Below are 57041 nucleotides of genomic sequence, written 5' to 3'. Positions count from 1 at the left end.
GTACGCATCGACAACCACGCCCGCGCCATCGCCCAGTCCGAGATCCTCTTCGGCCGGCCCGCCGCCCGCCGCAGCCTGGTCCACCTCTTCATCGGCAACGTGGTCGACGCGGCCCTGGGCATCGCCGGGGTGGTCCACCAGGGGCCGGGCTCCGGCGCGGGGGACGTCGCCCACCTGCCCGTACCGGACTCCACGGTCACCTGCCCGTGCGGGCGGACCGGCTGCCTGGGGGCGACGGCCTCCAACATCGCCGTCGCCCGGACCGCCGTGCGACGCGGGATCGTGCCCGAGGCGGATGTGTTCCTGCTGGTGGACGCGGCGGCGGCCGGGGACCGGCGGGCGGACCGGCTGCTGCGCGAGCGGGCCCGCGCGGTCGGCCGGGCGACCGCCCTGCTGCTCGACGTCCTCAACCCCGACCTGGTCGTGGTCACCGAGCACTCCAGCCTGCTCAACCCGGAGTACCTGGAGGAGATCAGGGGAGCCGCGGTCGATCTCTCCCATGTCTGCGGGGACCCCGAACGGATCGTCAGTCCGCATGCCGGAATGACGGTGCTGCCGGTCGCCGGTGGCACGATCGCGCTGAATCCCCTGTTCAGGAGCCCTTTGGCGACCTCTCAGCGGTAGCCGCGCGTATGGGGCAGGAGGTGATTTCGTACCAAGATCTGGACAGACCGGGTTGACCGTCCGGCGAAGCCACTGTCATATTGCTCCCGTGAACCCGGACATGCGCCTCATCTCCCGCAGGCACGTCGACCTCTGTCGACAGGCCAGCGCGGTCTGTGCCGTCCGCGGCTGACCCGGACCCCTCCTCGTTCCGCGGATTCCTGCCGCGGAGCTGTTCCACGGACCCGGTCCGGTGCCCGGCACCGCCCTGAGCAGCGCTGTTCCTGCGCCTCTCCGCGCCACGTCTCGCGGTCGACCCGCTCCTGATCCGTACGGCCCGATTCCGTATGTCCACGCACCCGTGCTCCGCGCGCCGATGACGCTCACGTCTCCGTTCAATTGCTCCCGCAGCGGAATCAATTAGCGGCGTCCGCACCAGCTTCGCCCCACCCCACCGTCCCTCACTGTCACAGGCAGGCTTCGATGACCGAGCTGTACCCCTCCCCGTCCCCGCCCACCGGGCCCTCCCGGCGCTCCACCCTGCTCGCCGGCGGCGGCAGCGCCCTGCTGCTCGGACTGGGCCTGACGGGCTGCCGCTCGGCGGTCTCGGAGAGCTCGTCCGCTCCTCAGGAGACCGGTGGCGCGCCCAAGCGTGGTGGCATTCTCACCCTCGCTGTCAACGCCGACTTCGTCCCCGCCCTGCTCTTCGCGCAGAGCGGCCAGTCCTTGCAGCAGCGGCTGATCTACAACACCCTGACCCGGTACGACGACGACCTGACCCCGAAGCCGGAGCTCGCCACCTCCTGGACGTACGCGAAGGACGGGCGCAGCATCACGCTGCGGCTCCGCGACGACGTCACCTTCCACGACGGCCGGCCCTTCACCGCCGACGACGTGATCTTCGCGGTGAAGAACCTCCAGAACCCCGTGCGCGCCGCCCAGTTGCGCAGTACGGCCGCCGCCGTCGACGGGTTCGAGAAGCGCGGTGACCACGAGCTGGTGCTCAAGCTCGCGCACCCGGTCAACAACCTCTTCGACCTCTTCGAGTTCATGATCATCACTGATGAGAAGACCGTCGAGGACGCCGTCACCGGCAAGAAGCTCATCGGCACCGGCCCGTTCAGGCTGAAGAAGTGGAGTCCCGGCTCCGGGCTCAGCCTGACCCGCAACGACGCCTACTGGCTGCCGGACCGCCCCTACCTCGACGGCGTCGAACTGCGGGTGATACCCCAGGCCGACGCGCTGATCTCGTCCCTGCGCTCCGGTCAGTCCCAGCTCTCCTTTCACGTACCCGGCAAGAGCCTGAGCGTCGTCAAGAGCGACCCTCAGCTGAAGATCACCGACTACGACACCGGGGCGGGCGCCAGCTACCTCGGCGTCAACACCACCGTCGCCCCGCTGAAGGACAAGACCGTCCGCCAGGCCCTCGCCTGGGCCGTCGACCGCGACCGGCTCCTCGCGCAGACCCTCGGCGGTTACGGTCTCGCCTCCGCCGCTCCGTGGCCCACGTCCTCGCCCGCCTTCAGCGAGGCCCACCGCACCCACTACACCCACAACCCCGGCAAGGCCCGCGAGCTGCTGAGGTCCGCCGGACACAGCAAGCTCCAACTGCCTCTGCTGCACATCGCGTTGCCCGGCGAGACGGCCATCGCCGAGTCCATCCAGTACGACCTCAAGCAGATCGGCGTCCACACCACCCTGGAGCCCACCGACGGGGCCACCGCGCAGAAGAAGCTGATCTCGCAGCAGATGCCGGCGCTGTGGTCCATGGGCCACGGCTTCGCCCAGGTCCAGCCCTCCACCCTCGCGGTGAGCGCGTACCCGTTCAACGAGGCCAAGAACACCTCCGGATACCGCTCGGCCGCCTACACGAAGGTCGTCCAGGAGGCCTGGACGAGGCCGGAGTCGAGCGCGGCCGAGGCCAACGCCCGGCACGAGAGGATCTCCGGGATCCTGCTCGACGAGGCGTTCATCATCGACCTCGTCGTCCGCGGCCAGGTCCAGGTCAACGCCGACCGGCTGCACGGCGTCGCCCTGAACAAGTTCTCCTATCTCAACCTCGACGACGCCTACCTGGTGTGACATGCGCGGCTACCTGCTGAGGCGGCTGCCCTCCGCCCTCCTCGTCCTGCTCGGGGCCTCGTTCCTGATCTTCACCATCCTGCGGCTCGTCCCCGGCGACCCGGCCACCTCGCTGGCCGGGCCCGACGCGGACGCGGCGACCGTCGCCGCGATCCGTGAACGGCTCGGCCTGGACGCGCCCCTGCTCTCCCAGTACGCGCACTGGATGGGCTCCCTGCTCACCGGGGACCTCGGACCCTCGTACGCGATCGGCGGCCAGGTCTCCGACCTGATCGCCGACGGGCTCGGCGCCACCGCCGAACTCACGGCGGCCGCCCTGCTGTTCGTCATCGTGCTCGGCACCGCCTTCGGCATCCTCGGCGCCACCTCCCGCAGCGGCTGGGTCCGTAGCGCGATCCGGGTGACGACGACCGCCGCCCTCGCCGTGCCGCCGTTCGTCAGCGGCGTCCTGCTGGTGCTGCTGTTCGCGGTGGTCCTCGGGGTGCTGCCGCCGGGCGGACGGGTGTCCTTCCTCGGCGCGCCCGACCTGGCCGCGCAGTACCTGCTGCTGCCCGCCCTCTGCCTCGCCCTGCCGAGCGCCGCCGTCCTCGGCCGCTACCTCAAGGACGGCATCGAGCGCGCGCTGGCCGAGGACTACATCCGTACCGCCACCGCCGCCGGGGTCGCCCCGCGCCGGCTCCTGTGGCGCCATGCCCTGCCCAACGCCCTCCCGCCCGTCGTCACCCTGCTCGGCATGCAGACCGGACACCTGCTCGGCGGGGCCGTGCTGGTCGAGGCGATCTTCGCCTGGCCGGGCCTCGGCCAGCTCGCCGAGCAGGGGCTCAGCCGGCGCGACTACCCGGTCGTCCAGGACCTCCTGCTCCTCCTGGTCGCCGTCTTCGTCGTCGTCCAGCTGCTCACCGACCTCGTGTACGCCTGGCTCGACCCCCGGATCAGGTGGGAGTGACACCGCCATGACCTCGACCCCCGACCTCGCCCCGGCCGACCCGCCGGCCCCGGGCACCGCCCCGGACCTCCCGGGCTCTCCGGTCGCCCTGTGGAAACCTGCCCCAGCCCTCCGGGGCAGCGGCCCCCGCAAGACCTCTCGCCACCCCTACCTTGCCGCCCTCTCCACCGCCCGGGCCCGCACCGGCCTCGTCCTCGTCGGAGCGGTCGTCCTCGCCGGCCTGCTGGCCCCGCTCATCGCCGGGCACGGGCCCACCGACCAGAGCGGCCTGAGCCTCGCGGCCGTCGGCACCCCCGGGCACCCGCTCGGCACCGACGACCTCGGCCGCGACCTGCTCAGCCGGGTGCTGTACGGCATCCGCGCCGATCTCGGGATCATCGCGGTCGCCGTCCCCGTCGGCGCGGCCCTCGGTTGCCTCTTCGCCCTGGCAGCGGCAGCCCATCCGGTCCTCGACACCCTCGTCCAGCGGATCTTCGACCTCATCCTGGCCTTCCCGGGCCTGATCCTGGCGCTCGCCGTGACCGCGATCCTCGGTCCGGGCCGGCTTCCCGTCGTCCTGGTCATCGCGCTCGCCGAGATCCCGGCGTTCGGGCGGCTGCTACGCGGCGGGATCCTCGTCCAGCGGGAGCGGGAGTACGTCACCGCCGCCCGGGTCGGGGGCAGTTCGGGCCCCCGGGTGCTGGTCCGGCACATCCTGCCCAACGCCGCCGACCCGCTCGTCGTGCAGGTCGCCGTCTCGCTGACCGTCGCCGTCTTCATCGAGGGCGCGATGAGCTTCCTCGGGGTGGGCGTCCGGCCGCCGGAGCCCACACTCGGCTCGGTGCTGAGCCAGTCCATGCCCTATCTCGCCCAGGCCCCGCACTTCGCGGCCGGGCCGCTGATCACCGTGACCGCGCTCGTCCTCGGACTCTCGCTCATCGCCGAGGCGCTCAACCGGGAGGTACGCCGATGACCGCCCAGCCGCACGCCGCCCAGCCGCACGCCGTGCAGCCGAGGGCCGCCCACGAGCTGCTCGAAGTACCGAGGGCCGCCCACGAGCTGCTCGAAGTACCGAGGGCCGCCCACGAGCTGCTCGAAGTACCGAGGGCCGCCCACGAGCTGCTCGAAGCACCGAGAGCCGCCCACGAGCTGCTCGAAGTACCGAGGGCCGCCCACGAACGGCTCGAAGCACCGAGAGCCGCCCGCGAACTGCTCGAAGTCCGCGATCTGGGCGTCGAGTTCACCACCCCCGACGGCTCGACCCTGCCGGCTGTGCGCGGGGTCTCCTTCACCCTGCGCCGGGGCGAGACGCTGGCCGTCGTCGGCGAGTCCGGCTCCGGCAAGTCCACCACCGCCCTCGCGCTGACCCGGATGCTGCCCGGCACCGGGCGCCTGACCACCGGCTCGGTCCTGCTGGACGGGCAGGATCTCGCCGCCGCGAACGCGGCGGAGCTGCGCGCGGTGCGCGGCGCCCGGATCGGCATGATCTTCCAGGACCCGATGACGGCCCTGAACCCGGTGCTGAGCGTCGGCCGCCACCTGGACGAGGTGCTGAGGGCCCACGGTGGACGGGACCGGGCCGCGCGCCGGGCCCGGGCGGTCGAACTGCTCGACCGGGTCGGCATCCCCGAGCCCCACCGCCGTATCGACGACCACCCGCACCAGTTCTCCGGCGGCCAGCGCCAGCGCATCCTCATCGCCATGGCCCTGGCCGGTGAACCCGACATCCTGCTCGCCGACGAACCGACGACCGCGCTCGACGCCACCGTCCAGGAGCAGATCCTCACCCTGCTCGCCGACCTCAACCGGGAGACCGGCACCGCGCTCGTCCTCATCACCCACAACATGGGCGTCGTCGCCCGCTCCTGCGAACGCGTCCTCGTCATGTACGGCGGCACCGTCGTGGAGGACGGCCCCATCGCCGAGGTCCTCACCCGCCCCCGCCACCCCTACACCGCCGGTCTCCTGGCCGCCGTCCCCCGCCTCTCCGCCCCCTCCGGCACCCGCCTCACCGGCATCCCCGGCTCCCCGCCCGACCTGACCCTCCGCGGGGACGGCTGCGCCTTCGCGGAGCGCTGCACGCTGGTGGAGGACCGCTGCCGTACGGGGGTGCCCCCGCTGGTCGAGCTGAGCGAAGGCGTACGGGCCGCCTGCCTGCCCGCCGCCGGGCGCACCGAACCGCTGCCCGCGCCCGCCCCGCCCGCCCGGATCGACCGCCCGGCGACCGGGGCCGTGGTCCTGGAGGCGGACGGACTGCGCAAGACATACCGGCGGCGCGGGGTGCGCGGGCGCGGGTTCACCGCTCTCGACGAGGTGTCCCTGACGCTGGCCGAGGGGGAGACCCTGGGCATCGTGGGGGAGTCCGGTTCGGGCAAGTCCACCCTGGCCCGGGTCCTGGCCCACGCCCACCCCTCGGACGGCGGCACCCTGCGGCTGCGCGGCCAGGACGTCACCCGGCCCTCGCGGCGCGAGCTGCACGCGGTGCGCCGGCAGATCCAGATGGTGTTCCAGGACCCCTACGCCTCGCTCAACCCCCGGATGACGGTCGGCCAGATCGTCGCCGAGCCGCTGATCGCCTTCGGACTCGGTGACCGGGACGAGCGGGAGCGCCGGGTCGCCGAGCTGCTCACCCTCGCCGGGCTCGACCCGGCCGTGGCCGACCGGCACCCGCGCTCCTTCTCCGGCGGGCAGCGCCAGCGCATCGGCATCGCCCGCGCGCTCGCCCCCGAGCCGTCCGTCCTGATCTGCGACGAACCCGTCTCCGCGCTCGACGTCTCGGTCCAGGCGCAGATCGTCGGCCTGCTCACCGACCTCCAGCGCGATCTGGGCCTCGCCCTGGTCTTCATCGCCCACGACCTCGCGGTCGTCCGGCAGGTCAGCCACCGCATCGCGGTCATGCACCAGGGCCGGATCGTGGAGAGCGGCAGCGCCGACGACGTCTGCGAGCACCCCCAGGACCCGTACACCCGGGCCCTGTTGGCGGCGGCGCCCGAGCCCGTACCCGTAAAGCCCCCGCTTTGGAAGTCCGAGGTGCTCGCGTGAACGGCTGCTGCACCCCGGGACGCGCCTGTGCGGGTTCACCGGGCGCCACAACTCTCCTGCCGCTCACCGCCGTACGCCGGCCGGTCACCACCGAGGCCGGGCGGATGGCCGAACTCCCGGGCGGAACCTTCCGCATGGGCGACGCCTTCGGCGAGGGCTACCTCGCCGACCGGGAGGGGCCCGTACGGGACGTCACCGTGGCCCCCTTCGCCATCGACACCACCGCCGTCTCCAACACCGACTGGGCGGCCTTCGCGGACGCCACCGGCTACCGCACCGACGCCGAGCGCTACGGCAGCAGTTACGTCTTTCACCTCCTGCTCCACCCCACGGCCGCCGAGCGCCACGTCCTCGGCCGGGTGCCCGGCGCACCCTGGTGGCTCGGCGTCACCGGCGCGTCCTGGGCCGCACCGGAAGGGCCGGGCTCCGACCTGGCGGACCGCGCGGACCACCCGGTCGTCCACATCTCGTACGACGACGCCCTCGCCTACTGCGACTGGACCGGGACCCGGCTGCCCACCGAGGCGGAGTGGGAGTACGCGGCACGCGGCGGCCTGGACGGGGCGCGCTATCCGTGGGGCGACGACTTCACCCCCGGCGGCCGGGAGATGTGCAACACCTGGCTCGGCCGCTTCCCGCACCGCTCGGAGCGGCCCGGCGGACGCACGGGCACCGTGCCCGTCACCGCCTACGCGCCCAACGGCTACGGGCTCCACAACACCTCCGGCAACGTCTGGGAGTGGTGCGCCGACGCCGTCGGGGCCGGTGAACGGGTCATCCGGGGCGGCTCCTACCTCTGCCACGCCTCGTACTGCAACCGCTACCGGGTCGCCGCCCGCTCCCACAACACCCCCGACTCCTCTACCGGCCACGGCGGGTTCCGCCGCGCCCGCGACCTGGCTCCTCTCGCAGCAACCGCCACCGCTACGGAAGGAGGGACCACCGCGTGTGGGCCGTCATGGTGATGTTCGACAGCCTCAACCGGCACCTGCTGCCGCCGTACGGTGCCGACTGGACCCATGCCCCCAACTTCCGCCGCCTCGCGGAACGTACGGTCACCTACGACACCTGCTACGCGGGTTCCATGCCCTGCATGCCGGCCCGCCGCGAACGCCACACCGGGCGGCACAACTTCCTCCACCGGGGCTGGGGCCCGTTGGAGCCCTTCGACGACTCCATGCCCGAGATCCTGAAGCGGCTCGGTGTCTACACCCATCTCGTCAGCGACCACCAGCACTACTGGGAGGACGGTGGGGCGACCTACCACGGTCGGTACAACTCCTGGGAGTTCTTCCGGGGCCAGGAGGGCGACGCCTGGAGGGGGCAGGTCGCCGACCCGGACATCCCCGACTCTCCGCGCGCCACCCGGGGCGACCTCTGGCGCCAGGACTGGGTGAACCGGCAGTACCTCGACACCGAGGCCGAGCAATTGCAGACGCTCACCTTCGACGCGGGGCTCGACTTCGGCACCCTCCTCTTCGACCTGGCGGCCGACCCGCACCAGGAGAAGCCGGTCAGCGACACCGGCGTCGAGCTGCGCATGGCCCGGCTGCTGGCGGAGCGGCTGCGCGCCGACGACGCCCCCGCCGACCAGTACGCCCGCCTCGGCCTCCCGTACACCCCCGAGGAGGTCACCGAGGATCACCTGCTGGTCGAGGTCCAGCGCGAGCGGGCCGAGACGGGACGCCAACCCGCCGCACGCTCCGACGAGTTCACGGAGGGCGTGCTCAACCTCCGTACCCCCCTGGCGGACCTCCTGGCCGAACCGGCAGCAGCCGACGCGATCCGCCGGGCCGTCCCCGGCCTGCTCGACACCGAGCTGCTCACCGTCCGGGGCGACTCCACCCTCCTCCAGATCGCCGCCTTCACCGGCCACCCCGCGCGACCTCAACTCGCCGCGCTCGCCGACGAACTGGCCCGCCTGTTTCCCGCGTCAGACCACCACCCCAGCCATGACGGAGAGCCCAGCCGATGACCACCGACCGCACCCGCCGCGACCCCTACGACGGCTTCCCCGGCCGGATCGGCCGCACCTTCGCCGAGTCGCAGCCGGCCTGGCCGCCGCGCAGGGCCCCCGGCGAGAAGGCCCCCAACATCGTGGTCGTCCTCGTCGACGACATGGGCTACAGCGACATCGGCCCGTTCGGCTCCGAGATCGCCACGCCGACCCTCGACACCCTGGCCACCGAGGGCGTCCGGCTCTCCAACTACCACACCATGCCGCTCTGCTCCCCGGCCCGCGCGGCCCTGCTCACCGGCCTCAACCCGCACCGCGTCGGCTACGCCATGGTCGCCAACTCCGACCCCGGCTTCCCCGGTTACGGCATGGAGATCGCCGACGACATCCCCACCCTGGCCGAACTGCTCCACGACACCGGCTACGCCACCTACGCGGTCGGCAAGTGGCACCTGGTCCGCGACTCCGCCTCCAACACGGCCGATGACCGGGACAACTGGCCGCTGAACAAGGGCTTCGACCAGTACTACGGTGTCCTCGAAGGACTCACCAGCCTCTTCCATCCCCACCAACTGGTCCGCGACAACAGCCCCTTGGACATCGATGAGTTCGCGGACGACTACTACTACACCGACGACATCACCGACCAGGCGATCTCCATGGTGAAGTCACTGCGCGCCCACGACCCCGACAAGCCGTTCTTCCTCTACCTCGCCCACAACGCCGTCCACGGCCCGCTCCAGGCCAAGGCCGAGGACATCGCCCGCCACCAGGGCCGCTACGACGAGGGCTGGGACGTCCTGCGGACACGCCGCTTCGCCGCCCAGCTCGCCGCCGGACTCCTCCCGCCCGGCACCGAACTGCCCGACCGCAACAGCGAGGCCGGACTCGACGTCCCCGCCTGGGACAGCCTTGACCAGGAGCAACAGAGGCTCTACGCCCGGTACATGGAGGTGTACGCGGCGCTCGTCGACAACATCGACCAGAACCTGGCCCGGCTCACCGACACCCTCGAAGCGCTCGGTGAACTCGACAACACCATCATTGTCTTCACCTCCGACAACGGCGGCACCGGCGAGGGCGGCGCCGAAGGCACCCGCTCCTACTTCAGCCGCTTCGTCCACCACCCCGCCCTCCCCGGCGACTGGACCCCCGACGTCGACCGCGACCCCGCACTCATCGGTGGCCCGCGCAGCCTGGTCCACTACCCGCGCGGCTGGGGCATGGCCTCCAACACCCCCTTCCGGCTCTACAAGGGGCACACGTACGCCGGCGGGGTCCGCGTCCCGTTCGTCCTGTCCTGGCCCCGGGGCGCCCGCGAAGGGCTGCTCGCGCCCGGGGTGCGCCCGCAGTACCAGTACGTCACCGACATCGCCCCCACCCTCCTGCGACTGGTCGGCCTCGACCGCCCGGCCGAGCGGCGCGGGGTCCCCCTCCAGGAACTGGACGGCAGCAGCTTCACCTCTGTGCTCGCCGACCCGGACCACGCCTCCACCCACCCCGAGCAGTACTGCGAGATGACCGGCAACCGCAGTTATTACCGCGACGGCCGCAAGCTCGTCACCCTCCACCGCCCCGGCACCCCCTACGACGACTCCGAGTGGGCGCTGTACGACATCCGCACCGACCCCACCGAGATCCACGACCTGGCCGCCGAACAGCCCGGCCTGGTCGCGGAGTTGTCGCAGGCCTGGGAGGCGGCCGCCTGGCGCAACGGGGTCTTCCCCCTCCCCGACGGCAGCGGCGCACTGGCTCGCCGCAACCCCGCCGAACAACGGCTGACCCGCCCCCTGACCCTGCTGCCCGGCACCCCGGAGCTGGAGCGCTACCGCTCCTCCCGGCTGGTCTCCCTGCGCTCCTTCGAGATCACCGTGGCCGTCGACGAGACGGGGGAGGGGGTGCTCGTCTCCCACGGCGACCAGGGCGGCGGCTACAGCCTGTACGTCGAGGACGGGCGGCTGCACCTCGCGTACAACGAGTACGGCGTGCTGCACGAGACGGACGCGGGTCCGCTCGCGCCGGGGAGACACGTGGTCGTGCTCTCCGCCGCGGCGGAGAAGGGCCTGCGCTGGTCGTTCACCGTCAGCGTCGACGGCGAGGTGAGGGCTGCCCCGCCCAGCGTCCACCAGCTCATCGGCATGGCCCCGTTCCAGGGCATCAGCGTCGGCATCGACCGCAAGTCCCCGGTCTCCTGGCCCCTGTTCGAACGCCACCGCTCGTTCCGCTACGGAGGCGTCCTGGGCTCGGTCACCTACACCCCCGGGGAGCCCGGCCCCGACTCGCCGGAGGCGGTGGCCGCCGCGCTCAAGCAGGCGGCAGCGGCCTTCGAGTGAGACAACCCCCGGCCCCCGGTGCTCCGGGGGGCCGGACGGCGCACGTCACCGCCGGCCAGCAGCCCCACCAGCGCCCCGCGGCTGCGCCGCAACGCGTCGATCTGCTCGTCCAGCTCCGCCAGCTCCCCGTCCAGGATCGCCCGCAGCTCCGCACACCAGTCGAACCCCGGCTGCTCGCCCCGGGCGCACGGCAGCACCTGACGGATCACCTCGGTGGAGAGCCCGGCCCGCAGCAGCGCACGGATCTTCCGCACGGAGGAGACCGCGTCCTCGTCGTAGCCGCGATAGCCGTTCGCCCCGCGCCGGGCCTCCAGCAGCCCCTGCGCCTCGTAGTACCGCAGCGACCGCGCACTGACGCCCGTCCGCCGCGACAATTCCCCGATCAGCATGTTCCCCCGCGCCTTCCCGCCCGTCGGACTTGACCTTGTCACCGATGTCAAGCCCTAACGTCCCGTCCATGAGCGCAGATTCCCCTCACCCCGTGCACGTCAACGGCCGGACGGCGACCGCCGGCGACCTCGCGCCGCTCGCCTTCGCGGGCCACGCCCACTTCACCGCGATGCAGGTCCGCGACGGCCGGGTCCGCGGCCTGGATCTCCATCTGGAGCGGCTGCGGTCCGCGTCGGTGGAGCTGTTCGGCCGGACCCTGCCCGAGGACGAGGTCCGCGCCCACCTGCGTACCGCACTCCGCGCCGGACCGGCCGACCTCTCACTGACGGCCACGGTGTACTCCGCGGCCGGAGAGTTCACCGCGGCCGACGCCGACCTCGCCCTCCTGGTGCGGACCGGGCCGCCGTCCTCCGGCCCCGGCGGCCCGCTCGCCCTGGCGACGACGGAACACGAACGGTTCCTGCCGCACGTCAAGCACGTCGGCGAGGTCGCCAAGACGCACCTGCTCCGGCAGGCCGTCGCCGCGGGCTTCGACGACGCCGCCTTCCTGGACCGGCACGGTCGGCTCAGCGAGGCGACGATCTGGAACCTGGCGTTCTGGGACGGTGCGTCGGTGGTGTGGCCCGAAGGCCGGATTCTCACCGGAACGACGCTGGGCATCGTCTGCCGACAGCTGGCCGCGCTCGGCATCGACCAGCGGGTCACGGCAGTCAGCGCGGGCGACCTCCCCGCCCTCGCCGGCGCGGCCGTCATGAACTCCTGGACCCCGGGCGTGCCCGTCCACCGGATCGGCACCACCGAACTGCCCGACGCGCCCCGCTTCCTGGAGGCGCTGCACCGCGCGTACGAGGCCGAACCACTCACCGCACCCTGAGACGCACGATGGCCGCACCCTGAGACGCACGGTGGCCGGACCCTGAGACGCGCGATGGCCGCCCCCGAAGAACCGGGGGCGGCCACCATCACGGACAGCGACGGCTCAGCCGACGTACGCGCCGCTCGCCGTCAGCCGCAGCGCCGTGTCGATCAGCGGAACGTGGCTGAAGGCCTGCGGGAAGTTCCCCACCTGGCGCTGGAGGTTGGAGTCCCACTCCTCGGCCAGCAGTCCCAGGTCGTTGCGGAGCGCCAGCAGCTTCTCGAACAGCTGGCGCGCCTCGTCGACCCGGCCGATCATCGCCAGGTCGTCGGCCATCCAGAACGAGCAGGCCAGGAACGCGCCCTCGTCGCCGGCCAGGCCGTCGACGCCCGCGTCCTCACCCTCGGTGGGGTAGCGCAGGATGAAGCCGTCCTCCGTGGACAGCTCCCGCTGGATCGCCTCGATCGTGCCGATGACCCGCTTGTCGTCCGGCGGCAGGAAGCCCATCTGCGGGATGAGCAGCAGGGAGGCGTCCAGCTCCTTCGACCCGTAGGACTGGGTGAAGGTGTTGCGCTCCTTGTCGTAGCCGCGCTCGCAGACGTCCCGGTGGATGTCGTCGCGGAGCTCGTACCACCGCTCCAGCGGTCCCTCGACGTCCCCGGACTCGACCAGCTTGATCGTCCGGTCGACCGCGACCCACGCCATCACCTTGGAGTGCACGAAGTGCCGGCGCGGCCCGCGCACCTCCCAGATGCCCTCGTCCGGCTCCTCCCAGTGCTTCTCCAGGTACTCGATCAGCTTGAGCTGGAGGCCCATCGCGTAGTCGTTGCGGGTCAGCCCGGTCATGTGCGCCAGGTGCAGGGCCTCGGTGACCTCGCCGTACACGTCGAGCTGGAGCTGGTTGGCCGCGCCGTTGCCGACGCGGACCGGGCCGGAGTTCTCGTAGCCGGGCAGCCAGTCCAGCTCCGCCTCGCCGAGCTCGCGCTCACCGGCGATGCCGTACATGATCTGCAGGTTCTCCGGGTCGCCCGCCACCGCCCGCAGCAGCCACTCGCGCCAGGCACGGGCCTCTTCGCGGTAGCCGGTGCGCAGCAGCGAGGAGAGCGTGATCGCGGCGTCCCGCAGCCAGGTGTAGCGGTAGTCCCAGTTCCGTACGCCCCCGATCTCCTCGGGGAGCGAGGTGGTCGGTGCGGCGACGATGCCGCCGGTCGGGGCGTACGTCAGTGCCTTGAGGGTGATCAGGGAGCGGACGACCGCCTCCCGATAGGGCCCGTGGTACGTACACTGATCGACCCACTCGCGCCAGAACAGCTCGGTCGCCTCCAGGGCCCCCTCCGGATCGGGGAGGGCGGGCGGCTCGCGGTGCGAGGGCTGCCAGCTGATCGTGAAGGCCACCCGGTCGCCGGGGCCGACGGTGAAGTCGGAGTAGGTGGTCAGGTTCTTGCCGTAGGTGTCCGCGTCGGTGTCCAGCCAGACGGAGTCCGGCCCCGCGACGGCGACCGTACGGCTGTCCACCTTGTGCACCCACGGGGTCACCCGGCCGTAGCTGAAGCGCATCCGCAGCTCCGAGCGCATCGGCACCCGGCCGCTGACGCCCTCCACGATCCGGATCAGTTGGGGCGCCCCGTCTCGCGGTGGCATGAAATCGGTCACCCGTACGGTGCCGCGCGGTGTGTCCCACTCCGATTCCAGGATGAGGGAGTCACCGCGGTAGCGGCGCCGGTCCGCCGACAGCGGCTCGGTGCCTTCCGCCCTCGCCGGACCCAGGCGCCAGAAGCCGTGCTCCTCGGTGCCCAGCAGTCCTGCGAAGACGGCGTGCGAATCGAAGCGGGGAAGGCACAGCCAGTCCGCCGTGCCGTCCCGGCAGACCAGGGCGGCGGTCTGCATGTCTCCGATGAGTGCGTAATCCTCGATGCGCCCGGCCACGTGCGTCTCCAGTCGAACGGCCATGTCGCCCCCGTCGGGGGCGCTTACTGGGTCAAGGGGGTCGTTGGGTCATAGGGTCTCTCACCCTGGAGGAACCGACGAGTTCCTGTACCGGTAGCGGGCCCAGGTGGTGCCGCCGCCCGGCCGTCTCGGCAGCGAGTGTCCGAGCAGGATACGACGCGGTACGAAGATCCGCGCGACGGTCCCCGCAAGATCTCTGCGCTGATCGGGTGGGACGTGAAACGACTGGGGTGATGGTGTGACCCCCTTGTGCAGGGTGTGGCCGGAAGCAGCCTCCCCCCGTCGCTGTTACCCTGGTAGCCCGTGGACCGGTGGTCGTGCCCGAGAGCGGACGAGGCCCCCGAACCGCAGCGACGGCGCCCCCGGAACCCCCGGTTGGGCGGCCGGTACGCACCTCACAACCGCGACCACGGGAGCCCCCTTTGGCTATGCAGCCCACATCCACGACGACCAAGCACATCTTCGTCACCGGGGGTGTCGCCTCCTCCCTCGGCAAGGGTCTGACTGCCTCCAGCCTGGGTGCCCTGCTCAAGGCACGTGGCCTGCGGGTCACGATGCAGAAGCTCGACCCCTACCTCAACGTCGACCCCGGCACGATGAACCCCTTCCAGCACGGTGAGGTGTTCGTCACCAACGACGGCGCCGAGACCGATCTGGACATCGGCCACTACGAGCGCTTCCTCGACGTGGACCTCGACGGCTCCGCCAACGTGACGACCGGCCAGGTCTACTCGCAGGTCATCGCCAAGGAGCGGCGCGGCGAGTACCTGGGCGACACCGTCCAGGTCATCCCGCACATCACCAACGAGATCAAGCACCGCATCCGCCGCATGGCCACCGACGACGTGGACGTCGTCATCACCGAGGTCGGCGGCACGGTCGGCGACATCGAGTCCCTGCCCTTCCTGGAGACCGTCCGCCAGGTCCGCCACGAGGTCGGCCGCGACAACGTCTTCGTGGTGCACATCTCGCTGCTGCCCTACATCGGCCCCTCCGGCGAGCTGAAGACCAAGCCGACCCAGCACTCGGTGGCCGCCCTGCGCAACATCGGTATCCAGCCGGACGCCATCGTGCTGCGTGCCGACCGTGAGGTCCCGACCTCCATCAAGCGCAAGATCTCGCTGATGTGCGACGTCGACGAGGCCGCGGTCGTCGCCGCGATCGACGCCAAGTCGATCTACGACATCCCCAAGGTGCTGCACACCGAGGGCCTGGACGCCTATGTCGTCCGCAAGCTCGACCTGCCCTTCCGGGACGTCGACTGGACCACCTGGGACGACCTCCTGGACCGCGTCCACAACCCCGACCACGAGGTCACCGTCGCCCTGGTCGGCAAGTACATCGACCTGCCCGACGCCTACCTCTCGGTCACCGAGGCCATCCGGGCCGGCGGTTTCGCCAACAAGGCCCGGGTCAAGGTGAAGTGGGTCACCTCCGACGACTGCCGGACCGCGGCCGGTGCCGCCGAGCACCTGGGCGACGTCGACGGGATCCTCATCCCCGGCGGCTTCGGCGAGCGCGGTGTCGACGGCAAGGTCGGCGCCATCCGCTACGCCCGCGAGAACAAGGTCCCGCTGCTGGGCCTGTGCCTCGGCCTCCAGTGCATCGTGATCGAGGCGGCCCGCTCGCTGGCCGAGATCCCCGACGCCAACTCCACCGAGTTCGACGCGGCCACCTCCCACCCGGTCATCTCGACCATGGAGGAGCAGCTCGCCTACGTCGAGGGCGCGGGCGACCTCGGCGGCACCATGCGGCTCGGCCTCTACCCGGCCAAGCTCGCCGAGGGCTCCCTGGTACGCGAGGCGTACGCCGGCGAGCCGTACGTGGAGGAGCGTCACCGCCACCGCTACGAGGTCAACAACGCCTACCGCGGTGAGCTGGAGAAGAAGGCCGGACTGATGTTCTCCGGCACCTCTCCGGACAACAAGCTCGTGGAGTACGTCGAGTACCCGCGCGAGGTCCACCCCTACCTGGTCGCCACCCAGGCCCACCCCGAGCTCCGCTCCCGCCCCACCCGCCCGCACCCGCTCTTCGCGGGCCTGGTGAAGGCGGCCGTCGAGCGCAAGGTCGGCGCGGGCCAGTAGCTCCGAGGCACTACGGTTGACCGGGGTACGGATCCCGCACGGACACCGTGCCCCGGTTTCTCGTTCTGTACGTGGGAGGACGCACATGGGTATCCAGGACACGCCCGAGGAGTGGCAGGTCACCGCGACCGTCACCCCCTTCACCGGCAACAAGACCAGCGTCCGCACCGACCAGGTGGTCATGCCCGACGGCTCCGTCCACGGCCGTGACTACCAGGTCCACCCCGGCTCCGTCGCGATCCTCGCGGTCGACGAGGACGACCAGGTCATCGTGGTACGCCAGTACCGCCACCCGGTACGCCGGCGGCTCTGGGAGATCCCGGCCGGACTGCTCGACGTGCCCGGCGAGAACCCGCTGCACGCCGCCCAGCGCGAGCTGTACGAGGAGGCGCACGTCAAGGCCGAGGACTGGCGGGTGCTGACCGACGTCTACACCACGCCCGGCGGTTGCGACGAGGCCGTACGGATCTTCCTCGCCCGCGGCCTCTCCGACGTGGAGGGCGAGCGGTTCGCGGTCGCCGAGGAGGAGGCCGACATGGAGCAGGCCCGCGTCCCGCTGCCCGAGCTGGTGCGCTCGGTGATCGCGGGGGACCTGCACAACAACTGCCTGGTCGTCGGGGTGCTCGCGCTCACCGCCGTCCTCTCGGGCGACGGCGTCCACTCGCTCCGTCCCGCCGAGGCTCCCTGGCCGGCCCGTCCCTTCGAGGCCTGACGGCCCGTCCGCTCAAGGCTTGACGGCCCGCCCGCTCCCCTTTCCGGCCCCTGGCTGGCCGATCGTCCGAAACGATGATCGTAAGAAATGCTGATCCGATCGGGGGATGTTCTCCCGTGCTCCGCCCCGCTCCGCAGTGATCCACACCACCGCTGAACTACGCTCGAAAGGCCCCGTCCGGAGTTCCGGCGGGCACCGCGTGCAGCGAAGTGGAGCGTGGCTCGTGACCGATCAGGCGGTGGACACCAGCGGCCCGGCCGAAGCTGCGGGGACCGAGGAGCCGCCCGGCGCCGCCCCGCCCCGGTTCTTCGGCCGGGAACGCGAGTTGAAGGACCTGCGGGCGGACATCGAGCGCACCGGCCTGGACACCCTGGCCGGCCGTAAGACCCCCCGCGCCCGGGTCCTGCTCATCGCCGGCCGCCCGGGCTCGGGCCGCAGCGCCCTCGCCGCCGAACTCGCGGGCGCGCTCACCGGTACGGGCACGGCCCCGGCCGACGCCTCCGGACCGGAAACCGGAACGGGCGCGCTGCCCTGGGCCGTTCCCGGTACGGGCTCCGGCGACTATCCCGACGGGGTGCTCCGGGTCGGCCTCACCGAACCCGGCGGTGAACCCGTCCCCACCGAACGCACCGCGAGCGAGATCCTCGGCCTGCTCGACGTAGCCGTGCCGCCCGGCGCCGACCAGGACGAACTCTCCGCGATGGTCCGCGAGGCCCTCGCCGTACGCCGGCTGGTCCTGCTCCTCGACGACGCGGCCGACGCCGAACAGGTCGACCCGCTGCTCCCGGAGAACCCGGACTGCCTGGTCCTCGCCACCGCGACCGGCCCGCTGACCGGAATCCCCGACGTACGGCCCTGCACCATCGGCGGTCTTGAGGCGGGCGCCGCCGTCCGGCTGCTGGCCCGCGCCATCGGCCAGGTCCGCATCACCGTCGACCCGCGCACCGCGGAGAGCCTGGCCGAGGAGTGCGGGGGGCAGCCCGCCGCGCTCGCCCTGATCGGCGGCTGGCTCGCCGCCCACCCCATGGCCTCCGTGGCCGATGTCACCAAACAGCTCCACGAACTCCCCGACTCCGGCGACCAGCAGCCCACCGGCGCCCGCCCGCTGGCCCGCGCCTTCCGCCTCGTCCACGACTCCCTGCCGCAGGCCGCCGCCCGGATACTGCGCCTCCTCGCCCTCGCTCCCGCCGGGCTCGCCGACGCCCACACCGCCTCCGCGCTGGCCGGCTGCTCGGTCTCGGCCGCCCAGGCGACGCTGGACGACTTCGTGAGGCTCGGGCTGCTGCGGACGGACGGCGCCGCCCACCCGCAGTACGGCATCCCCGGCTGCCTCGCCCCGATGCTGCGGGCCCTGCTGGAGGACCGGGACCGGCCCGCCGAGATCCAGCTGGCCCGCGCCCGGATGCTGGAGCGGACCGTGCGCCGGCTCCAGGCCTGCCGGGCGGTCACCGAGCCGGCGGGCTCCACCGCCCACCGCAAGGTCGCCGGGCTGCCGCGCTCCCTGCGCTTCCCCAGCGCGGAGGAGGCGGGCGTCTGGCTGCTGCTGCGCCGGCCCGCCCTGCTCGCCTCCGCCCGGCTCGCGGTGGCCGACGGGGAGCTGGACACCCTGGCCCGGCGCCTGGTCGCCGCACTGGTGCGGGCGCTGGCCGCGCACCGGGGCACCGAGGCCGCCGCCCCCGAGCTGTACGGGCTGCACGGCCTGGTCCTGGACGTGGCCGTCCGCCGCGATCTGCCCCGCGAGCAGGCGGCGGCCCTGCTGAACCTCGCCGACCTGGACGCGCGCACCGGCCGTCCCCGGGACGCCCTGACCCGCTACCGGGCCGCGCTGGACGCCGGACGGGCCGCCGGAGACCTGTACGCGACGGGCCGCGCGATGGAATCCGTAGGCAGTACGTACGCCGAGCTCGGCGACTACCACCGGGCCTCCGACTGGTACGGCCGGGCGCTCGCCCAGCGCCTCACCCAGGGCGAGCGGGCGGACGAGGCCCGCCTCTACGGGCGGCTCGGCGCCGTCCACAGCTACGCCGGGCGGTACGGCGAGGCGCTGCGGAACTGGCGGGCCGCCGCGGCGGGCCACCGCAGGCTCGGCGACCTGGCGGCCCAGGCGCGGGCGCTCAGCGAGGCCGCCCGGGTGCAGGAGTACGCGGGACGGCCGCACGACTCGCTGCACACCTGCCGGGAGGCGGCCGAGCTGGCCCGTCGCGCCGATGACGTGCGGCTTCAGGCGGCGCTGCAGCTCCGGCTGGCCGACACCCTGGACCGGCTCGGCGACGCGGCGGCGGCCCGGCTGCACCGGGCCGCCGCCGACAGATTGCTGGGCGAGGAGGGTTCTGCCTACGAAATCCGCAGTGCTTCGACAGAAAGTTAATGCTTTGTAAGGCTAGACAGCGCGAAGTCCTTCATTAGACTGGCTCTGCCGCGTCCGTTCGTGGCGTCTCCATTTATGCTGTGTATGTCCGGGTCTGTAGGTATGCGCCCGGATTACCCTCCGAGCCAAGGACCGTGATCGACGTGAAGGTCGGCATCCCCCGCGAAGTCAAGAACAACGAGTTCCGGGTGGCGATCACCCCCGCCGGAGTGCATGAGCTCGTCCGCCACGGCCACCAGGTCGTCATCGAGCGGGACGCCGGCGTCGGCTCGTCCATCCCGGACGGGGAGTACGTCGCCGCCGGCGCGCGGATCCTGGACACCGCCGACGAGGTGTGGGCCACCGCCGACCTGCTGCTCAAGGTCAAGGAGCCGGTCGCCGAGGAGTACCACCGCCTCCGCAAGGACCAGACCCTCTTCACCTACTTGCACCTGGCCGCCTCCCGTGCGTGCACCGACGCGCTGCTGGCCTCCGGCACCACCGCCATCGCCTACGAGACGGTCGAGACCGCGAACCGCGCCCTGCCGCTGTTGGCCCCGATGTCCGAGGTCGCGGGCCGCCTCGCCCCGCAGGTCGGCGCGTACCACCTGATGCGCTCGGTCGGCGGCCGCGGCGTGCTCCCCGGTGGCGTCCCCGGCACCCACGCCGGCCGGGCCGTCGTCATCGGCGGCGGCGTCTCCGGCTGGAACGCCACGCAGATCGCCGTGGGCCTCGGCTTCCACGTCACGCTGCTCGACCGCGACATCAACAAGCTGCGCGAGGCCGACAAGGTCTTCGGCACCAAGGTGCAGACCGTCGTCTCCAACGCCTTCGAGCTGGAGAAGGCCGTCGTCGAGGCCGATCTCGTCATCGGCGCCGTGCTGATCCCCGGAGCCAAGGCCCCGAAGCTGGTCACCAACGAGCTCGTCGCCAAGATGAAGCCCGGAAGTGTACTTGTCGACATCGCAATCGATCAGGGCGGCTGCTTCGAGGACTCGCACCCGACCACCCACGCCGAGCCGACCTTCCAGGTCCACGACTCGGTCTTCTACTGCGTCGCCAACATGCCCGGCGCGGTCCCCAACACCTCCACCTACGCGCTCACCAACGCCACGCTCCCGTACATCGTGGAGCTCGCGAACCGTGGCTGGGCCGACGCCCTGCGCCGCGACGCCGCGCTGGCCAAGGGCCTCAACACCCATGAGGGCCAGGTCGTTTACCGTGAGGTGGCCGAGGCGCACGGCCTGCCGCACGTCGAGCTGAGCGCCCTGCTCGGCTGACGGGTCAACACCCTCCGTCAACATCGCACCTCCGGCCGGACCTTGCCGAGCAAGGTCCGGCCGGAGGTGTATCGGGCCCCATGAGGCCCTTGTGCAACTCGCCTCGAACGTAACCCTTTACCCGATTCGTGCGGCGGCGAAATGTGCGGCTTGGTCGCTGTGCGCCCTTGACAGCGAGACGTTCGATTGCCGACACATCGGGCCGGGTCCGGCGGATTGTGTTGCTGCGGACGGGTGGCACGCCATAGAGTCGCCAATCGTCGGCATGGTGCCACGCTGACCTATCGATAAGTTTCCTGGTCACGTCCAAGGAGGTAAGACGACTTGTGAATGAGTCGACAATTACTCCCGGGGGTGGTCAACCAGGGATGCCTGCACGGGGTCTGAGCCCGATCGGGCTCGAAGCTGTCGGCTCCGTCGCTGTCCGCACCTTCGCCACCCAACAGCACATGACGACAGCCCCCCAGATGATGGACGGCCTACACGTGAACGCCACGGCCGGCAACGAGAGTGGCCGGAACACCGACCGCTTCGCCGACTTCGCCGAGGTGCCCGAGGGGCACTTCTACGACCCCGACGCCGAGTACGAGCCCGATCCGGAGTACGCGGCCACGCTCGCGCCCGACGCCGCGCGCCAGCGCCGCGAGCGCATCGGCCCGACCGGACGGCCCCTGCCGTACTTCCCGATCCCGGGCCCCCTGAGCGACCACGGCCCCGCGAAGATCATCGCGATGTGCAACCAGAAGGGCGGCGTCGGCAAGACCACGTCGACCATCAACCTGGGTGCCGCGCTCGCCGAGTACGGGCGCCGCGTCCTGCTCGTCGACTTCGACCCGCAGGGCGCCCTCTCCGTCGGCCTCGGGGTCAACCCGATGGAGCTCGACCTCACCGTCTACAACCTGCTCATGGAGCGGGGCATGGCGGCCGACGAGGTGCTGCTGAAGACCGCCGTCCCGAACATGGACCTGCTGCCGAGCAACATCGACCTCTCGGCCGCCGAGGTGCAGCTCGTCAGCGAGGTGGCCCGCGAGTCCACCCTCCAGCGGGCCCTGAAGCCGCTGATGGCCGACTACGACTACATCGTGATCGACTGCCAGCCCTCGCTGGGCCTGCTCACCGTGAACGCCCTGACGGCCGCTCACAAGGTCATAGTGCCGCTGGAGTGCGAGTTCTTCGCGCTGCGCGGGGTGGCGCTGCTCACCGAGACCATCGAGAAGGTCCAGGAGCGGCTCAACCCCGAGCTGGAGCTCGACGGCATCCTCGCCACCATGTACGACTCCCGTACGGTGCACAGCCGCGAGGTCCTCGCCCGGGTCGTCGAGGCCTTCGACGAGCACGTCTACCACACGGTCATCGGGCGCACGGTCCGCTTCCCGGAGACCACGGTCGCCGGTGAGCCGATCACCACATACGCCTCCAACTCGGTCGGTGCCGCCGCCTATCGCCAGCTCGCCAGGGAGGTGCTCGCCCGGTGTCACGCCGAGTGAGTCTGCCGGGGGCCGACGAACTGTTCCGCACCACCGGGGGAGGGATGGGCCTGCAGTCCTCCTCCCCGGCGGACCGGCGACGCAAGGCGAACGGCGAGCCCCGGGTGCCCGCACCGGCGGGGGAGAGCGATCCGGCCGGCCGTCGGCCCGAGGGCGGTGAGGAGCACGCCTCCGCCTCCGCCGACACCGACGATGCGCGTGGCCGCGGCGCGGAGGGCGACCGCCAGGCCGCCGCCGGTGACCCCGCCGCATCCGGCGACCGGTCCCCGGCCGCCGCCCCGGCAAAGCCGACCCCGGCCGTCCAGCAGCAGCGCAGGCGCGGCGGCGGACGCGGCGCCAACCGGCGCCCCAGCGGCCGGGAACGCCACGACGAGAAGATCACGGTCTACGTCTCCGCCGAGGAGCTCATGGACCTCGAACACGCCCGGCTGGTCCTGCGCGGCGAGCACGGCCTCGCCGTCGACCGCGGCCGCATCGTCCGCGAGGCGGTGGCGGTGGTCCTCGCCGACCTGGAGTCCCGGGGCGACGCGAGCATCCTCGTGCGGCGGCTGCGCGGCCGCTGACCGGCGCCGCGCCGGTAGCCTGCCGGGTGGGGCCCGCCGACCGGCGGGGCCCACCCGCGCCCCCGCCCCACCCCTGGACCACCATGCCGACGCCCGCCGACCCCACCGCCCCGCGCCGCCGTGCCCTGGGGCGGGGGCCGGGCACGGCGGCGCCGCCCGCGGCGGCGGAGGAGGCGGCTGCGGAGCCGGTACGGGAGCGGGAAGCCGGTCCCGTACCGGAAGCCGGGCCGGAGCCCGCGGCGGCACCTGTCCCCGTACCGGCAGTGGAGCCGGAGCTCGTACCGCCGGCCGAGCCGGAGCTCGTACCGCCGGCCGAGCCGGAACCCGTACCGCCGGCCGAGCCGGAACCCGTACCGGCAGCGGAGCCGGAACCCGTACCGGCGGCCGAGCCGGAGGAGCTCGGTCGGCAGCCGGACGCGGACGGCCGGCGCTTCACCGTCCGGCTGGTGAACTTCGAGGGCCCCTTCGACCTCCTCCTCCAGCTGATCTCCAAGCACAAGCTGGATGTGACCGAGGTCGCGCTCTCCAAGGTCACCGACGAGTTCATGGCGTACATCCGCGCCATGGGCCCCGACTGGGACCTCGACCAGACCACCGAGTTCCTCGTCGTCGCCGCCACCCTGCTCGACCTGAAGGCCGCCCGGCTGCTGCCCGCCGCCGAGGTGGAGGACGAGGCGGACCTGGCGCTGCTGGAGGCGCGGGACCTGCTCTTCGCGCGGCTGCTCCAGTACCGCGCGTACAAGCAGATCGCCGAGATCTTCCAGGGCCGCCTGGAGTCCGAGGCCCGCCGTCACCCCCGCACCGTCGGCCTGGAGGACCGCCACGCGGAGCTGCTGCCCGAGGTGGTCATCAGCATCGGTCCCGACGGGTTCGCCGAGCTCGCGGTGAAGGCGATGCAGCCGAAGCCCAGGCCCCGGGTGTACGTCGACCACATCCACGCCCCGCTGGTCAGCGTGCGCGAGCAGGCGGGCATCGTGGTGGAGCGGCTGCGCGCGGCCGGGGCGGCGGTGAGCTTCCAGGTGCTCACCGAGGACGCCCCCGACACCCTCACCGTGGTGGCCCGCTTCCTGGCCCTGCTGGAGCTGTACCGGGAGAAGGCGGTCACCCTGGACCAGGACGAGGCGCTGGGCGACCTGCTGGTGGCCTGGTGCGGTGGGGCTGACGCGGAGCCGGTGGTGACGGACGAGTTCGACCAGCAACTCGACGGGACGGCCGAGCAGGAGGAGGACGTACGGGAATGAGCGCACAGCCGACTCAGGAGGACGACGCCGGCGCGGTCGCCTCGCTCGACCTCAAGCCCGCCCTGGAGGCGGTCCTCATGGTGGTCGACGAGCCCGCCACCGTCGACCGGCTGGCCAAGGTGCTCCAGCGGCCCCGCAGAGCCGTGGCGGACGCGCTGCGGGAGCTGGCCGACGAGTACACCGTGCAGCGCCGGGGCTTCGACCTGCGGCTCGTCGCGGGCGGCTGGCGCTTCTACACCCGCCCCAAGTACGCGGCCGCCGTCGAGGGCTTCGTCCTGGACGGCCAGCACGCCCGGCTGACGCAGGCCGCGCTGGAGACCCTGGCGGTGGTCGCCTACCGGCAGCCGGTGAGCCGTTCGCGGGTCTCGGCGGTGCGCGGAGTGAACTGCGACGGCGTCATGCGGACCCTGCTCCAGAGGGGCCTGGTGGCGGAGGCGGGCGCGGAACCCGAAACAGGTGCGATCCTGTACAGGACGACGAACTACTTTCTGGAGCGTATGGGCCTGCGAGGCCTGGACGAGCTCCCGGAGCTCGCGCCCTTCCTCCCGGAGGCGGACGCGATCGAGGCTGAGACGCTAGAGGGTGTGCCGTCGTTCGATCCGGACGCACCGGACACCCCGGATACTCACGCAGACGACAAGACGGAATTTTGATGCGAAGCAGTGGCAGGAACAGCGGAAGCGGCGGCAGCGGCCGGAGCGGCGGCGGCGGCCAGGGCGGCCGTCCCGGTGGCCAGGGCGGCGGCGGACGCGGCGGCAGCCAGGGCGGACGGCCCGGAGCGCCGGGCGGTCGCGGCGGCAGCCAGGGCGGGCGTCCCGGCGGCAGCCAGGGCGGGCGTCCCGGCGGCAGCCAGGGTGGCCGGCCCACCGGCCAGGGCGGGCGCCAGGGCTCCCAAGGCTCCCAGGGCTCCCAGGGCGGCGGCTGGGGCGAGCAGGAGCAGCGCCCGCGCCGTCCCCGCCCCGAGGAGCGCCGCTACGACGTGGGCAACGACGCCCCCGGCGCCCGGTCCGAGCAGGACGGCCCCCGCAAGGGCCGCGGCTCGGCGGCCCGTGGCGGCGCCAAGGGCGGCCCGAAGCCCGCGCAGGGCGGCTCCGGCCGCAGCGGCGGTTTCCGTCGCGCGGCCCCCTCGCGCCCCCGTGAGCTGGACGCCAAGATCGAGCAGCGCAACCGCGACCGGTACGCGAACAAGCCCGAGATCAACCTCCCCAAGACCCACCCGGGCGCCGAGCAGGAGGGCGAGCGGCTGCAGAAGGTCCTCGCCCGGGCCGGCATGGGCTCGCGCCGTGCGTGCGAGGAGCTGATCGAGCAGTCCCGCGTCGAGGTCAACGGCGAGATCGTCGTCGAGCAGGGCATGCGCGTCGATGTGCACCGCGACGAGATCAAGGTCGACGGCCTGACCGTGGCCGCGCAGTCCTACCTCTTCTTCGCGCTGAACAAGCCCGCGGGCGTCGTCTCCTCGATGGAGGACCCGGACGGCCGCCAGTGCCTCGGCGACTACGTGACCAACCGCGAGACGCGGCTGTTCCACGTCGGCCGGCTCGACACCGAGACGGAGGGCATCATCATGCTCACCAACCACGGTGAGCTGGCCCACCGCCTCACGCACCCCAAGTACGGCGTGAAGAAGACCTACCTGGCCGCCATCCAGGGCCCCCTGCCGCGCGACCTCGGCAAGCGGCTCAAGGACGGCATCCAGCTGGAGGACGGCTACGCCCGCGCCGACCACTTCCGCGTCGTCGAGAACACCGGCAAGAACTACCTGGTCGAGGTGACCCTCCATGAGGGCCGCAAGCACATCGTGCGCCGGATGCTGGCCGAGGCCGGCTTCCCGGTCGAGCGCCTCGTGCGGACGTCCTTCGGCCCGATCCCGCTGGGCGACCAGAAGTCCGGCTGGCTGCGCCGCCTCACCAACACCGAGGTCGGCATGCTGATGCGCGAGGTCGGTCTCTAGCCGCCCCCGCTCTCCAGAGGCCCGCGGCCGGTATCCGTTCGGAAAGTTCGAACAGAACCGGCCGCGGGCCTTTTGCCGCCCCCGTCCACCCTTTATAGTCAGAGTGACTATTAAGAAGGAGGCGGGCCCGTGAGCCTCGCGGACATCCTCGATCCCCTGCGACAGCCCCTGGTGACCGTGCTGGACACCCCGGTCAGCTGGACCGAGGTGCTGGGCTTCGGCAGCGGGGCGCTCTGCGTCTGGCTCGTGGCCCGCCAGCACATCGCCAACTGGCCGATCGGCATCGCCAACAACGTCTTCTTCATCCTGCTGTTCGCCCAGGCCGGCCTGTACGCCGACGCCGGCCTCCAGATCGTCTTCATCACCCTCGCCGCGTACGGCTGGTGGACCTGGACCCACGGGGGTGGACCAGGGACCTCGGTCCTGCCGGTGCGCAGAACCACCCGCACCGAATGGGCCTGGCTGCTCGCGGCGGGGGTGGTGGGGACCGCAGGGCTCACCCTGCTGCTCACCCGGGCCACCGACTCCACCGTCCCGTTCTGGGACGCGCTGACGACCTCGCTGTCGCTGATGGCGACGTACGGGCAGTGCCGGAAGCGGCTGGAGTCCTGGTGGCTGTGGATCGCGGCGGACGTGGTCTACATCCCGCTGTACGCGCACAAGGGGCTGTACCTGACCTCGCTGCTGTACGCCGGGTTCCTCGCCCTCTGCCTGGTCGGCCTGCGCAACTGGCACCGCGACCTGACGGCCCGTAACTCCCGCCCGCCGGCGGTGGTCACGGCATGAAGGCTTACGAACACGGCCTGGTCCTCGGCAAGTTCTACCCGCCGCACGCCGGCCACCACCACCTCGTCCGCACCGCCCAGGACCACTGCGAACGGCTGACCGTGCTGGTCTGCGCCGCATCCGTGGAGTCCGTGCCGCTCGCCGACCGGGTCGCCTGGATGCGGGAGATCCACCCGGACGTCACGGTGGTGGGCGCGGTCGACGACACGCACATGGACGTGACCGATCCGGCGGTCTGGGACGCGCACATGGCGGTCTTCACCGCCGCCGTGCCCGAGCGGGTGGACGCGGTCTTCACCTCGGAGGCGTACGGCGAGGAGCTCGGCCGCCGCTTCGGTGCCGCGTCCGTCCTCGTCGACCCCGACCGCACGCTCTTCCCGGTCTCCGGCACCGCCGTGCGCAGGGACCCGGTGGGCCGCTGGGACTTTCTCCGCCCGCCCGTCCGGGCCGCACTCGCCCGCCGGGTCGTCGTCCTCGGCGCCGAGTCCACCGGCACCACCACCCTGGCGCGGGCGCTCACCGGCCACTACCGCGCACGGGGCGGGGTCTGGGCGCGGACGGAGTACGTCGCGGAGTACGGGCGCGAGTACAGCGAACGCAAGCTGGCCGCCCTGCGCGAGCGGTGGCCCGGGGCCGCCTGGGAGGACGTCACCTTCACCACCGACGACTTCCCGGTCATCGCCCAGGCCCAGAACGACCGGGAGGAGGCCGCCGCCCGCACCGGCTCCCCGGTGCTCTTCTGCGACACGGACTCCTTCGCCACCACCGTCTGGCACGAGCGGTACGTCGGCGGGCGCAACCCGCTGGTCGAGAAGATCGCGGACCGGACCGCACACCACCTGTGGCTGCTCACCGACCACGAGGGCGTCGCCTTCGAGGACGACGGGCTGCGCGACGGCGAGGAGCTGCGGCCCTGGATGACCGACCGCTTCCGCGCCGAACTCACGCGTACGGGCCGCCGGTTCATCGAGGTCACCGGCCCGCCCGAGGTCCGCCTCGCGCAGGCCGTCGCCGCCGTGGACGAACTCCTCGCCACCGGCTGGGACTTCGCCGCGCCGCTTCCGGAGAGGCGATGAGCACCGGCGTACCCGAGGGGTATGACCCGCACGCCTTCCCGCCCTTCGCGGTCACCGTCGACCTGGCCGTCTTCACCGTCCGGGACGCGGCGCTCCATGTGCTGCTGGTGGAGCGCGGCCAGGAGCCGTTCCAGGGCCGCTGGGCGCTGCCGGGCGGCTTCGTCCTGCCGCGCGAGTCCGCCGACGAGGCCGCCCGCCGCGAGCTGGCCGAGGAGACCGGCCTCGGCCCGGACGCCGTCGGCGCTCTCCACCTGGAGCAGCTGCGCACCTACACCGAACCGGACCGCGACCCGAGGATGCGGGTCGTCTCGGTCGCGTACGCCGCACTCCTGCCGGACCTGCCCGAACCGCGCGGCGGCGGCGACGCGGCGAGCGCGCGGTGGTGGGCCACGGGCGCCACCGGACCGCTCGCCTTCGACCACGACCGCATCCTCACCGATGCCCGCGACCGGATCGGCGCCAAGCTCGAATACACCTGCCTGGCCACGGAGTTCTGCCCCGCCGAGTTCACGCTCGGCGAGCTCCAGCAGGTGTACGAGACGGTGTGGGACGTCGAGCTGGACCGGCCCAACTTCCGGCGCAAGGTCCTGAACGCGCCGGGCTTCGTCCAGCCGGTGGACGGCCCGCCGCGCCGCACCGGCGGCCGAGGCAAACCGGCCGCGCTGTACCGGGCGGGCGGCGCCACGACCCTGCATCCGCCGCTGCTGCGCCTGCCCTCCACCGAACCACCCCTCTCGCGCCCGGAAGGACGAACGCCATGACCATAGCCACCCGAAGACTCACCAAGCAGGCGGCCACCGGCTCGCTGACCGGGCTCGCGCTCGGTGACGCGCTGGGCTTCCCCACCGAGTTCAACGACGTCCCCGCCATCCTCACCAAGTGCGGCCCCTGGCGGCAGATGGCCCTGCCGACCCCCGCGATGGTCACCGACGACACCCAGATGACGATCGCCCTTGGCCGGGGCATCCGCACCGCCATGGACAGCGGACTGCTCACCCCGGAGCGGCTGGTGGACCCGGTGCGCGGGGAGTTCATCGCCTGGTACCACTCGCCGGAGAACAACCGGGCTCCCGGCAACACCTGCCTCACCGCCTGCCGCATGCTGGAGTTCAGCCCTCTCTGGCAGGAGGCGAGCCAGACCCACTCCAAGGGCTGCGGTGCCAACATGCGGGTCGCCCCCGTCGGTCTCGTCCCCGGCATCAGCGACGAACAGCGCGCCGGAGCCGCCCAGCTCCAGGCCGCCCTCACCCATGGCCACCCCACCGCCCTGGCCGCCTCCGACCTGACCGCCCGCGCGGTCTTCCTGCTCGCCCAGGGCGCCGAACCGCTGGGCCTGATCGGCCGGTTGCGCAGCTACGCGTACGAGAACAGCGGCCGGTACCACACCCGCTGGCTCGGCGACCTGTGGCGGTACGCCGGGGACGTCTCGCCCGAGGCGTACATCAGCCGCGGCTGGGACGAGTGCCAGGGCGCGCTGGCCGCCGTCCAGGAGGCCTTGCGCGACCCGTCCCCGGAGACGGACCCGTGCGAGCGGACCGGAGACGGCTGGATCGCCGAGGAGGCCCTCGCCACCGCCCTGCACTGCTTCCTGCTCTTCCCCGAGGACCCGCTCACCGCCCTGCGCCGGGCCGCCTGCACCCGCGGTGACTCCGACTCGCTCGCCTGCCTGGCGGGCGCCTTCGCCGGGGCCCACCTGGGCGCGGCGGCCTGGCCCAAGGAGTGGTCGGAACGGATCGAGTACCGCAGCGACCTGCTGTCCCTGGCGGCACTCTGGGACGCTTGATCCGCGAGCGCCCTCAGCCGGTCAACAGGCCGACGCCCGCCGGGTCCGGATCAGGAAGTCCTCCACCGCCGCCCGGTCCGGGCCGGGCGGCAGCGGGGAGGCGTGCGCCGCCTCGTCGTTCTCCTTGGCCAGCCGGTTCAGCCGGCGCTCCACCTCCGGCCAGGGCACCTCGCCCCGCTTCACCGCCAGCAGCTCCTCGCGCGCGTCGCCGACCTCGATGCGCAGCGCGCCGGAGCGCAGCAGGTCCCGGCCGCTCGCCAGCAGCCGCAGCAGGTGCATCGCGTGCTTCCAGCGGGGCTCTCCGTGGACCCGTACGTCGGCCTCCAGCTTCTTCCGCTGGCCCAGCGCGTAGCGGACGAACGTGCCGTGGGCCAGGCGGGAGAGGAACGCCCCGCGCAGCTCCAGCAGTTCGCGGCCGGTGTCGTCCAGGTACTCCACCAGCGGGGAGTGCAGGCACTCCAGCACATTGGGGTTGGCCCGCAGCGCCAGCTCGCAGAAGCGCTCCAGCTCCCAGGAGAATTGCTCGGGTCCGGGGCCCTCGATGTGTGCCGGGGGCTTGTCGAGGCGCCAGAACAGCGGGGTGGGGGCGGCGAACACACCCCGCCGGTCGGTGTCGCTGCCCTCCGTCGCCAGACCGAACGCGCGTGAACCCATCACACACGCGTAGACCGTGTGGTCGCGTACGAGAGCCTCGTCGGCGGGAGTGATCATGCCGGCGAGGGTACGGGGGCGACGGGACGCCCCGCTCCGGAATTCCGGCCGACCTGCCCCGGGCGCCGGCCCCGTCCTCAGCTCAACCGGATCGACCCGCCCGAGACGGTGATCCGCTCGGCCGGCAGCGGGCGGGTCGCCGGGCCGGCCTCGACCGCCGCGTCCGTGATGGAGAACTTGCTGCCGTGGCACGGGCAGTTGATCGTGCCGTCGCTGACCGTCGAGACGAGGCAGCTGGCGTGGGTGCAGACGGCGGAGAAGGCCTTGAACTCGCCTTCCTCCGGCTGGGTCACCACCACCTTCTGCTGCCTGAAGATCGTGCCGCCGCCGACCGGGATGTCGGCGGTCGCGGCGAGCTGCTCACCGCCGCCGGGTGAGGCGCCGGGCGACGCCGTGTCCGACGCCGTGTCCGACGGGGTGCCCGACGCCGTCGGCGTACCACTCGCGTCGCCTCCGCCGCCCTCGTCGCCGGACGATCCGCAGCCGGTCACCAGGGCGGCGGCGCCCGCCGCGCCCGCGGTCAGAACTGTCCTACGCCGTGCGTTCATGCGCTCTCCAGTTGTCCAGGGGTGATCTGTGCTGGCCATGGTGGTGCCGGGGAGCGCCGACGTGAAGCAACCGGGCGGGCCAAAGACAGTTCCTGTACAGTCGTCCAGGAAATCGTCCCCGGAGGTCTCTCGTCATGCACACCGCAGCTCAGGTCCTGGTTGCGCTCGTCGCGCTGATCCACGCCTACTTCCTCGTTCTGGAGATGTTCCTCTGGGACACCGACCGCGGCCGCGAGGCCTTCGGTACGACTCCCGCCTTCTCCCGTGAGAGCGCCACCCTCGCCGCCAACCAGGGCCTCTACAACGGGTTCATGGCCGCCGGGCTGGTCTGGGGCCTCCTCGCGAGCGACCCCGTCGCCTTCCAGGCGCAGGTCTTCTTCCTGAGCTGCCTGATCGTCGCCGGGGTCTACGGGGCCGCCACCGTGAGCCGGAAGATCCTCTACGTCCAGGCGGTGCCGTCCGCGCTCGCCCTCGGCCTCGTCCTGCTCGCCCGATGACCCCCGCGGTGACGGACGGCAGCACCGACCCGCGTACCACGCGCACCCGCGGCAAGCTCCGCACCGCCCTGCTCGCCGCCTGCGAGCACCGGCCACTCGAACAGGTCAGCGTCGCCCAGGTGGTCCGCGGCGCCGGCGTGGGCCGGGCCACCTTCTACCTCCACTACGACGACCTGTACGCCCTCGCGGTGGACGCCTGCGCCGAGGTCGTCACCGAGGCGGTCGACGCCCTGCACGCCTGGGACGGCGCACCACCCGGCCCGGACGCACCGCCGGCTCCGCTCGCCGCGCTCCTCGCGGGCATCCACACCCGGGCGGCCGTCTACCGGAGCCTGCTCCGCGAGGGCGGCGGCGGGCCGCTCGGCGAACTGCTCCACCGGGAGCTGCGCCGGCGCAGCCTCGACGAGCTGCGCGCCCGACGGCCGGCGGACACCGGGCACGACCTCACCGCGAGCGCCGTCGCCGGGATCTTCACCGGGGTGCTCGCCGACTGGGTGCACGGGCGGATCACCGCGAACCCCCGGCAGCTGGCCGGCCGGATCTGGCGCATGCTCCTCGCGGTCCACGCCGCCGCCCGGCACCGCAGCCCCGCCCCGTCTCACGGACGGAGCGCGGTGACCGGTCCGGACGCGTCCCCTCTAGGGTGATCGCAGCGGCTCCAGGACGTTGGGGGCGGCGCGGAAGTGAACGAGCGAGGAGTACGACGTGGCGGTACGAGCGGTCCGAGGAGCCGTCCAGCTGGAGCGGGACGAGGCCGGGCACATGGACGAGCGGGTCGGTGAGCTGCTCACCGCGGTTCTGGCACGCAACGGGCTGGTCGCCGACGACCTGATCAGCATCTGGTTCACCGCCACCCCGGATCTGCACAGCGACTTCCCGGCCGCCGCCGCGCGCGGACTCGGGATCGTGGACGTACCCCTGATCTGCGCCCAGGAGCTGGACATCGAGGGGGCCATGCCCCGCGTCGTCCGTCTCCTCGCCCACGTCGAGACCCACCTCTCCCGCGCGGAGATCCAGCACGTCTACCTCGGCGCCACCGCCGCCCTGCGCAAGGACATCGCCCAGTGAGAACCGTCCTCGTCATCGGAACCGGCCTCGTCGGCACCTCCGCCGCCCTGGCCCTGGCCCGCCGTGGCATCCACGTCCACCTCGTCGACCACGACCCCGAGTCCGCTCGGACCGCGGCCGCGCTCGGCGCCGGTACGGACGAGCCACCCGCCGGCCCGGTCGACCTGGCCGTCATCGCCGTACCGCCCGCCCACACCGCCACCGTCCTGGCCACCGCCATGCGCGACGGGGTGGCCCGCGGCTACCTGGACGTCGCCAGCGTCAAGGGCGGCCCGCGCCGCGAGCTGGAGGCGATGGGCCTCGACCTGACCCCGTACATCGGCACCCACCCGATGGCGGGCAAGGAGCGCTCGGGGCCGCTCGCCGCCACCGCCGACCTCTTCGAGGGCCGCCCCTGGGTCCTCACCCCGACCCGGGACACCGACACCGAGGTCCTCAACCTCGCCCTGGAGCTGGTCGCGCTCTGCCGGGCCGTCCCCGTCGTCATGGACGCCGACGCCCACGACCGGGCCGTCGCCCTCGTCTCCCACACCCCGCAGCTGATCTCCTCCATGGTCGCCGCGCGGCTGGAGGAGGCCGACGAGAGTGCCGTACGCCTGTGCGGCCAGGGCATCCGCGACGTCACCCGGATCGCCGCCTCCGACCCCCGGATGTGGGTGGAGATCCTCTCGGCCAACCCCGGCCCGGTCGCCGACGTGCTCGCCGGGGTCGCCGCCGACCTGGCGGAGACCGTGACCGCGCTGCGCGGGCTGCGCTCCGCCGACGAGGAGGAGCGGCGCGCGGGCACCGACGCCATCGAGGACGTCCTGCGCCGCGGCAACGCGGGCCGCGTCCGGGTCCCCGGCAAGCACGGCGCCGCACCCGCCGCGTACGAGACCGTGGCCGTCCTCATCGGCGACAAGCCGGGCGAACTCGCCGCGATCTTCGCCGACGCCGGCCGGGCCGGAGTGAACATCGAGGACGTCCGCATCGAGCACGCCACCGGCCAGCAGGCGGGCCTGGTCCAGATCATGGTCGAACCGAACGCGGCCCCCGTGCTCGGCGCGGCCCTCACCGAGCGCGGCTGGTTGATCCGCGGCTGAGGCCGCCGATACGGGGACGCGGGCTCCCCCGTACGGGGTACAAGGGCGCTCAGGGCACTCGGTAACCTTGGTACGAGGCCGCCTCCAGGCCCGTCCGTCCCCGCCCCGTGTACCAGGAAGGTGTCCACCGCCGTGGAAACCGCAAGCTCCGCAGTGATCGTCGCCATCGACGGGCCCTCCGGCACCGGCAAGTCGAGCACCTCCAAGGCCGTCGCCGCCAAGCTCGGCCTGAACTACCTGGACACGGGCGCGCAGTACCGGGCCATCACCTGGTGGATGCTGAACAACGGTATCGACGTGACCGACCCGGCCGAGATCGCCACCGCGGCCGCCAAGCCCGTGATCATCTCCGGCACCGACCCGACCTCCCCGACGATCACCGTCGACGGGGAGGACGTCTCCGGCCCGATCCGCACCCAGGAGGTCACCTCCCGGGTCAGCGCCGTCAGCGCCGTCCCCGAGGTGCGCACGATCATCACCGAGCTCCAGCGCTCCATCGCCGCGGGCGCCGAGGGCGGCATCGTCGTCGAGGGCCGGGACATCGGCACCACCGTGCTGCCCGACGCCGACCTCAAGATCTTCCTCACCGCCTCCCCGGAGGCCCGCGCCGCCCGCCGCAGCGGTGAGGTCAAGGGTTCCGACCTCGCCGCCACCCGCGAGGCGCTGGTTCTGCGGGACGCCGCCGACTCCGGCCGTAAGACCTCGCCGCTGGCCAAGGCGGACGACGCCGTCGAGGTGGACACCACCGAGCTGACCCTCCAGCAGGTCATCGAGTGCGTCGTCACCCTCGTCGAGGAGAAGCGGACCGCCGCGTGAGCGACGCCACGGGGGCGCCCACACCGCGCGGGGCCGCGGTCGGGCGAAGGATCGGCATCGGCCTGATGTACGGGCTGTGGAGACCCCGGGTGCTCGGCGCGTGGCGCGTGCCGGCCGCCGGACCCGTCATACTCGCGGTGAACCACTCCCACAACATCGACGGACCGATGCTGATGGGCACCGCACCACGGCCGGTGCACTTCCTGATCAAGAAGGAGGCGTTCGTCGTCCCCCTCGACCCGTTCCTGCACGGGATCGGCCAGATCGAGGTGGACCGTACGACCGTCGACCGCACCGCCATCGGTCACGCCCTGGGGGTCCTGGCGGACGGCGGGGCGCTCGGGATCTTCCCCGAGGGCACCCGGGGCGAGGGTGACTTCGCCTCGCTGCGGGCCGGACTCGCGTACTTCGCGGTGCGCGGCGGGGCGCCCATCGTCCCCGTGGCCGTCCTGGGAAGCACGGAGCGCCGCGGGCGGTTGATACGGGGGCTGCCCCCGCTGCGCAGCCGGGTCGACGTCGTCTTCGGTGAAGCGTTCGACGCGAGCGACGGCGACGGGCGGCGCACCCGCAAGGCGCTGGACGAGGCGACCGTGCGGATCCAGGCGAAGCTCACCGCCCACCTGGAGAGCGCCAAGCGCCTCACCGGGCGATAGGCCAGACTTGAGTAGTGGACCGCGGTGATCGCGGTCCATCGATGATGATGCAAAGAGGAACGGACTTCATGAACGACCAGATTCACTCCGACGGCTCGGACCACGAGCACGGAGAACTTGGCGATGCCGAGTACGCGGAGTTCATGGAGCTCGCCGCGCAGGAAGGCTTCGATGCCGAAGAGGTCGAGGGCGCCCTCGGAGAGGCCGGTCACGGCCCGCTTCCCGTGCTCGCCGTCGTCGGTCGCCCCAATGTCGGCAAGTCGACCCTGGTGAACCGGATCATCGGCCGCCGCGAGGCCGTCGTGCAGGACAAGCCCGGCGTCACCCGCGACCGCGTCAGCTACGAGGCCGAGTGGGCGGGCCGCCGCTTCAAGGTCATGGACACCGGCGGCTGGGAGCAGGACGTGCTGGGCCTCGACGCCTCCGTCGCCGCCCAGGCGGAGTACGCCATCGAGACCGCCGACGCCGTCGTCTTCGTGGTCGACGCGACCGTGGGCGCCACCGACACCGACGAGGCCGTCGTCAAGCTGCTGCGCCGGGCGGGCAAGCCCGTCGTGCTGTGCGCCAACAAGGTCGACGGCCAGAGCGGTGAGGCGGACGCCACCGCCCTGTGGTCGCTCGGCCTCGGCGAGCCCTATCCGGTCTCCTCGCTGCACGGCCGCGGCACCGGCGACATGCTGGACGCGGTCCTGGAGGCCCTCCCGGACGCTCCGGCCCAGAAGTTCGGCACCACGCTCGGCGGCCCCCGTCGCATCGCGCTGATCGGCCGTCCGAACGTCGGCAAGTCCTCCCTGCTGAACAAGGTCGCGGGGGAGGACCGGGTCGTCGTCAACGAGCAGGCCGGCACCACCCGGGACCCGGTCGACGAGCTGATCAAGCTCGGGGGCATCACCTGGAAGTTCATCGACACGGCCGGCATCCGCCGCCGCGTCCACCTCCAGGAGGGCGCGGACTACTACGCCTCGCTGCGCACGGCCGCCGCCGTGGAGAAGGCCGAGGTCGCCGTCGTCCTGATCGACTCCAGCGAGTCCATCAGCGTCCAGGACCAGCGGATCATCACCATGGCCGTGGAGGCCGGACGCGCCCTCGTCGTCGCCTTCAACAAGTGGGACACCCTCGACGAGGAGCGCCGCTACTACCTGGAGCGCGAGATCGAGACGGAGCTCGCGCAGATCGCCTGGGCCCCCCGCGTCAACGTCTCGGCCCTCACCGGCCGGCACATGGAGAAGCTCGTCCCGGCGATCGAGACCGCGATCGAGGGCTGGGAGACCCGCGTCCCCACCGGCCGGCTGAACGCGTTCCTCGGCGAGATCGTCGCCTCCCACCCGCACCCGATCCGCGGCGGCAAGCAGCCGCGCATCCTGTTCGGCACCCAGGCGGGCACCAAGCCGCCGCGGTTCGTGCTGTTCGCCTCCGGCTTCCTGGAGCACGGCTACCGCCGCTTCGTCGAGCGCCGGCTGCGTGAGGAGTTCGGCTTCGAGGGCACCCCGATCCACATCTCGGTCCGTGTCCGCGAGAAGCGCGGCCGCAACAAGTAGGACCCGCCCGGCGGCTACGACGGAGCCCCGGCGGCCCCCCACGGAGGGGGCCGCCGGGGCTCCGTCGTAGCCGTCCTCAGGACTCCCGGGACCCCGGCGGAAGCGCCGCGGGCCGGGGACGCCCGGCGTGCCGGCCCACCCGCTGCCAGGAACCGAGGGTCCCGGTGTGCTGGCTCTGGCCGCTGCCGGCCGCCGCGTGCTGCCCCTGCCCGGCCGGGGCCGGGGGGTGGCCGCCCAGCGGGGCCCGGGAGGCGAAGAGGCCGGCGCCGAAGGCCGGGAAGCGGAGGTTCTCCTCGCCGCTCCGGTCACCCGGCAGCGCCCGGAACGAGCGCCGGTACTCGGAGTACAGCGCGTCGTAGATCGGGGTGGCGGACGTGCCCACCGATGGATCCTGCGAGGGGCGCATGGCAGGAATCTGGCTCTGGTGCTGGCGGGAGGGGTCGTATGAGTGCACGTAGGTGCCAACGACCTCACCGCCCATGGGATGCGGTCCCGCCGGAGAAAACGCTGTTCGGCGGGGGTGCCCGAGCCGGCCGGACACGATCAGGTCCCGGCCAGCGGCATCGAGGCGGCGACCAGGACCCCGTTGGCCGCGGCCTTCTCCAGGGCGTCCCGCAACAGGTCCTCACGCGGCTGCTGGCCGATCGTGCCGGCCGGTGCGGCGAAGACCAGGACCGTCTGCGACTTGTTGACCGCGGCCCGCCAGCCGTCGGTCACCTGGAGCGGCTGGTGGGCCTGCCACCAGGCGACCGGGTTGCCGCCGCCGGAGCCCGGTTGCAGCACGGCGTGCAGCTGGCCCACCGCGAGCAGCACCGACCAGCCGGGCAGCGGCGCCGGCAGCCCGCTCAGGTCGGGGGCCGGGTGGAAGCCCTGCTCCAGCAGCAGCTGGAGGAACTCGTCGCCCCCGCTGCCGTCGGTGCCGGGCCGGGCGACCGGCCCGGTCGGCTCGACGACGAGGGCCGGGCGGACATCGTCCTCGATGAGAACGAGGCCGCTGGTGATGCCGAGGACGGCCTGATCGGGCATGCGCCCCTCCGTGTTCTGCTGCTCGCTGCCGGTGATGCTGCGCACCGCGCCCTGGAGCTGGTCCTCCGCGACCTTGACGACCTGCGAGGGGATGCACGTCGCGTGGGCGAACGCGAGCACGGCGGTCTCGTCCCCGATGAACAGCACCGTGCTGGTGCGTTCCTGGTCGGAGTCGCCGGGGGTGCGGCAGGAGGTGCAGTCGTAACTGCCGGGGGTGTCGTCGCCGACGAGCAGCCGGTCGGCTTCGTCGTCGCCGATCTCGGCGCGTACGTCCTGACTGACGTCGAGCATGCGCGGCACGGTGGCTCCTCGAACTCGGTGCGTGGGCCGAGGGGTTCCCGGCTCATGAAGAGACAACGCGGGATCCGTGGCCGGGGTCACGCACCGGCGGAGACGGAAGTGCGGACACCATCGACACATCGCCATGTCGAGGCGACGATCCGTGCGTCCCGGGAGCCGGTGCGCCGCGGGTGCGGCCAGTCGTCCGAGGTTTCACCCGAACCCGAGCAACCCCCCCCGCTCTTTCCCACGTCAAGCACGGAGGAATACATCGCCGAATCGGGTGGCGGACAGGTGGCCGGGAATGAACCGGCCACCCCCGCACCGTGCGCCGAACGCCGGGCAAGGATGGCGAACCGTACCAAGACTTCCAGAAAACCGCTGGTCAGACCCCGTTCGAGTGGCATGCCACGAGCGCCGGGCAGGGCAACGCATTCCGCAACGGAATCCAGCCGGATTCCGGACGCATTCCGGGTGGTGAACCGCCGGGACGTACAGTCGGAACAGACCGGCCAGACCAGGGGAAGCGGCATGCGTATTTCATTTCTTCTGCACAATGCGTACGGCATCGGGGGGACGATCCGCTCGACCTTCACACTCGCCCGCACCCTCGCCGAACAGCACGACGTCGAGATCGTCTCCGTCTTCCGGCACCGTGCGGCCCCCGCGCTCGGCGCGCCCGGCGGCGTGACGCTGCGCCACCTCGTCGACCTGCGGCGGAAGAGCGCGACGTACGACGGCGACGCCGCCGAACACGCCCGGCCCGCAGCGGTGTTCCCGCGCGGCGACAGCCGGTACAAGCAGTACAGCGGGCTCACCGACGCCAAGATCGCCGCCCATCTCCAGGCGCTCGACGCCGATGTCGTCGTCGGCACCCGCCCCGGCCTGAACGTGCACATCAGCCGGCAGACCCGCCGGGGCCCGGTGCGGGTCGGGCAGGAGCACCTCACGCTCGACAACCACGGCTACCGCCTGCGGCGCGAACTCGCCCACCGGTACACGCTGCTCGACGCCCTCACCACCGTCACCCGCGCCGACGCCGAGGACTACCGCGGTCGGATGAGACTGCCGGGCGTGCGGATCGAGGCCATTCCCAACGCCGTTCCCGAGCCCGCCTGTCCACCCGCCGGCGGTGACCTGAAGTGGGTCGTCGCGGCGGGCAGGCTGCACCGGGTCAAGCGGTACGACCTGCTCCTGCTGGCCTTCGCCCAGGTCTCCGCGGCCCGCCCGGACTGGCGGCTGCGGATCTACGGCGGCGGGGACGCCTCCGGCAACGAGGAGGCCTCGCTGCGCGCGCTCATCGACCAACTGGGCCTGCACAACCACGTGTTCCTGATGGGCGCGGCCGACCCCTTGGAAGCCGAGTGGCCCAAGGGGTCGATCGCCGCCGTCACTTCGGACCGCGAGTCCTTCGGCATGACCATCGTCGAGGCGATGCGCGGCGGACTGCCGGTCGTGGCCACCGACTGCCCGCACGGACCGGCCGAGATCATCGAGGACGGCACCGACGGCCGCCTCGTACCGGTGGGCGACTCCGACGCGATCGCCGCCGCGCTGCTCCAGCTGATCGAGGACGACGACCTGCGCCACCGGATGGGCCGCGCCGCGCTCTCCGCGTCGACACGCTTCGACCCGGCGCGGATCGCGGAACGCCACGAGAGCCTGTTCACCGAACTCGTCGCCCAAGGCCCCCGGGGCCGGGGCCAGGGCCGCCTGCGCACCGCGCTGCACCGCACCCGGGGCACGGTGCTCGACGGGGCGTACGCCCTGCGCTACAAGGCCGCCGACGTGTTCCGCAAGGGGAAGCCCGCCTGACCGCCACCGCCACCGTACGCGCCGACTGTGCCGCCGATCCGGCCGGAGCGCTCGCCTTCGGCCTGGACCCCACCGCCGCCCCGACCCGTAGGCCGTACCGCACCCCCGCCACCCCCTGAACGACTTGCGGACAGAAGGTGTCCGCGAGCCCTGGCAGACTCGTCCCCATGTTGGAGACCTCGGCACGACTGCTGCGTCTGCTCTCCCTGCTCCAGGCCCACCGGGACTGGTCCGGCGCCGACCTGGCCGAACGGCTCGGCGTCACTCCGCGCACCGTGCGCCGCGACGTCGACAAGCTGCGTGAGCTCGGCTACCCGGTGAACGCCAGCCCCGGCACCGGTGGCGGCTACCAGCTCGGAGCCGGGGCCGAGCTGCCGCCGCTCCTGCTGGACGACGAGGAGGCCGTCGCCGTCGCGGTGGGGCTGCGTACGGCGGCGGGCCACGGCATCGAGGGCATCGGCGAGACCTCCGTACGCGCGCTGGCCAAGCTCGAACAGGTGCTGCCGAACCGGTTGCGCCACCGGGTGAGCGCGCTCGGTGCCTTCACCGTGCCGATGCCGCGCTGGGCGGACACCGCCACCGTCGAGCCGGCCCTCCTCACCGAGCTGGCCGGGGCCTGCCGGGACAGCGAGCGGCTCCGCTTCTCCTACCGCGACCACGGGGGTGCGGACTCCCGCCGGACCGTGGAGCCGCACCGGCTCGTCTGCACCGAGCACCGCTGGTACCTGGTCGCCTGGGACCTGGACCGGGCGGACTGGCGGACCTTCCGGGTGGACCGGATCACCCCGACCCCGCCGCACGGCCCCCGTTTCACGCCCCGGCCCCCGCCCGCCGAGGACCTGGCCGCCTACGTCTCCCGGGGCGTCTCGGTCTCCGCCTACGCGGCGCGGGCGGTGCTGGTGCTGCGGGCCCCGGCGGACGAGGCCGCCCGGCACATCTCCCCCTCCGCCGGTGTGCTGGAGCCCATCGACGCGCGGACCTGCCGGCTGACCGCGGGGGCGCCCGACCTGGAGGTCCTGGTGATCCGTGTACTGCTGATGGGGATCGACTTCGAGGTGGTCGAGCCACCTGAGCTCGTCGAGGTGATGACCCGGGCCCGGGACCGGCTCACCCGGGCACTGGCCGCGTCGTGAGATTCCGGCCGGCGTCCGGGAGGCCGAACCCGGCGGGGAAACATGGAGGAATATAAGACAGGTATAAGGGAGCGTGAAATTCAGGTGTCCCGGCCATTCGGGTGACGGGCTCCCGGCCCATGAAAACGGCAGGTCACCCCGAGTTTTTCCGGAGCGTGACCACCGGACCCGCGACGCGAGCGTACGACGGCGGCCGGCTATTTCCTCCCCCCGCTTCCGGACGGACCGTTCGGGTGAATGGACCGGGATATACGGGTGTGGGGATCCTGTGACACAAGCGTGACCGCCACGGGACGCGGACCTGCGGGGTCCGGCCCCTGGCCCGGCCTTCCGTCCTGGTCCACGGCCGCCTACGGTGAGGGGTATGGCATCTCTACCGACCCCTCCCGCACAGCCGGACGACGCCCCCGAGTCGTACGTCGGCCTCGGTGCCGACTCCGCCGAACAGCTGGCGAGAAGCCGTGGCTGGGAAACGGTCCGGGCGGTTCCGCCGGGCACGTTCCTGACGATGGAGTTCCGCTCCGGACGCATCAACTTCCAGGTCGAGGACGCCACGGTGACGCGCTGCTGGGTGGGCTGACCCCCGCACGCACGGCCGCGCCGGTACGGCGAGGGCCCCGACCGTCTCGGTCGGGGCCCTCGCCGTACCGGCTTGTGCGTGCCGTTCTAGGCGCCCGTCATCGGGTGCGCCGGGGTGGCGGCGCCACGGGAGCCGTGGTCCGGATGGGACGGCGGCCGGCGGGTGCCCGCCGGAGCCACTGCCGGCCGCTCGGGGCAGACGGTGGGCACCGAGTGCCCCCGCATCCGGGCTCCGGTCGCCAGGTGGGGGGCAGGGGCGCCCGCACCGGCCGCGAGGACCGTCGTCCCCTCGGCGGCGATCGACTGGGGCAGCAGCACCGGCTGCGGACCGGCCTCGGGGGCCGGCGCCGGACGGTCCGTCCGGTGCCGCGCGCGCCACCGCTCCCGCACGTCGAAGATCCAGCTCTCCGTCCGGGCGATCAGCGGCTCGAACCAGGGCAGCGCCAGCAGGATGAGCAGCCCCGCCGCCCAGCCCAGCACCACATCGCTGAGCCAGTGCGTGCCGATGTAGACGGTCGTGAGGCCGACGCCCAGCGAGACCGTGGCGGAGACCGCCGACAGATAGCGCCTGGCCCGGGGCGTGGTGGCCAGATAGGCGAGGATTCCCCAGGTCACGACGGCGTTGGCGGTGTGGCCGGAGGGAAATATATCGCCGCCGGCGAACATCTCGGCCGAGCCGATCTGCGTCGCGTAGTGCGGGCCGAGCCGTCCCAGGCCCAGCTTGACCGCGCCCACCGTCACGTTCAGCAGCAGCAGGGAGGTGCCCAGAACCAGCAGCGGCCGGAGCGTGTGCTGACGCCAGGAGCGCCAGCCCAGCCAGCAGGCGACCATCACCGCCGTGGGGCCGCGCTGGCCGAGCACGACGTAGTAGTCGAGGAAGGCGTGCAGTTCGGGCCACTGCTGGTAGGGCCGGAACAGCATGACCTTCCAGTCCAGGGTCACCAGCCAGGACGTCACGAGCACGGCGAAGACGATGGCGAGATAGAACGCCAACGTCCCGCCGAAGAGGGCGATGCGGTGACGGCTCATCCGCGGTGCCACTATCTTCGGCGGTTCCGGCTCCCGGTCCAGGCGGGCGAAGATGTCGGTACGCACCCAATCGACGTTACAGCGAGTGAGTGTGTGAGCAGGCCAATCCGGCCGCTTTGTGATGACGATGTGATGTGGACTTCGTCTCAGGGCGGTGACTTTTTCCGGGCCCGGAGAAGAACTCCCGTGATCGTGCGGCAAATTTCCCCGGGGTCCCGTTCGGAAACATGTTTGATCTTCCGGTCAATTTCGTACACGGGAATCCGTGGGAATTGATCCGGCCGATCGGGGGAGGCGCACACCGTTCCGCCGGAGCTCGGCACCGGGGATCGTCGACGGGTCCGGCGTGGCGTACGCCACACTGTGTGGCGGACCGGCGTATGAGGTGGACCACGTGTCACCAGGCCGAACTCGCGTACGCTGACGGCGCACTCGCCCGTCGATGCCGGGCCCCGGGAGACACGCAGACCGCGTCCCCGCCGGTCCACCGAGCGCGAGAGACCCATCGGGAGGTACGTAGATGTCCGGGACGATCACGGCCGGAGTCCGGCTGCGCCGAGCCGCCGACGGCGCCGACCGCTGGGTCGTCCTCGTCGTCCTCTGCCTCAGCCTGCTGGTGGTCGCGCTCGACGCGACCGTGCTCCATGTCGCGGTCCCCTCGGTCACCGAGGACCTGCGCCCGAGCGCCACCGGACTCCTGTGGATCGTCGACGCCTACCCCCTGGTCTGCGCCTCGCTGCTCATCCTCTTCGGCACACTGGGTGACCGGATCGGCAGACGGCGGGTGCTGCTCCTCGGTTACGCGCTGTTCGGCGTCGCCTCCCTGCTCGCCGCGACGGCCGACACCCCTGCCGTTCTGATAGCGGCCCGCGCCCTGCTCGGCGTCGGCGGCGCGATGATCATGCCGGCGACCCTGTCGATCCTGCGCCAGGTCTTCCCCGACCGCCGGGAGCGGGCCCTGGCCATCGGGGTGTGGACCGCGGTCGCCGCGGTCGGCGCCGCCACCGGGCCGGTCATCGGCGGCTTCCTCGTCGAGCACTTCTGGTGGGGTTCGGTCTTCCTGATCAACATCCCGCTGATGGCGGTCATCCTGCCGCTCGGCCGCTGGCTGCTGCCGGAGTCGCGCGGCGCCGAGGACGGCCCGTGGGACGTGCTGGGCGCGCTGACCGCCGCGGCCGGGGTGCTGGGAGTCGTGCTCGGCGTCAAGCGCCTGGGCGGTGGCGCGGGTCTCCTGGACCCCGTATCGCTCGTCCCGTTCGCCCTCGGGCTCACGTTCCTGGTCCTTTTCGTCCGCCGCCAGAAGCGCCGTACACATCCGCTGATCGACATCGCCATGTTCGCCCGCCCGGCCTTCTCCACCGCCGTCGGCTGCATCGTGCTCGCCATGCTGGCCCTGGTCGGCCTCCAGCTGATCGCCGTCCAGTACCTCCAGCTGGTGCTGGGCCTCAGCCCGCTGGAGACCGGGCTGAGGCTGCTGCCGCTGACCTTCGCCGCGATGGCCGCGGGAGCCACCGGCTCGTACACCCTGCGCCGCGTCGGCCCGCGCGCGATGGTCGGCTGGGGCTTCGTCCTGACGGCCTCCGCCGTACTGCTCCTCACCGCCATGGGCCAGCACGACCGGCCGGCCCTGCTGACCGCCGGCTTCGTCCTCCTCGGCTTCGGTCTCCAGACGACGCTCTTCGGCGCGTACGAGTCGATGCTCAGCGACGCCCCCGCGGAACGGGCCGGCGGAGCCGCGGCGATAGGGGAGACCTCCTACCAGCTCGGCGCGGGCCTCGGCATCGCCCTCCTCGGCAGCGTGATGAACGCCGCCTACGCCCCCGGCCTCGCCACGCTGCACGACAGGGGCGTGCCCGCCCGCGCGGGCGCGGAGGCCTCCCACTCGCTGGGCGAGGCCTATCAGGTGGCCGCGCAGCTCGGCGGCCCGGCGGGAGAGCTGCTGCGCTCCACGGCCCGGCACGCCTTCGTCGGCGGGCTGCACGTCACGCTCTTCGTCAGCGCCGGTCTGCTGCTGCTCGGGGCACTCGCGGCGCTGCGCCTGCCGAAGGCCATGGACTGCCCCCCGAAGGAGGCCTGCCTCCCGGGCGGCTCCGAGTCCGCGGCCGCCGGCTCCGCAACCCCCGGCGTCGTCCCGGCGCCCTCCCCGGAGCGCCCGGCCGCGCGCCTCATGCTCCCCGCACGGCGCGAACCGGCCGAGGCCACCGGCTCTGGACGAGCGGCACGCTGAGCCGTAACGTCTCCACGACGCCCTGACTACCACTGCTAGTTTTCGGGGGCCGCGATCTGTCCCGGCCCTTCGAGCACCGTGCGAGCCGCCGGAGGCACCCTCATGTCCAGCACCGAGTCCGCGAAGCCGTCGAAGCTCCCGCCGTTCGACGCCGGCGACCCCCTCGGCGTCGATGATCTGCTCGGCCCCGACGACCTGGCGATCCGGAGCACCGTCCGCACCTGGGCCACCGACCGGGTCCTGCCGCACATCGCCGAGTGGTACGAGAAGGGGGAGTTGCCCTCCGTACGGGAGCTGGCCCGGGAGCTCGGGGCGCTGGGTGCGCTCGGCATGTCCCTGGACGGATACGGCTGCGCCGGGGCGAGCGCCGTCCAGTACGGGCTGGCCTGCCTGGAGCTGGAGGCCGCCGACTCCGGAATCCGCTCGCTCGTCTCCGTACAGGGGTCGCTCGCCATGTACGCGATCCACCGCTTCGGCTCCGAGGAGCAGAAGCAGCGGTGGCTGCCCGGCATGGCGGCCGGCGAGATCATCGGCTGCTTCGGCCTGACCGAGCCGGACCACGGCTCCGACCCGGCCGGGATGCGGACGTACGCCAAGCGCGACGGAGGGGGTACCTCCCGCTCGAGCGGAGCCGAGAGTGGGGGAGACTGGATCCTCACCGGCCGCAAGATGTGGATCACCAACGGTTCGGTCGCCGGGGTCGCCGTCGTCTGGGCGCAGACCGACGAGGGCGACACGGGCCTCGGCATCCGGGGCTTCGTCGTACCCACCGACACGCCCGGCTTCTCGGCGCCGGAGATCCGGCACAAGTGGTCGCTGCGCGCCTCGGTCACCAGCGAACTGGTCATGGACGGCGTCCGGCTCCCCGCCGACGCGGTGCTCCCGGACGCGAGGGGGCTGCGTGGCCCGCTCAGCTGTCTGAGCCACGCACGGTACGGGATCGTCTGGGGCGCCATGGGCGCGGCGCGGGCCAGCTTCGAGTCGGCCCTCGACTACGCGAGGACCCGGGAACAGTTCGGCCGGCCGATCGGCGGCTTCCAGCTCACCCAGGCGAAGCTGGCGGACATGGCGCTCGAACTGCACAAGGGCATCCTGCTCGCCCACCACTTGGGCCGACGGATGGACGCGGGGCGGCTGCGCCCCGAGCAGGTCAGCTTCGGCAAGCTCAACAATGTGCGGGCGGCGATCGAGATCTGCCGTACCTCGCGCACGATCCTCGGCGCCAACGGGATCTCGCTGGAGTACCCGGTGATGCGGCACGCCACGAATCTGGAGTCGGTGCTCACCTACGAGGGAACCGTGGAGATGCACCAGCTGGTGCTGGGCAAGGCGCTCACCGGTCTCGACGCCTTCCGGTGACCACGGCGCGTCCGCGGGGGCGCACCGACCGGAGACGCTGACCGGAACTTTCCGGCGAGCGCCCTGCTCAGCTCTGGTTGAAGAAGCCGTCGGCCTTGCGGCCGGCGGCTTCACCGGCGACCACCTGGGTGTCGGCCGGGGAGAGCAGGAAGACCCGGGTGGCCACCCGGTCGATCGAACCGCGCAGGCCGAAGATCAGCCCGGCGGCGAAGTCCACCACGCGCTTGGCGTCGGCGGGGTCCATGGCCGTGAGGTTGACGATCACCGGGACACCGTCCCGGAACAGCTCGCCGATGGCCCGTGCGTCCCGGAAGCTGTCCGGGGTCACCGTGGCGATCCGGCGGTCCTGCTCCTGCGCCGCCTCGGCGGCCACCTGCACCCGCGGGTCGGTGACCCAGGCCGCCCGGTGGTCCGTGCCCGTCTCCGTACCCTCGGCGTACTCGTCGTCGTAGTACCGCTCGTCGTTGTCCTCTACGAGGCCCAGCCAGGCACTCGCCTTGCGCACCGATCCCATGGACGCCTCCTCTCAGCCGCGGTTCCTTGGTGTTCCGCATCTCTTACCTATCCCTATGGTCGTCCATGATGCGGATGCGGCGCCAAGTGGATAGTCGCCGCACAGGTGATTCGTGACGGTACTGGTGCAGAACATGTGGCGGTTCGTCAAGGTTGTTCCTGAACAAGGCCGGTTCCGGTAGGAAAATATGATGCTCCGGTCCGTACGGGTGACACGGGGGACGTACGGGTGAACGGATCACTCGATACGATGCACGGCGCTCAGGTGCGCGAACAGCGCGTACCGGCTGGAACGGCTCGCGGGGGATCGGCATGTTCGGAATCGTGAGGCCCTGTACCCATCGGCTCTCCGAAGGTCTGCGGACCGAATGGATGGCCCATCTCTGCGGCCTCTGCCTGGCCCTGAGGACGGATCACGGACAGTTTGCCCGGATCGTCACGAACTATGACGGTCTGATCGTCTCGGTCCTGACGGAGGCTCAGGCCGGCCGCACCCCGGCCGGGCGGCGCACCGCCGGACCGTGCCCGCTGCGCGCCATGCGGACGGCTCCGGTCGCCCGGGGCGAGGGGGCCAGGCTCGCCGCCGCGGTCTCCCTCGTCCTCGCCTCCGCCAAGGTGCGCGACCACGTCGCCGACGGGGACGGGCTGTTGGCCCGCCGGCCCGTCGCCGCGGCCGCGCGGCGGGTGGCGGCGGGCTGGGACCGGGCGGGAGCCCGTACCGGAGCGGCGCTCGGCTTCGACACCGCCCTGCTGGTCGACGCGGTCGACCGGCAGACCGGCCTTGAGGCGCTCGCCGGGCCCGGCACCCCGCTGCTGACGGTCACCGAACCCACCGAGACGGCCACCGCCGCCGCCTTCGCCCACACCGCCCACCTCGCCGGGAGGCAGCAGAACGTCGCACCGCTCGCCGAGGCCGGGCGCCTCTTCGGGCGGCTCGCGCATCTGCTGGACGCCGTGGAGGACCGGGAAGCTGACGCCGCGTCGGGTGCCTGGAACCCGCTCACGGCGACGGGCACCCCGCTCACCGAGGCGCGCCGGCTCTGCGACGACGCGCTGCACGGCATACGGCTCGCGCTGCGGGAGGCGGAGTTCACCGACGGCAAGCTCGTCCACGTCCTGCTCGCCCATGAGCTGCGGCGCTCGGTCGACCGGGCGTTCGGTACGTCGTCCTGCTCGCACCAGGGCCTCGACCACCAGGGCCTCGACGTGCCCCGAGGGCTGCTGTCACCCGACGGCTCCTTCGGGCCGCCGCCCGGCAACCCGTACGGTCCGACGCCGGGCAACCCGTACGGTCCGACGCCCGGCGGTCCGGCCGCTCCGCCCCCGCCCCGGCCGCCGCGCGACCGGCGGGGGCTGATCGCCGGGTGCCTGGTGTGGGCCGGGCTCGCCTGCACCTGCCAGCTGTGCTGCGGCAGCTTCGAGGACCCGTGGAGCCGGGAGCGCCGGGAAGGGCTGTGCCACAACTGCGGCGACTGCTGCGAGGCGTGCGACTGCTGCGGCCAGTGCGGCGAGGGCTGCTGTTGTTGCGGCGAGTCCTGCGGGTGCGACTGCTGAGGCCGCGACCGGCTGAGGCCCGCCCGCGCGGAGTTCCGGCGGGCGGGCCCGAGGGGCGGTGTCAGGTCACTTCGACTCGGGGCCCTTCAGCTCCGGCGGCGAGATCCGGGACTTCTCGATCGCGGACTCGGTGGTGCCCCACTTCTCCAGGATCCGGTCGTAGGTCCCGTCCTTCTTGAGCTGGTTGACCGCCGCCTGGAAGGCCGGCGTCAGCGGGCTGCCCTTCTTGAAGGCGAAGCCGACGTCGAGCCGCTTGTACTCGTTGAGGAAGCGCAGCCCCTCCTGCTGGGTCACGGCGTAGCGCAGTCCGTTGATGGTGGACATGTTCACGTCGGTGCGGCCCTGCTTGAGGGAGAGCCAGACCGCCGCCGGGTCGGCGTACGTCTTCACCTCGTAGGGCTTCTCACCCTTCTCCGCGCACCGGGGCAGGTTCTCCTGGAGGGCGACCTCGAAGGTGGTGCCCGCGCCGGTGGAGACGTTCAGGCCGCACAGGTCGGTGAGGTCGGTGACCTCCTTCAGTTCGCTGTCCTCGCGGACGGCGAAGCCCTGGCCGTCGTTGATGTACGTCACGAAGTCGATGGTCCTGCGGCGTTCGTCGGTGACACCGAAGTTCCCCGTGCCCAGGTCGTACTTGCCGCTGCCGAGCGCCGGCAGGATCGCCTCGAAGGAGGCCACCTCGCGCTTCAGCTCCACCCCGAGCACCTTGGCCACCGCGTCCGCGAAGTCGATGTCCGCCCCGGACAGTGTGGTGCCGTCCTTCTCGTAGAAGGCTCCGGGCGGGGAGCCGGTGGCGGCGGCGATCCGCAGGGTGCCGGCCTTCCGGACCTCTTCGGGCAGCAGCTTCGCGGCGGCCTCGTCCTTCTTCACCGAGGAGACCACGTCCGTGGTCGGGGTCTTCCCCTTGGCCTCGCCCTTGGTGGTGGCCGCGCCGGGCTCCGCCGGGTCCGCGCAGCCGGTCAGGGCCAGGGCGGCGACGGTGATCAAGGCGAACAGGACGCTGTGGCGCGATCTGGGCATGGCTCTGTCTTCTCCGGGTTCGTCAAGGTATGCCGACCGGCCCCGCGCCCAGCGGGCGCGGAGCGGCGACGGAAGGTCCGGTGGTGCGCGGAACGTGCGGCGGAGCGAGGGGAGGGCGACGCGGTGTGGTGGAGGTGAAGTCACGCGGGAAACGGTGCTCGAACGCCTTCAGAACAGGCGTGAGCAGGGAGAAGCGGACAGCAGAGGGTCAGCTCAACAGGAAGAGGACCACACGCGACCGAAGTCGATGTGGGAGCGGGTGACCAGCCACTGCTGCGAATGCATGGGGCCAGTGGAACAGGCATCCGGGTGCGCGTCAACCGACGTGAGACATGCCGCTCATAGTGTGGACAGGCTTGACAGCGGGCCGTGTTCACCGCTTACCTCGGAGGCGGACCGGCGCTGAGGGGCCCGGTCCGTGTGTGGTTCGTGGTGTGAAGGTACGCCCCGTGTTCGATCTCAGCATCCACGGAGCCCTCGCATGCCCCCGCAGACCGATCTGCTGCCTCCCTCGCCCTCCGCGCCGCCGCCCCCCGTCAGGAAAGACGGCGACAGTGCGGTGCCCCGCATCGTTCCCGTACGCCGAACGGGCCGCTGGACAGCGGCGGTTGCCGTCCTGGTGCTCCTCGCGCTGGCGCTGAACTCGGTCATCCGCAACGAGGCCTTCGAGTGGGACGTCGTCGCCTCCTACTTCGCCACCGCGACCGTTCTGCGCGGCCTCTGGCTCACCCTGTGGCTCACCGCGGTCGTCATGGTGCTCGGCTTCGCCCTCGGGGCGCTCCTCGCCGTGCTGCGGCTCTCCGGCAACCCCGTTCTACAGGCCGTCAGTTGGGGCTACGTCTGGCTGTTCCGGTCGACCCCGATCCTGGTCCAGCTGCTGTTCTGGTTCAACATCGGCGCCCTGTACCCGCAGATCCTCGGCGTCTCCACGGTCACCCTCCTCGGCCCGGTCGCCATCGCCGTCATCGGGCTGACCCTGCACGAGGCCGCCTACGCCGCCGAAGTCGTCCGCGGCGGGATCCTCTCCGTCGAACGCGGCCAGGTGGAGGCCGCCCAGTCCCTGGGCCTCGGCCCCTGGCGGCGGTTCCGGCGGATCGTGCTGCCGCAGGCGATGCGCTCCATCGTCCCGCCGGCCGGGAACATGCTGATCGGCACCCTCAAGGGCACCTCGATCGTCAGCATCATCGCCGTGCAGGACCTGCTCTACTCCGTCCAACTCGTCTACCACCGCACCTACCAGGTCATCCCGCTGCTGCTCGTCGCCACCCTCTGGTACGCCGCGGTCACCTCCCTGCTGAGCGTCGGCCAGCGCTATGTGGAGCGCTACTACGCCCGCGGCACGGCGGGTGCGCGATGAGCGCCGCACCCACGATCGTGGTGATCGGCGGCGGGCCGCGCGGCACCGGGGTCATCGAGCGCATCGCCGCCAACGCCCCTGAGCTGTACGGGGATCTGCCCCTGGACATCCATCTGGTCGACCCCTATCCGGCGGGCGGCGGACGGATCTGGCGGCCGGACCAGTCGCCGCTGCTCTGGATGAACTCCATGGCCGAGGACGTCACCATGTTCACCGACGACACGGTGGAGCTGGCCGGACCGGTCGTGGCGGGACCGGCCCTGCACGCCTGGGCCGAGGACGTCCGCGCCGGGCGTATCACCCCCGACGCGGAGCCCGCCGTGCTGGCGGAGATACGCGGCCTCACCGGCCAGAGCTTCCCCAGCCGGCGGCTCCAGAGCGCCTATCTGCGCTGGACCTATCAGCGCGCCCTGGCGGCCCTGCCGCCCTCCGTCACCGTCCACGAACACCGCACCACCGCCCTCGCCGTCACCGGACCGCGCGGCTCCCGCCAGCGCGTGCGGCTGAAGGACCGCACCGAACCCCTCCTCGCCGACCTCGTCGTCCTGACCGTGGGCCACCTGGACGCGGAACAGGAACCGGAACAGGCGGAGTTGAGCGCGTTCGCGGAGCGGCACGGGCTGGTCCACCTGCCGCCCGACTTCACCGCCGACACCGACCTCGCCGCCCTGCCCGCCGGAGAACCGGTCATCGTCCGGGGCTTCGGCCTCGCCTTCATCGACCTGATGGTCCTGCTCACCGAGGGGCGCGGCGGGCGCCACGAGAACGGCGTCTACCTGCCCTCGGGACGCGAGCCCGTGCTGTACGTCGGATCGCGGCGCGGCGTCCCGTACCACTCGAAGATCGGCTACCCCTGGAGCGGTGAACGCCCGCCCCTGCCGCGTTACTTGACCCCCGCCTGGGCGGACGAGCTGCTGAGCCGCCCCGGGCCGCTGGACTTCCGGCGCGAGGTGTGGCCGCTGGTCGCCAAGGAGCTCGGGCACGCCCACTACCACCGGCTGTTCACCGCCCACCCCGAGCGCACCTCCCTGGACCCCGAGGTCTTCGACGCGAAGTACGCCGCCGCCGAGCCGGGCGGGCCCGAGCTCGCCGGCCTCGTCGCCGGTGCCGTGCCCGACCCCGCCGACCGGCTCGACCTGGACGCGCTCGACCGGCCACTGGACGGCGTGACGTACGAGAGTGCCCAGGCGCTCCAGGAAGGGCTGCGCGACTACATCACCGCGGACCTGACCCGTCGTCACGACCCGGACCGCAGTACGGATCTCGCGGTCTTCCTCGGGCTGCTCTCCGCCTACGCCCAGCTCATCCGGCTCGGTGACATCGGCAACTGGTGGCACGGCTTCTTCAGCTACCTCGCCTCCGGCCCGCCCGGGCCCCGCCTGGAACAGCTCCTCGCCCTCTCCCGGGCCGGCGTCGTCCGCTTCGTCGGCGCCTCCATCGTCGTGCAGGCCGACGAGGAGCGCGGCGTCTTCCGGGCCTCCGGCGCCTCCGTCCCCGGCGAGCACATCGAGGCCCGCGCGCTGGTCGAGGCCCGCCTCCCGGACCCCTCGCTCCGGCACACCGCCAGCCCGCTGCTGCGCACCCTGTACGAGGGCGGGGCCGCCGTCACCGACACGGGCCTGCTCTCCGTGGACCCGGCGGACAGCCGCGTCGTCGACCGCGAGGGCCGGCCGCACCCGCGCCGTTTCGCGCTCGGCCCGTTCACCACGGCACGCAACAGCGGCGCCTTCACCCGCCCCCGTACCGGCGGACCCGCCTTCCGGCAGAACGACGCCGCCGCCCGCGCCGCCCTCACCTTCCTGCGCGACCTCTCCTGTAGCGACCGGATCGCCTCCTGAACGCAGCACCCGCGCTCCTTCCCGTACCACCGCCACCACCGCTCCCAAGGAACCCCGCCATGTCGCTGACCAGCGATCCACCCATCGATCCGTCCGCCGGGACCCCCGACGGCCCGCTCGCCTCGAAGGCCGCCGGCCCCGGCACCGACTACGGGGAGCTGACCGTCGTCCCGGCCCGTTACCCCTGGCGCTGGGTCGCCATCGCCGTGACCGCCGTCCTGGTCGCCCAGTTCATCAACGGGCTGGTCACCAACCCCGGCTGGGAATGGGACGTCTTCGCGCAGTTCTTCTCCGCGCCGGTCATCCTCAAGGCCGTCTGGCTCACCCTCCAGCTGACCTTCTACGGCACGGTCCTCGGCTTCGCGCTCGGTATCGTGCTGGCCTTCATGCGGCTGTCGGCCAGCCCGTTCCTGCGCACGGTGGCCTACGGCTACATCTGGGCGTTCCGCTCGATCCCGCTGATCGTGCAGCTGCTGTTCTGGTTCAACCTCGCCTATCTCTACAAGGAGTTGCAGTTCGGCATCCCGTTCGGGCCGGGCTTCTTCACCTTCGACACGATGAACCTGGTCGGCGCGGTGAGCGCGGCCGTCCTGGGTCTCGCGCTGCACCAGGCGGCGTACGCGGCGGAGATCGTGCGCGGCGGCGTACTGGCTGTCGGCGGGGGGCAGTTGGAGGCGGCGGCGGCCCTCGGGATACCCAAGCTGCGGCAGCTGCGCCGGATCGTGCTCCCGCAGGCGATGCGCTCCATCCTGCCCAACGCGGCCAACGAGATCATCTCGCTGTTCAAGGGCACCTCGATCGTCTCCGTCATGGCGATCGGCGAACTCTTCTACCAGGTGCAGGTCGTGTACGGCCGCAGCGGCCGGGTCGTCCCGCTGCTGATGGTCGCCACCGCCTGGTACATCCTCCTGACCACCGCGCTCTCCATCCTCCAGTACTACGTCGAACGTCACTACGCCAAGGGGGCCGTGCGATGAGCACACCCAGCGATGCCATGGTCGAGATCCGCGCCGTACACAAGAGCTTCGGCTCCCTGGAGGTGCTGCGGGGCATCGACCTGTCGGTGCGGCCCGGCGAGGTCACGGTCATCCTCGGCCCCTCCGGCTCCGGCAAGTCCACCCTGCTGCGCACCATCAACCACCTGGAGAAGGTCGACCAGGGCTGGATCAGCGTCGACGGCACCCTGGTCGGCTACCGCAGGGACGGCAACAAGCTCTACGAACTGCGCGAGCGCGAGGTGCTGCGCCAGCGCACCAAGATCGGGTTCGTCTTCCAGAACTTCAACCTCTTCCCGCACCTCACCGTGGTGGAGAACATCATCGAGGCGCCCGTCTCCGCGCTGCGCCGCCCCCGCAAGGAGGCCGTCGAGGCGGCGGAGAAGCTGCTCGCCCGGGTCGGGCTCGCCGACAAGGCATCGGCCTATCCGGCCCAGCTCTCCGGCGGCCAGCAGCAGCGCGTCGCCATCGCCCGCGCCCTGGCGCTGGAGCCGAGGCTGCTGCTCTTCGACGAGCCGACGTCCGCACTGGACCCGGAGCTCGTCGGCGAGGTCCTCGACGTCATCAAGGACCTGGCACACGGCGGCACCACGATGATCGTCGTCACCCATGAGATCGGCTTCGCCCGCGAGGTCGCCGACACCGTCGTCTTCATGGACGAGGGCCGGATCGTCGAGCAGGGCCCGCCCGCCGACGTGCTGGACCACCCCGCCCAGGAGCGCACCCGCGCGTTCCTCTCCAAGGTTCTCTGAACCGCTTCGTGTCCCTTTCCTCCGCATCACTCGCAAGGAGTACGTACGTGTCCGTCCGCCGCAGCATCACCCTCGCCGTCGCCACGCTCACCGCCACCGGACTGCTCACCGCCTGCGGCAACCCCGACGCCTCCACCGACGTGGCGGCGCCCAAGGGCAAGAAGGACACCGGGATCAACATCGGACCCGAGCAGAACCGCCTCAGAGGCAAGAAGGTGGACGCCGTCGCGGCCCTGGTGCCCGAAGCGGTCCGCGAGCGCGGCACGCTGAAGGTCGGGGCCAGCGCGGGCGCCGTGGCCCCCCTCGGCTTCTACGCGACCGACGACAAGACCCGGATCGGTTCCGAGATCGACCTCGCCACCCTCGTCGCCGACACCCTCGGCCTGAAGCCGGTGTTCGAGGAGGTCTCCTGGGAGAACCTCTTCGTCGGCCTGGACAGCTCCAAGTTCGACGCCGTCCTCTCCAACGTCACCGTGACCGAGGAGCGCAAGGAGAAGTACGACTTCGCCACCTACCGGCTCGACAACGTCGCCTTCGAGGTGAAGAAGGGCGCCGGCTGGAAGGTGAAGGGTCCCGCCGACCTCGCCGGCAGGACGGTCTCGGTCTCCTCCGGCACCAACCAGGAGAAAATCCTCGTCGAGTGGAGCGAGGAGAACGTCAAGGCCGGGCGGAAGCCGGTGGACATCAAGTACTTCCAGAACGAGAGCGACTACTACCTGGCCCTCCAGTCGGGCCGTATCGACTCCCACCTGGGCCCGAGTCCCGCCGCCGCCTACCACGTGGCGACGGCCGGCCAGAGCGAGATCGCCGGCCAGATCTCCGGCGCCGGCGGCGACCTCCAGGGCAAGATCGCCGCCACCACCAAGAAGGACAGCGGCCTGGTCAAGGCGTACGCCGCCGCGATCGACCACATCATCGAGGACGGCTCGTACGGCAAGGTCCTCGAGCGGTGGTTGCTGACCGGCGAGGCCGTGGAGAAGTCCGAGATCAACCCGCCCGGCCTGCCCAAGACCGAGAGCTGACCGCGACCGGGCCGCGCGGGATGTCCACCACGTCCCGCGCGGCCCGGCAGGTCTCCCGCTCCGGGGCATCGCACCGCCGATGACCACCAGGGGATGTCCGGCCCCGACCCGCCGGACACCCCCAGGGGCCCCGCCCGACCGTCGACCCGAGAGGTCCCGCAATGTCCGCCCGTACCCCCCTCCACCTGGCCGCCGAGATCGGCGGCCCGCCGCACTACGACGCCGGCCACTACCTCCGCCTCGCCCGGCTCGCCGAGGGCGGCGTCCTCGACTACGTCACCCTCGGCGACTCCTTCGCCCGCCCCGGGCTGGACGCGCTCGCGGTCCTCGCCCGCGTCGCGCCCGCCACCGACCGCATCGGCCTCGTCCCGACCGTCACCACCACCCACACCGAGCCCTTCCACGTCTCCTCGGCCGTCGCCTCCCTGGACTGGGTCAGCAACGGCCGGGCCGGCTGGCACGTCGACGTCTCCACCACCGAGGCGGAGGCCCGGCTCTTCGGCAGACGCCCCGCCGCCCCGCCCGCCGCCCTGTGGCAGGAGGCCGGAGAGGTGGCCGACGTCTCCGCGCGGCTCTGGGACAGCTGGGAGGACGACGCCGAGATCCGGGACACCGCGACCGGACGCTTCATCGACCGGGACAAGCTGCATTACGTCGACTTCGAGGGCTCCACCTTCACCGTGAAGGGCCCCGCGATCGTGCCGCGCCCGCCCCAGGGCAGGCCCGTCACCGTCATCGACGCGACCACCGCCCCGGCCAGAGCGGCGGCGGCCCGGCACGCGGACATCGCCCACATCCGGGCCACCACCCCTGAGCAGGCCGCCGCGATCCAGGACGAACTGCGCGACAGGGCCGCCGCCCACGGGCGCGACCCCGACGCGCTGCGGGTCCTGGTCGCGCTCACCGTCGACCTGGGGGACGTGGAGAGCGCACCGGAACCCGGCCTGGAGAGCGGACCGCAACTCGCCGGACGGGGCACCTACTTCCGGGGCGGCCCGGTCGACCTCGCCGACCTCATCGCCCAGTGGCACCGCTCGGGCGCGGCCGACGGCTTCCACCTCACACCCATCACCCCCGAGCGCGACCTCGAAAGGATCGTCAACGGCACCGTGGCCCTCCTCCAGCACCGCAGCCTCTTCCGCACCTTCCATCCCGGCGGAACCCTGCGCGAACACCTGGGGCTCGCCCGCCCCGCCAGCCGCTACGCGACCGCCAGGGCCGTGCCGGCCTCGTCGGCCACGTCGAAGGAGGCCTGACCGTGCCCCGCACCATGCATCTGGCCGCGCACTTCCCGGGCGTCAACGCCACCACCGTATGGGCCGACCCCCGCTCCCGCAGCCAGATCGACTTCTCCTCCTTCGTGCACCTGGCCAGGACGGCGGAGCGCGGCAAGTTCGACTTCTTCTTCCTCGCCGAGGGGCTGCGGCTGCGCGAGCACAACGGCCGCGTCCACGACCTCGACGTCGTCGGCAGACCCGAGTCGCTGACCGTGCTGAACGCGCTGGCGGCCGTCACCGAACGGCTCGGCCTCGCCGCCACCGTGAACGCCACCTTCAACGAGCCCTACGAGCTGGCCCGCAGGCTCGCCACCCTGGACCACCTCAGCGAGGGGCGCGCCGCCTGGAACGTGGTGACCTCCTCCGACGCCTTCACCGGGGAGAACTTCCGCCGCGGCGGCTACCTGGACCGCGCCGAGCGCTACACCCGGGCCGCCGAGTTCGTCGCCACCGCCCGCGAGCTGTGGGACTCCTGGACGCCGGACGGCCGGTCGCGGCCCTTCGCCCACGAGGGGGAGCAGTTCACGATCTCCGGCGAGTTCACCGTGCCCCGCTCCCCGCAGGGCCACCCGGTGGTGATCCAGGCCGGGGACTCCGGCGAGGGCCGGGAGTTCGCCGCATCCGCCGCCGACATCATCTTCACCCGGCACGGCACCCTGGAGGCGGGCCGCACCTTCTACGCCGACGTCAAGGCACGGCTCGCCGCGTACGGGCGCAGGCCCGATGACCTCAAGATCATGCCCGGGGTCACCGTGGTGACCGGCGACACCGACGCCGAGGCGCAGGAGCACGCGTACGAGATCCGCCGGCAGCAGGTCTCCCCGCAGAACGCGATCCTCGCCGCCGAGCAGCTCTGGGGCCGCGACCTCTCCGCGTACGACCCCGACGGGCCGCTCCCCGAGGTCGACCCC

At 72.2% G+C, this 57041-nt stretch carries 51 protein-coding genes and 1 pseudogene (2 of these 52 cut by a window edge); 43 read left to right on the top strand and 9 right to left on the bottom strand.

What is annotated here, in order from left to right; all coding sequences use genetic code 11:
• From ACIQAK_RS16645 to ACIQAK_RS16605, 9 genes are all read left to right on the top strand, one after another.
• Nucleotides 1-624 carry the 3' portion of an ROK family transcriptional regulator gene (locus tag ACIQAK_RS16645; RefSeq protein WP_366392734.1) on the top strand. The gene continues 606 nt to the left of window position 1, outside the view, so 624 of the gene's 1230 nt are visible here — the last part of the coding sequence; the start codon falls outside the window, past its left edge; its stop codon occupies nucleotides 622-624.
• A gap of 100 nt (nucleotides 625-724) precedes the next feature.
• Nucleotides 725-796, top strand: coding sequence for a putative leader peptide (locus ACIQAK_RS16640; protein ID WP_311597362.1), 72 nt, complete (start codon nucleotides 725-727; stop codon nucleotides 794-796).
• 290 nt (nucleotides 797-1086) lie between these two features.
• Nucleotides 1087-2685, top strand: coding sequence for an ABC transporter substrate-binding protein (locus tag ACIQAK_RS16635; RefSeq protein ID WP_366392735.1), 1599 nt, complete (start codon nucleotides 1087-1089; stop codon nucleotides 2683-2685).
• A 1-nt stretch (nucleotide 2686) separates the two neighbouring features.
• Nucleotides 2687-3631, top strand: a complete 945-nt coding sequence (locus ACIQAK_RS16630) for an ABC transporter permease (RefSeq protein ID WP_366392736.1) — start codon at nucleotides 2687-2689, stop codon at nucleotides 3629-3631.
• 7 nt (nucleotides 3632-3638) lie between these two features.
• Nucleotides 3639-4583, top strand: coding sequence for an ABC transporter permease (locus tag ACIQAK_RS16625; RefSeq protein ID WP_366392737.1), 945 nt, complete (start codon nucleotides 3639-3641; stop codon nucleotides 4581-4583).
• Entirely contained in the window at nucleotides 4580-6652 is a 2073-nt protein-coding gene (locus ACIQAK_RS16620; protein WP_366392738.1) for an ABC transporter ATP-binding protein, read from the top strand. The genes ACIQAK_RS16625 and ACIQAK_RS16620 overlap by 4 nt, the downstream gene beginning before the upstream one ends.
• Before the next feature lie 104 nt (nucleotides 6653-6756).
• Nucleotides 6757-7617: a formylglycine-generating enzyme family protein gene (locus tag ACIQAK_RS16615; protein WP_366392747.1), complete on the top strand. Its 861-nt coding sequence runs from the start codon at nucleotides 6757-6759 to the stop codon at nucleotides 7615-7617.
• Nucleotides 7611-8627: a sulfatase-like hydrolase/transferase gene (locus ACIQAK_RS16610; RefSeq protein WP_401848229.1), complete on the top strand. Its 1017-nt coding sequence runs from the start codon at nucleotides 7611-7613 to the stop codon at nucleotides 8625-8627. The genes ACIQAK_RS16615 and ACIQAK_RS16610 overlap by 7 nt, the downstream gene beginning before the upstream one ends.
• Nucleotides 8624-10942: an arylsulfatase gene (locus tag ACIQAK_RS16605; RefSeq protein ID WP_366392740.1), complete on the top strand. Its 2319-nt coding sequence runs from the start codon at nucleotides 8624-8626 to the stop codon at nucleotides 10940-10942. Before ACIQAK_RS16610 ends, ACIQAK_RS16605 begins: the two co-directional genes overlap by 4 nt.
• Before the next feature lie 56 nt (nucleotides 10943-10998).
• Here ACIQAK_RS16605 and ACIQAK_RS16600 read toward each other — a convergent pair.
• Nucleotides 10999-11331 (bottom strand): annotated as a pseudogene (locus ACIQAK_RS16600) (MerR family transcriptional regulator); the annotation flags it as partial.
• A 68-nt stretch (nucleotides 11332-11399) separates the two neighbouring features.
• On the opposite strand from ACIQAK_RS16600, the gene ACIQAK_RS16595 reads away from it, so the two are divergent.
• On the top strand, nucleotides 11400-12206 hold the full coding sequence (locus ACIQAK_RS16595) for an aminotransferase class IV family protein (protein ID WP_366392742.1): 807 nt from the start codon (nucleotides 11400-11402) through the stop codon (nucleotides 12204-12206).
• Nucleotides 12207-12311: 105 nt separating this feature from the next.
• Here ACIQAK_RS16595 and ACIQAK_RS16590 read toward each other — a convergent pair whose 3' ends face one another.
• Complete coding sequence (locus ACIQAK_RS16590; RefSeq protein WP_366392748.1) at nucleotides 12312-14114, bottom strand: glycoside hydrolase family 15 protein; 1803 nt, start codon at nucleotides 14112-14114, stop codon at nucleotides 12312-12314.
• A gap of 449 nt (nucleotides 14115-14563) precedes the next feature.
• On the opposite strand from ACIQAK_RS16590, the gene ACIQAK_RS16585 reads away from it, so the two are divergent.
• From ACIQAK_RS16585 to ACIQAK_RS16525, 13 genes are all read left to right on the top strand, one after another.
• Nucleotides 14564-16219 (top strand): CTP synthase, encoded by a 1656-nt coding sequence (locus ACIQAK_RS16585; RefSeq protein WP_366392743.1) that lies wholly within the window; start codon nucleotides 14564-14566, stop codon nucleotides 16217-16219.
• Between the two features lie 85 nt (nucleotides 16220-16304).
• Nucleotides 16305-16931 carry an NUDIX hydrolase gene (locus ACIQAK_RS16580; RefSeq protein WP_366392744.1) on the top strand — a complete coding sequence of 209 codons (627 nt, stop codon included), beginning with the start codon at nucleotides 16305-16307 and terminating at the stop codon, nucleotides 16929-16931.
• Nucleotides 16932-17154: 223 nt separating this feature from the next.
• Nucleotides 17155-19299 (top strand): tetratricopeptide repeat protein, encoded by a 2145-nt coding sequence (locus tag ACIQAK_RS16575; RefSeq protein WP_366392745.1) that lies wholly within the window; start codon nucleotides 17155-17157, stop codon nucleotides 19297-19299.
• A gap of 143 nt (nucleotides 19300-19442) precedes the next feature.
• Complete coding sequence (gene ald, locus ACIQAK_RS16570; protein ID WP_366392749.1) at nucleotides 19443-20558, top strand: alanine dehydrogenase; 1116 nt, start codon at nucleotides 19443-19445, stop codon at nucleotides 20556-20558.
• Nucleotides 20559-20926: 368 nt separating this feature from the next.
• On the top strand, nucleotides 20927-22045 hold the full coding sequence (locus ACIQAK_RS16565; RefSeq protein WP_366392746.1) for a ParA family protein: 1119 nt from the start codon (nucleotides 20927-20929) through the stop codon (nucleotides 22043-22045).
• The gene (locus ACIQAK_RS16560; RefSeq protein ID WP_401848226.1) at nucleotides 22042-22608 is read left to right on the top strand and encodes a hypothetical protein; all 567 of its coding nucleotides are present in this window, start codon (nucleotides 22042-22044) and stop codon (nucleotides 22606-22608) included. The genes ACIQAK_RS16565 and ACIQAK_RS16560 overlap by 4 nt, the downstream gene beginning before the upstream one ends.
• Nucleotides 22609-22691: 83 nt before the next feature.
• Entirely contained in the window at nucleotides 22692-23849 is a 1158-nt protein-coding gene (locus tag ACIQAK_RS16555) for a segregation/condensation protein A (protein WP_366389887.1), read from the top strand.
• Nucleotides 23846-24502 carry an SMC-Scp complex subunit ScpB gene (scpB, locus tag ACIQAK_RS16550; protein ID WP_366389639.1) on the top strand — a complete coding sequence of 219 codons (657 nt, stop codon included), beginning with the start codon at nucleotides 23846-23848 and terminating at the stop codon, nucleotides 24500-24502. Before ACIQAK_RS16555 ends, scpB begins: the two co-directional genes overlap by 4 nt.
• Nucleotides 24502-25800: a pseudouridine synthase gene (locus ACIQAK_RS16545; RefSeq protein ID WP_366389640.1), complete on the top strand. Its 1299-nt coding sequence runs from the start codon at nucleotides 24502-24504 to the stop codon at nucleotides 25798-25800. Before scpB ends, ACIQAK_RS16545 begins: the two co-directional genes overlap by 1 nt.
• Before the next feature lie 129 nt (nucleotides 25801-25929).
• A complete protein-coding gene (pnuC, locus tag ACIQAK_RS16540; protein ID WP_366389641.1) occupies nucleotides 25930-26586 on the top strand; it encodes a nicotinamide riboside transporter PnuC in 657 nt (218 codons plus the stop codon).
• The gene (locus tag ACIQAK_RS16535) at nucleotides 26583-27662 is read left to right on the top strand and encodes an AAA family ATPase (RefSeq protein ID WP_366389642.1); all 1080 of its coding nucleotides are present in this window, start codon (nucleotides 26583-26585) and stop codon (nucleotides 27660-27662) included. The genes pnuC and ACIQAK_RS16535 overlap by 4 nt, the downstream gene beginning before the upstream one ends.
• Nucleotides 27659-28423: an NUDIX domain-containing protein gene (locus ACIQAK_RS16530; protein WP_366389643.1), complete on the top strand. Its 765-nt coding sequence runs from the start codon at nucleotides 27659-27661 to the stop codon at nucleotides 28421-28423. The genes ACIQAK_RS16535 and ACIQAK_RS16530 overlap by 4 nt, the downstream gene beginning before the upstream one ends.
• A complete protein-coding gene (locus ACIQAK_RS16525) occupies nucleotides 28420-29445 on the top strand; it encodes an ADP-ribosylglycohydrolase family protein (RefSeq protein WP_366389644.1) in 1026 nt (341 codons plus the stop codon). The genes ACIQAK_RS16530 and ACIQAK_RS16525 overlap by 4 nt, the downstream gene beginning before the upstream one ends.
• A 21-nt stretch (nucleotides 29446-29466) precedes the next feature.
• On the opposite strand, the gene ACIQAK_RS16520 is transcribed toward ACIQAK_RS16525, so the two are convergent.
• The gene (locus ACIQAK_RS16520; protein WP_366389645.1) at nucleotides 29467-30156 is read right to left on the bottom strand and encodes a DNA polymerase beta superfamily protein; all 690 of its coding nucleotides are present in this window, start codon (nucleotides 30154-30156) and stop codon (nucleotides 29467-29469) included.
• Between the two features lie 77 nt (nucleotides 30157-30233).
• Nucleotides 30234-30704, bottom strand: a complete 471-nt coding sequence (locus ACIQAK_RS16515) for a Rieske (2Fe-2S) protein (RefSeq protein WP_366389646.1) — start codon at nucleotides 30702-30704, stop codon at nucleotides 30234-30236.
• A gap of 134 nt (nucleotides 30705-30838) precedes the next feature.
• Between ACIQAK_RS16515 and ACIQAK_RS16510 the strand changes: the two genes are divergently transcribed.
• From ACIQAK_RS16510 to der, 7 genes are all read left to right on the top strand, one after another.
• Nucleotides 30839-31201, top strand: coding sequence for a DUF1304 domain-containing protein (locus ACIQAK_RS16510; protein ID WP_366389647.1), 363 nt, complete (start codon nucleotides 30839-30841; stop codon nucleotides 31199-31201).
• Nucleotides 31198-31848 carry a TetR/AcrR family transcriptional regulator gene (locus ACIQAK_RS16505; RefSeq protein ID WP_366389648.1) on the top strand — a complete coding sequence of 217 codons (651 nt, stop codon included), beginning with the start codon at nucleotides 31198-31200 and terminating at the stop codon, nucleotides 31846-31848. Before ACIQAK_RS16510 ends, ACIQAK_RS16505 begins: the two co-directional genes overlap by 4 nt.
• A 58-nt stretch (nucleotides 31849-31906) precedes the next feature.
• Nucleotides 31907-32269, top strand: a complete 363-nt coding sequence (aroH, locus tag ACIQAK_RS16500; protein WP_366389649.1) for a chorismate mutase — start codon at nucleotides 31907-31909, stop codon at nucleotides 32267-32269.
• Nucleotides 32266-33351, top strand: coding sequence for a prephenate dehydrogenase (locus ACIQAK_RS16495; protein ID WP_366389650.1), 1086 nt, complete (start codon nucleotides 32266-32268; stop codon nucleotides 33349-33351). The genes aroH and ACIQAK_RS16495 overlap by 4 nt, the downstream gene beginning before the upstream one ends.
• A 120-nt stretch (nucleotides 33352-33471) precedes the next feature.
• Nucleotides 33472-34167 (top strand): (d)CMP kinase, encoded by a 696-nt coding sequence (gene cmk / locus ACIQAK_RS16490; protein WP_366389651.1) that lies wholly within the window; start codon nucleotides 33472-33474, stop codon nucleotides 34165-34167.
• Nucleotides 34164-34820, top strand: coding sequence for a lysophospholipid acyltransferase family protein (locus ACIQAK_RS16485; protein WP_366389652.1), 657 nt, complete (start codon nucleotides 34164-34166; stop codon nucleotides 34818-34820). Before cmk ends, ACIQAK_RS16485 begins: the two co-directional genes overlap by 4 nt.
• Before the next feature lie 68 nt (nucleotides 34821-34888).
• A complete protein-coding gene (gene der, locus ACIQAK_RS16480; RefSeq protein WP_366389653.1) occupies nucleotides 34889-36358 on the top strand; it encodes a ribosome biogenesis GTPase Der in 1470 nt (489 codons plus the stop codon).
• A gap of 76 nt (nucleotides 36359-36434) precedes the next feature.
• Here the strand turns inward: der and ACIQAK_RS16475 are convergent, their stop codons facing one another.
• Together ACIQAK_RS16475 and ACIQAK_RS16470 are read right to left on the bottom strand one after the other, a co-directional pair.
• A complete protein-coding gene (locus tag ACIQAK_RS16475) occupies nucleotides 36435-36764 on the bottom strand; it encodes a hypothetical protein (protein WP_366389654.1) in 330 nt (109 codons plus the stop codon).
• 137 nt (nucleotides 36765-36901) lie between these two features.
• Entirely contained in the window at nucleotides 36902-37684 is a 783-nt protein-coding gene (locus tag ACIQAK_RS16470; protein ID WP_366389655.1) for a hypothetical protein, read from the bottom strand.
• 510 nt (nucleotides 37685-38194) lie between these two features.
• Here ACIQAK_RS16470 and ACIQAK_RS16465 point away from each other — a divergent pair.
• From ACIQAK_RS16465 to ACIQAK_RS16455, 3 genes are all read left to right on the top strand, one after another.
• On the top strand, nucleotides 38195-39478 hold the full coding sequence (locus ACIQAK_RS16465) for a glycosyltransferase family 4 protein (RefSeq protein ID WP_366389656.1): 1284 nt from the start codon (nucleotides 38195-38197) through the stop codon (nucleotides 39476-39478).
• 167 nt (nucleotides 39479-39645) lie between these two features.
• A complete protein-coding gene (locus ACIQAK_RS16460) occupies nucleotides 39646-40611 on the top strand; it encodes a YafY family protein (protein ID WP_366389657.1) in 966 nt (321 codons plus the stop codon).
• A gap of 364 nt (nucleotides 40612-40975) precedes the next feature.
• Nucleotides 40976-41191, top strand: coding sequence for an I78 family peptidase inhibitor (locus ACIQAK_RS16455; RefSeq protein ID WP_366389658.1), 216 nt, complete (start codon nucleotides 40976-40978; stop codon nucleotides 41189-41191).
• Nucleotides 41192-41277: 86 nt separating this feature from the next.
• On the opposite strand, the gene ACIQAK_RS16450 is transcribed toward ACIQAK_RS16455, so the two are convergent.
• Nucleotides 41278-42285, bottom strand: a complete 1008-nt coding sequence (locus ACIQAK_RS16450) for a phosphatase PAP2 family protein (protein WP_366389659.1) — start codon at nucleotides 42283-42285, stop codon at nucleotides 41278-41280.
• Between the two features lie 454 nt (nucleotides 42286-42739).
• Here ACIQAK_RS16450 and ACIQAK_RS16445 point away from each other — a divergent pair, with 454 nt between their 5' ends.
• Both ACIQAK_RS16445 and ACIQAK_RS16440 read left to right on the top strand, forming a co-directional pair.
• Nucleotides 42740-44446, top strand: a complete 1707-nt coding sequence (locus ACIQAK_RS16445) for an MFS transporter (RefSeq protein ID WP_366389660.1) — start codon at nucleotides 42740-42742, stop codon at nucleotides 44444-44446.
• 102 nt (nucleotides 44447-44548) lie between these two features.
• Nucleotides 44549-45805 (top strand): acyl-CoA dehydrogenase family protein, encoded by a 1257-nt coding sequence (locus ACIQAK_RS16440; RefSeq protein WP_366389661.1) that lies wholly within the window; start codon nucleotides 44549-44551, stop codon nucleotides 45803-45805.
• 67 nt (nucleotides 45806-45872) lie between these two features.
• On the opposite strand, the gene ACIQAK_RS16435 is transcribed toward ACIQAK_RS16440, so the two are convergent.
• Complete coding sequence (locus ACIQAK_RS16435; protein WP_366389662.1) at nucleotides 45873-46319, bottom strand: cell division protein SepF; 447 nt, start codon at nucleotides 46317-46319, stop codon at nucleotides 45873-45875.
• A 311-nt stretch (nucleotides 46320-46630) separates the two neighbouring features.
• Here ACIQAK_RS16435 and ACIQAK_RS16430 point away from each other — a divergent pair, with 311 nt between their 5' ends.
• Nucleotides 46631-47872 (top strand): DUF5685 family protein, encoded by a 1242-nt coding sequence (locus ACIQAK_RS16430; RefSeq protein ID WP_366389663.1) that lies wholly within the window; start codon nucleotides 46631-46633, stop codon nucleotides 47870-47872.
• A gap of 66 nt (nucleotides 47873-47938) precedes the next feature.
• On the opposite strand, the gene ACIQAK_RS16425 is transcribed toward ACIQAK_RS16430, so the two are convergent.
• Nucleotides 47939-48889, bottom strand: coding sequence for an ABC transporter substrate-binding protein (locus ACIQAK_RS16425; protein ID WP_366389664.1), 951 nt, complete (start codon nucleotides 48887-48889; stop codon nucleotides 47939-47941).
• Between the two features lie 481 nt (nucleotides 48890-49370).
• Between ACIQAK_RS16425 and ACIQAK_RS16420 the strand changes: the two genes are divergently transcribed.
• The 7 genes from ACIQAK_RS16420 to ACIQAK_RS16390 form a co-directional block, all read left to right on the top strand.
• The gene (locus tag ACIQAK_RS16420) at nucleotides 49371-50246 is read left to right on the top strand and encodes an amino acid ABC transporter permease (RefSeq protein ID WP_366389665.1); all 876 of its coding nucleotides are present in this window, start codon (nucleotides 49371-49373) and stop codon (nucleotides 50244-50246) included.
• Nucleotides 50243-52084, top strand: a complete 1842-nt coding sequence (locus ACIQAK_RS16415) for an FAD/NAD(P)-binding protein (protein ID WP_366389666.1) — start codon at nucleotides 50243-50245, stop codon at nucleotides 52082-52084. The genes ACIQAK_RS16420 and ACIQAK_RS16415 overlap by 4 nt, the downstream gene beginning before the upstream one ends.
• A gap of 59 nt (nucleotides 52085-52143) precedes the next feature.
• Entirely contained in the window at nucleotides 52144-53061 is a 918-nt protein-coding gene (locus tag ACIQAK_RS16410; protein WP_366389667.1) for an amino acid ABC transporter permease, read from the top strand.
• A 17-nt stretch (nucleotides 53062-53078) separates the two neighbouring features.
• On the top strand, nucleotides 53079-53831 hold the full coding sequence (locus ACIQAK_RS16405) for an amino acid ABC transporter ATP-binding protein (RefSeq protein WP_366389888.1): 753 nt from the start codon (nucleotides 53079-53081) through the stop codon (nucleotides 53829-53831).
• A 47-nt stretch (nucleotides 53832-53878) separates the two neighbouring features.
• Nucleotides 53879-54853, top strand: coding sequence for an ABC transporter substrate-binding protein (locus tag ACIQAK_RS16400; RefSeq protein WP_366389668.1), 975 nt, complete (start codon nucleotides 53879-53881; stop codon nucleotides 54851-54853).
• Between the two features lie 161 nt (nucleotides 54854-55014).
• Complete coding sequence (locus tag ACIQAK_RS16395; RefSeq protein WP_366389669.1) at nucleotides 55015-56109, top strand: LLM class flavin-dependent oxidoreductase; 1095 nt, start codon at nucleotides 55015-55017, stop codon at nucleotides 56107-56109.
• 14 nt (nucleotides 56110-56123) lie between these two features.
• Nucleotides 56124-57041 carry the 5' portion of an NtaA/DmoA family FMN-dependent monooxygenase gene (locus tag ACIQAK_RS16390; RefSeq protein WP_366389889.1) on the top strand. Its footprint extends 363 nt past the window's final position, so 918 of the gene's 1281 nt are visible here — the first part of the coding sequence; its start codon is at nucleotides 56124-56126; its stop codon lies beyond the right edge, outside the window.

Origin of the sequence: Streptomyces sp. NPDC088706, from assembly GCF_044752765.1 — a bacterium.
Taxonomy (GTDB): domain Bacteria; phylum Actinomycetota; class Actinomycetes; order Streptomycetales; family Streptomycetaceae; genus Streptomyces.
This window is presented reverse-complemented; position numbering and strand designations above follow the sequence as displayed.

Bases quoted from the DNA above. Each gene is read 5' to 3' on its own strand.
- ACIQAK_RS16430 (WP_366389663.1), top strand. From the start codon at position 46,631: ATGTTCGGAATCGTGAGGCCCTGTACCCATCGGCTCTCCGAAGGTCTG.
- ACIQAK_RS16425 (WP_366389664.1), bottom strand. From the start codon at position 48,889: ATGCCCAGATCGCGCCACAGCGTCCTGTTCGCCTTGATCACCGTCGCC.
- ACIQAK_RS16465 (WP_366389656.1), top strand. From the start codon at position 38,195: ATGCGTATTTCATTTCTTCTGCACAATGCGTACGGCATCGGGGGGACG.
- ACIQAK_RS16435 (WP_366389662.1), bottom strand. From the start codon at position 46,319: ATGGGATCGGTGCGCAAGGCGAGTGCCTGGCTGGGCCTCGTAGAGGAC.
- ACIQAK_RS16580 (WP_366392744.1), top strand. From the start codon at position 16,305: ATGGGTATCCAGGACACGCCCGAGGAGTGGCAGGTCACCGCGACCGTC.
- ACIQAK_RS16545 (WP_366389640.1), top strand. From the start codon at position 24,502: ATGCGAAGCAGTGGCAGGAACAGCGGAAGCGGCGGCAGCGGCCGGAGC.
- ACIQAK_RS16415 (WP_366389666.1), top strand. From the start codon at position 50,243: ATGAGCGCCGCACCCACGATCGTGGTGATCGGCGGCGGGCCGCGCGGC.
- ACIQAK_RS16605 (WP_366392740.1), top strand. From the start codon at position 8,624: ATGACCACCGACCGCACCCGCCGCGACCCCTACGACGGCTTCCCCGGC.
- ACIQAK_RS16410 (WP_366389667.1), top strand. From the start codon at position 52,144: ATGTCGCTGACCAGCGATCCACCCATCGATCCGTCCGCCGGGACCCCC.
- der (WP_366389653.1), top strand. From the start codon at position 34,889: ATGAACGACCAGATTCACTCCGACGGCTCGGACCACGAGCACGGAGAA.
- ACIQAK_RS16475 (WP_366389654.1), bottom strand. From the start codon at position 36,764: ATGCGCCCCTCGCAGGATCCATCGGTGGGCACGTCCGCCACCCCGATC.
- ACIQAK_RS16440 (WP_366389661.1), top strand. From the start codon at position 44,549: ATGTCCAGCACCGAGTCCGCGAAGCCGTCGAAGCTCCCGCCGTTCGAC.
- ACIQAK_RS16395 (WP_366389669.1), top strand. From the start codon at position 55,015: ATGTCCGCCCGTACCCCCCTCCACCTGGCCGCCGAGATCGGCGGCCCG.
- ACIQAK_RS16585 (WP_366392743.1), top strand. From the start codon at position 14,564: ATGCAGCCCACATCCACGACGACCAAGCACATCTTCGTCACCGGGGGT.
- ACIQAK_RS16595 (WP_366392742.1), top strand. From the start codon at position 11,400: ATGAGCGCAGATTCCCCTCACCCCGTGCACGTCAACGGCCGGACGGCG.
- ACIQAK_RS16525 (WP_366389644.1), top strand. From the start codon at position 28,420: ATGACCATAGCCACCCGAAGACTCACCAAGCAGGCGGCCACCGGCTCG.
- ACIQAK_RS16455 (WP_366389658.1), top strand. From the start codon at position 40,976: ATGGCATCTCTACCGACCCCTCCCGCACAGCCGGACGACGCCCCCGAG.
- ACIQAK_RS16610 (WP_401848229.1), top strand. From the start codon at position 7,611: ATGGTGATGTTCGACAGCCTCAACCGGCACCTGCTGCCGCCGTACGGT.
- ACIQAK_RS16510 (WP_366389647.1), top strand. From the start codon at position 30,839: ATGCACACCGCAGCTCAGGTCCTGGTTGCGCTCGTCGCGCTGATCCAC.
- ACIQAK_RS16530 (WP_366389643.1), top strand. From the start codon at position 27,659: ATGAGCACCGGCGTACCCGAGGGGTATGACCCGCACGCCTTCCCGCCC.
- ACIQAK_RS16535 (WP_366389642.1), top strand. From the start codon at position 26,583: ATGAAGGCTTACGAACACGGCCTGGTCCTCGGCAAGTTCTACCCGCCG.
- ACIQAK_RS16565 (WP_366392746.1), top strand. From the start codon at position 20,927: ATGCCTGCACGGGGTCTGAGCCCGATCGGGCTCGAAGCTGTCGGCTCC.
- ACIQAK_RS16420 (WP_366389665.1), top strand. From the start codon at position 49,371: ATGCCCCCGCAGACCGATCTGCTGCCTCCCTCGCCCTCCGCGCCGCCG.
- ACIQAK_RS16630 (WP_366392736.1), top strand. From the start codon at position 2,687: ATGCGCGGCTACCTGCTGAGGCGGCTGCCCTCCGCCCTCCTCGTCCTG.
- ACIQAK_RS16555 (WP_366389887.1), top strand. From the start codon at position 22,692: ATGCCGACGCCCGCCGACCCCACCGCCCCGCGCCGCCGTGCCCTGGGG.
- scpB (WP_366389639.1), top strand. From the start codon at position 23,846: ATGAGCGCACAGCCGACTCAGGAGGACGACGCCGGCGCGGTCGCCTCG.
- ACIQAK_RS16620 (WP_366392738.1), top strand. From the start codon at position 4,580: ATGACCGCCCAGCCGCACGCCGCCCAGCCGCACGCCGTGCAGCCGAGG.
- ACIQAK_RS16635 (WP_366392735.1), top strand. From the start codon at position 1,087: ATGACCGAGCTGTACCCCTCCCCGTCCCCGCCCACCGGGCCCTCCCGG.
- ACIQAK_RS16460 (WP_366389657.1), top strand. From the start codon at position 39,646: ATGTTGGAGACCTCGGCACGACTGCTGCGTCTGCTCTCCCTGCTCCAG.
- ACIQAK_RS16405 (WP_366389888.1), top strand. From the start codon at position 53,079: ATGGTCGAGATCCGCGCCGTACACAAGAGCTTCGGCTCCCTGGAGGTG.
- ACIQAK_RS16625 (WP_366392737.1), top strand. From the start codon at position 3,639: ATGACCTCGACCCCCGACCTCGCCCCGGCCGACCCGCCGGCCCCGGGC.
- ACIQAK_RS16445 (WP_366389660.1), top strand. From the start codon at position 42,740: ATGTCCGGGACGATCACGGCCGGAGTCCGGCTGCGCCGAGCCGCCGAC.
- ACIQAK_RS16505 (WP_366389648.1), top strand. From the start codon at position 31,198: ATGACCCCCGCGGTGACGGACGGCAGCACCGACCCGCGTACCACGCGC.
- ACIQAK_RS16520 (WP_366389645.1), bottom strand. From the start codon at position 30,156: ATGATCACTCCCGCCGACGAGGCTCTCGTACGCGACCACACGGTCTAC.
- ACIQAK_RS16515 (WP_366389646.1), bottom strand. From the start codon at position 30,704: ATGAACGCACGGCGTAGGACAGTTCTGACCGCGGGCGCGGCGGGCGCC.
- ACIQAK_RS16615 (WP_366392747.1), top strand. From the start codon at position 6,757: ATGGCCGAACTCCCGGGCGGAACCTTCCGCATGGGCGACGCCTTCGGC.